Origin of the sequence: Streptomyces uncialis, assembly GCF_036250755.1 — a bacterium.
Classification (GTDB): domain Bacteria; phylum Actinomycetota; class Actinomycetes; order Streptomycetales; family Streptomycetaceae; genus Streptomyces; species Streptomyces uncialis.
Window position 1 is genome coordinate 633478 of the sequence record NZ_CP109583.1, and the last position, 57671, is coordinate 691148.

General features: G+C 71.1%; 50 protein-coding genes and 2 pseudogenes (2 of these 52 only partly in view). 32 read left to right on the plus strand and 20 right to left on the minus strand.

The window, feature by feature from the left end; all coding sequences use genetic code 11:
• The 19 genes from OG711_RS02280 to OG711_RS02370 all read left to right on the plus strand — a co-directional run.
• Window positions 1–845 carry the 3' portion of a 4-hydroxybenzoate 3-monooxygenase gene (locus tag OG711_RS02280; protein ID WP_329558203.1) on the plus strand. 340 nt of this gene lie to the left of the window's left edge, so the window shows 845 of its 1185 coding nt (coding positions 341–1185); its start codon lies beyond the left edge, outside the window; it ends in the stop codon at window positions 843–845.
• Between the two features lie 459 nt (window positions 846–1304).
• Window positions 1305–1538 (plus strand): hypothetical protein, encoded by a 234-nt coding sequence (locus OG711_RS02285; protein WP_329558204.1) that lies wholly within the window; start codon window positions 1305–1307, stop codon window positions 1536–1538.
• Between the two features lie 816 nt (window positions 1539–2354).
• Complete coding sequence (locus OG711_RS02290; RefSeq protein WP_329558205.1) at window positions 2355–3956, plus strand: nitroreductase family protein; 1602 nt, start codon at window positions 2355–2357, stop codon at window positions 3954–3956.
• Window positions 3957–3989: 33 nt separating this feature from the next.
• On the plus strand, window positions 3990–5186 hold the full coding sequence (locus OG711_RS02295) for an acyl-CoA dehydrogenase family protein (RefSeq protein WP_329558206.1): 1197 nt from the start codon (window positions 3990–3992) through the stop codon (window positions 5184–5186).
• Complete coding sequence (locus OG711_RS02300; RefSeq protein ID WP_178390973.1) at window positions 5179–6630, plus strand: class I adenylate-forming enzyme family protein; 1452 nt, start codon at window positions 5179–5181, stop codon at window positions 6628–6630. The genes OG711_RS02295 and OG711_RS02300 overlap by 8 nt, the downstream gene beginning before the upstream one ends.
• A gap of 37 nt (window positions 6631–6667) precedes the next feature.
• On the plus strand, window positions 6668–6928 hold the full coding sequence (locus OG711_RS02305) for a phosphopantetheine-binding protein (protein WP_073785939.1): 261 nt from the start codon (window positions 6668–6670) through the stop codon (window positions 6926–6928).
• Between the two features lie 12 nt (window positions 6929–6940).
• A complete protein-coding gene (locus tag OG711_RS02310) occupies window positions 6941–7924 on the plus strand; it encodes a hypothetical protein (protein ID WP_329558207.1) in 984 nt (327 codons plus the stop codon).
• Window positions 7921–8643, plus strand: a complete 723-nt coding sequence (locus OG711_RS02315; RefSeq protein WP_266504711.1) for a 4-hydroxy-tetrahydrodipicolinate reductase — start codon at window positions 7921–7923, stop codon at window positions 8641–8643. The genes OG711_RS02310 and OG711_RS02315 overlap by 4 nt, the downstream gene beginning before the upstream one ends.
• Window positions 8644–8944: 301 nt before the next feature.
• On the plus strand, window positions 8945–10858 hold the full coding sequence (locus tag OG711_RS02320; RefSeq protein WP_329558208.1) for a non-ribosomal peptide synthetase: 1914 nt from the start codon (window positions 8945–8947) through the stop codon (window positions 10856–10858).
• A complete protein-coding gene (locus OG711_RS02325; protein ID WP_329558209.1) occupies window positions 10858–16620 on the plus strand; it encodes a type I polyketide synthase in 5763 nt (1920 codons plus the stop codon). Before OG711_RS02320 ends, OG711_RS02325 begins: the two co-directional genes overlap by 1 nt.
• Entirely contained in the window at window positions 16617–17492 is an 876-nt protein-coding gene (locus tag OG711_RS02330; protein ID WP_329558210.1) for a 3-hydroxyacyl-CoA dehydrogenase family protein, read from the plus strand. The genes OG711_RS02325 and OG711_RS02330 overlap by 4 nt, the downstream gene beginning before the upstream one ends.
• A gap of 63 nt (window positions 17493–17555) precedes the next feature.
• Window positions 17556–17825 (plus strand): acyl carrier protein, encoded by a 270-nt coding sequence (locus tag OG711_RS02335; RefSeq protein ID WP_218623243.1) that lies wholly within the window; start codon window positions 17556–17558, stop codon window positions 17823–17825.
• Between the two features lie 26 nt (window positions 17826–17851).
• On the plus strand, window positions 17852–19066 hold the full coding sequence (locus OG711_RS02340; RefSeq protein WP_329558211.1) for an acyl-CoA dehydrogenase family protein: 1215 nt from the start codon (window positions 17852–17854) through the stop codon (window positions 19064–19066).
• On the plus strand, window positions 19063–20136 hold the full coding sequence (locus tag OG711_RS02345) for an HAD-IIIC family phosphatase (protein ID WP_073785949.1): 1074 nt from the start codon (window positions 19063–19065) through the stop codon (window positions 20134–20136). The genes OG711_RS02340 and OG711_RS02345 overlap by 4 nt, the downstream gene beginning before the upstream one ends.
• Window positions 20133–20906, plus strand: coding sequence for a thioesterase II family protein (locus OG711_RS02350; protein WP_329558212.1), 774 nt, complete (start codon window positions 20133–20135; stop codon window positions 20904–20906). The genes OG711_RS02345 and OG711_RS02350 overlap by 4 nt, the downstream gene beginning before the upstream one ends.
• A complete protein-coding gene (locus OG711_RS02355; RefSeq protein ID WP_329558213.1) occupies window positions 20903–21640 on the plus strand; it encodes a 4'-phosphopantetheinyl transferase family protein in 738 nt (245 codons plus the stop codon). Before OG711_RS02350 ends, OG711_RS02355 begins: the two co-directional genes overlap by 4 nt.
• A 6-nt stretch (window positions 21641–21646) precedes the next feature.
• Window positions 21647–22285 (plus strand): LysE family translocator, encoded by a 639-nt coding sequence (locus tag OG711_RS02360; RefSeq protein ID WP_266504736.1) that lies wholly within the window; start codon window positions 21647–21649, stop codon window positions 22283–22285.
• 5 nt (window positions 22286–22290) lie between these two features.
• The gene (hisC, locus tag OG711_RS02365) at window positions 22291–23382 is read left to right on the plus strand and encodes a histidinol-phosphate transaminase (protein WP_405672595.1); all 1092 of its coding nucleotides are present in this window, start codon (window positions 22291–22293) and stop codon (window positions 23380–23382) included.
• 167 nt (window positions 23383–23549) lie between these two features.
• Window positions 23550–24164, plus strand: coding sequence for a YbaK/EbsC family protein (locus OG711_RS02370; RefSeq protein ID WP_266504738.1), 615 nt, complete (start codon window positions 23550–23552; stop codon window positions 24162–24164).
• A 298-nt stretch (window positions 24165–24462) separates the two neighbouring features.
• Here the strand turns inward: OG711_RS02370 and OG711_RS02375 are convergent, their stop codons facing one another.
• The 4 genes from OG711_RS02375 to OG711_RS02390 all read right to left on the minus strand — a co-directional run bounded on the left by OG711_RS02375 (window position 24463) and on the right by OG711_RS02390 (window position 27883).
• A complete protein-coding gene (locus tag OG711_RS02375) occupies window positions 24463–25353 on the minus strand; it encodes a transporter substrate-binding domain-containing protein (protein ID WP_329558214.1) in 891 nt (296 codons plus the stop codon).
• 25 nt (window positions 25354–25378) lie between these two features.
• Complete coding sequence (locus tag OG711_RS02380; protein WP_329558215.1) at window positions 25379–26176, minus strand: hypothetical protein; 798 nt, start codon at window positions 26174–26176, stop codon at window positions 25379–25381.
• On the minus strand, window positions 26173–26634 hold the full coding sequence (locus OG711_RS02385; RefSeq protein ID WP_329558216.1) for a hypothetical protein: 462 nt from the start codon (window positions 26632–26634) through the stop codon (window positions 26173–26175). Before OG711_RS02385 ends, OG711_RS02380 begins: the two co-directional genes overlap by 4 nt.
• 307 nt (window positions 26635–26941) lie before the next feature.
• Window positions 26942–27883: an erythromycin esterase family protein gene (locus tag OG711_RS02390; RefSeq protein WP_329558217.1), complete on the minus strand. Its 942-nt coding sequence runs from the start codon at window positions 27881–27883 to the stop codon at window positions 26942–26944.
• A gap of 156 nt (window positions 27884–28039) precedes the next feature.
• Here OG711_RS02390 and OG711_RS02395 point away from each other — a divergent pair.
• From OG711_RS02395 to OG711_RS02415, 5 genes and pseudogenes are all read left to right on the plus strand, one after another.
• Window positions 28040–28291, plus strand: a pseudogene (locus OG711_RS02395) (cupin domain-containing protein); the annotation flags it as partial.
• Between the two features lie 117 nt (window positions 28292–28408).
• Complete coding sequence (locus OG711_RS02400; protein WP_329558218.1) at window positions 28409–29716, plus strand: serine/threonine-protein kinase; 1308 nt, start codon at window positions 28409–28411, stop codon at window positions 29714–29716.
• A 56-nt stretch (window positions 29717–29772) separates the two neighbouring features.
• Window positions 29773–30285 carry a hypothetical protein gene (locus OG711_RS02405; RefSeq protein WP_329558219.1) on the plus strand — a complete coding sequence of 171 codons (513 nt, stop codon included), beginning with the start codon at window positions 29773–29775 and terminating at the stop codon, window positions 30283–30285.
• A 232-nt stretch (window positions 30286–30517) separates the two neighbouring features.
• Entirely contained in the window at window positions 30518–30739 is a 222-nt protein-coding gene (locus OG711_RS02410; protein WP_329558220.1) for a DUF6480 family protein, read from the plus strand.
• 441 nt (window positions 30740–31180) lie between these two features.
• On the plus strand, window positions 31181–31528 hold the full coding sequence (locus OG711_RS02415) for a hypothetical protein (protein WP_266504751.1): 348 nt from the start codon (window positions 31181–31183) through the stop codon (window positions 31526–31528).
• Between the two features lie 605 nt (window positions 31529–32133).
• Here the strand turns inward: OG711_RS02415 and OG711_RS02420 are convergent.
• On the minus strand, window positions 32134–33126 hold the full coding sequence (locus OG711_RS02420; protein WP_329558221.1) for an endonuclease/exonuclease/phosphatase family protein: 993 nt from the start codon (window positions 33124–33126) through the stop codon (window positions 32134–32136).
• Between the two features lie 187 nt (window positions 33127–33313).
• Window positions 33314–33718, minus strand: a complete 405-nt coding sequence (locus OG711_RS02425) for a MerR family transcriptional regulator (RefSeq protein WP_266504754.1) — start codon at window positions 33716–33718, stop codon at window positions 33314–33316.
• A 93-nt stretch (window positions 33719–33811) separates the two neighbouring features.
• Here OG711_RS02425 and OG711_RS02430 point away from each other — a divergent pair, with 93 nt between their 5' ends.
• Window positions 33812–35320 carry an amidase gene (locus OG711_RS02430; protein WP_329558222.1) on the plus strand — a complete coding sequence of 503 codons (1509 nt, stop codon included), beginning with the start codon at window positions 33812–33814 and terminating at the stop codon, window positions 35318–35320.
• Complete coding sequence (locus OG711_RS02435; protein ID WP_329558223.1) at window positions 35317–35574, plus strand: hypothetical protein; 258 nt, start codon at window positions 35317–35319, stop codon at window positions 35572–35574. The genes OG711_RS02430 and OG711_RS02435 overlap by 4 nt, the downstream gene beginning before the upstream one ends.
• Before the next feature lie 226 nt (window positions 35575–35800).
• Here the strand turns inward: OG711_RS02435 and OG711_RS02440 are convergent, their stop codons facing one another.
• Complete coding sequence (locus tag OG711_RS02440) at window positions 35801–36406, minus strand: GOLPH3/VPS74 family protein (protein WP_073785983.1); 606 nt, start codon at window positions 36404–36406, stop codon at window positions 35801–35803.
• A gap of 338 nt (window positions 36407–36744) precedes the next feature.
• Between OG711_RS02440 and OG711_RS02445 the strand changes: the two genes are divergently transcribed.
• Both OG711_RS02445 and OG711_RS02450 read left to right on the plus strand, forming a co-directional pair.
• Window positions 36745–37056, plus strand: a complete 312-nt coding sequence (locus tag OG711_RS02445; protein WP_329558224.1) for a hypothetical protein — start codon at window positions 36745–36747, stop codon at window positions 37054–37056.
• Between the two features lie 208 nt (window positions 37057–37264).
• Window positions 37265–37801, plus strand: coding sequence for a hypothetical protein (locus OG711_RS02450; protein WP_329558225.1), 537 nt, complete (start codon window positions 37265–37267; stop codon window positions 37799–37801).
• A gap of 106 nt (window positions 37802–37907) precedes the next feature.
• Here the strand turns inward: OG711_RS02450 and OG711_RS02455 are convergent.
• From OG711_RS02455 to OG711_RS02465, 3 genes and pseudogenes are all read right to left on the minus strand, one after another.
• Window positions 37908–38214: pseudogene (locus tag OG711_RS02455) on the minus strand (transposase); the annotation flags it as partial.
• Window positions 38215–38262: 48 nt separating this feature from the next.
• Window positions 38263–38709, minus strand: a complete 447-nt coding sequence (locus OG711_RS02460) for a hypothetical protein (RefSeq protein ID WP_073785987.1) — start codon at window positions 38707–38709, stop codon at window positions 38263–38265.
• Between the two features lie 292 nt (window positions 38710–39001).
• Window positions 39002–39970 carry a helix-turn-helix transcriptional regulator gene (locus tag OG711_RS02465; protein WP_329558226.1) on the minus strand — a complete coding sequence of 323 codons (969 nt, stop codon included), beginning with the start codon at window positions 39968–39970 and terminating at the stop codon, window positions 39002–39004.
• A gap of 157 nt (window positions 39971–40127) precedes the next feature.
• On the opposite strand from OG711_RS02465, the gene OG711_RS02470 reads away from it, so the two are divergent.
• The 3 genes from OG711_RS02470 (at window position 40128) to OG711_RS02480 (ending at window position 42611) form a co-directional block, all read left to right on the plus strand.
• Window positions 40128–40259 (plus strand): hypothetical protein, encoded by a 132-nt coding sequence (locus OG711_RS02470; RefSeq protein WP_266504771.1) that lies wholly within the window; start codon window positions 40128–40130, stop codon window positions 40257–40259.
• An 89-nt stretch (window positions 40260–40348) separates the two neighbouring features.
• A complete protein-coding gene (locus OG711_RS02475) occupies window positions 40349–41614 on the plus strand; it encodes a YcaO-like family protein (RefSeq protein WP_329558227.1) in 1266 nt (421 codons plus the stop codon).
• Window positions 41607–42611, plus strand: a complete 1005-nt coding sequence (locus OG711_RS02480; protein ID WP_329558228.1) for a GNAT family N-acetyltransferase — start codon at window positions 41607–41609, stop codon at window positions 42609–42611. The genes OG711_RS02475 and OG711_RS02480 overlap by 8 nt, the downstream gene beginning before the upstream one ends.
• Before the next feature lie 270 nt (window positions 42612–42881).
• Here OG711_RS02480 and OG711_RS02485 read toward each other — a convergent pair whose 3' ends face one another.
• A complete protein-coding gene (locus OG711_RS02485; RefSeq protein WP_329558229.1) occupies window positions 42882–44138 on the minus strand; it encodes an MFS transporter in 1257 nt (418 codons plus the stop codon).
• Between the two features lie 231 nt (window positions 44139–44369).
• On the opposite strand from OG711_RS02485, the gene OG711_RS02490 reads away from it, so the two are divergent.
• Window positions 44370–44501, plus strand: a complete 132-nt coding sequence (locus tag OG711_RS02490; RefSeq protein WP_329558230.1) for a hypothetical protein — start codon at window positions 44370–44372, stop codon at window positions 44499–44501.
• On the opposite strand, the gene OG711_RS02495 is transcribed toward OG711_RS02490, so the two are convergent.
• From OG711_RS02495 to OG711_RS02535, 9 genes are all read right to left on the minus strand, one after another.
• A complete protein-coding gene (locus OG711_RS02495; protein WP_329558231.1) occupies window positions 44498–45259 on the minus strand; it encodes an SDR family NAD(P)-dependent oxidoreductase in 762 nt (253 codons plus the stop codon). The two genes, OG711_RS02490 and OG711_RS02495, sit on opposite strands and share 4 nt — an antisense overlap.
• 214 nt (window positions 45260–45473) lie before the next feature.
• Window positions 45474–45716 carry an acyl carrier protein gene (locus OG711_RS02500; RefSeq protein WP_107499190.1) on the minus strand — a complete coding sequence of 81 codons (243 nt, stop codon included), beginning with the start codon at window positions 45714–45716 and terminating at the stop codon, window positions 45474–45476.
• A gap of 45 nt (window positions 45717–45761) precedes the next feature.
• Window positions 45762–47009 (minus strand): aminotransferase class I/II-fold pyridoxal phosphate-dependent enzyme, encoded by a 1248-nt coding sequence (locus OG711_RS02505; protein WP_329558232.1) that lies wholly within the window; start codon window positions 47007–47009, stop codon window positions 45762–45764.
• Window positions 47006–48976: a condensation domain-containing protein gene (locus OG711_RS02510; RefSeq protein ID WP_329558233.1), complete on the minus strand. Its 1971-nt coding sequence runs from the start codon at window positions 48974–48976 to the stop codon at window positions 47006–47008. The genes OG711_RS02505 and OG711_RS02510 overlap by 4 nt, the downstream gene beginning before the upstream one ends.
• A 10-nt stretch (window positions 48977–48986) precedes the next feature.
• Window positions 48987–50264 (minus strand): beta-ketoacyl-ACP synthase II, encoded by a 1278-nt coding sequence (fabF, locus tag OG711_RS02515; RefSeq protein ID WP_329558234.1) that lies wholly within the window; start codon window positions 50262–50264, stop codon window positions 48987–48989.
• Window positions 50261–51958, minus strand: coding sequence for a thiamine pyrophosphate-binding protein (locus OG711_RS02520; RefSeq protein ID WP_329558235.1), 1698 nt, complete (start codon window positions 51956–51958; stop codon window positions 50261–50263). The genes fabF and OG711_RS02520 overlap by 4 nt, the downstream gene beginning before the upstream one ends.
• A complete protein-coding gene (locus tag OG711_RS02525; protein WP_329558236.1) occupies window positions 51955–54612 on the minus strand; it encodes an aldehyde dehydrogenase family protein in 2658 nt (885 codons plus the stop codon). The genes OG711_RS02520 and OG711_RS02525 overlap by 4 nt, the downstream gene beginning before the upstream one ends.
• A gap of 574 nt (window positions 54613–55186) precedes the next feature.
• Window positions 55187–56950, minus strand: coding sequence for an immunity 49 family protein (locus OG711_RS02530; protein WP_329558237.1), 1764 nt, complete (start codon window positions 56948–56950; stop codon window positions 55187–55189).
• A 241-nt stretch (window positions 56951–57191) separates the two neighbouring features.
• On the minus strand, window positions 57192–57671 hold the final stretch of the coding sequence (locus tag OG711_RS02535) for a S8 family serine peptidase (RefSeq protein ID WP_329558238.1). The gene runs 1626 nt beyond the window's last position; only the last 480 of its 2106 coding nucleotides appear in the window; the start codon falls outside the window, past its right edge; it ends in the stop codon at window positions 57192–57194.

Here is a 57671-nt window from a genome sequence, read left to right on the forward strand (position 1 = left end):
CGGAGGAGGGCGGGCCTCTCCTCTTCGAGGCGACGGTCCGTGAGGTGGAGGGTGCCGCGACGGACCGCCCGATCGTCCACTACACCCATCAGGGAAAGGACCAGAGGCTCACCTGCGACTACGTCATCGGCTGTGACGGCTTCCACGGAGTGGCACGCCGCGCGATCCCCGAGTCCGTCCGTGTGACGTTCGAACGGACCTATCCCTACTCCTGGCTGGGCATTCTCGCCGACACGCCACCGGTCTACGACGAGCTGATCTACGCCCACTCCGCGCGCGGTTTCGCCCTCGCCAGCATGCGCACCCCCACCGTGAGCCGCCTCTACCTCCAGGTTCCCAACGGCACCGACCCCGCCGACTGGCCCGACGAGCGGATCTGGGACGAACTCGACAGCCGCCTCGCCCTCACCGACGATCCCGGCTGGAGACTGGCACGCGGCAGGATATCCGCCAAGTCCGAACTCCCGATGCGCAGTTCGGTCACCGAGCCCATGCGCTACGGCCGGGTGTTCCTGGCAGGTGACGCCGCCCATATCGTCCCCCCGACGGGTGCCAAGGGCCTCAATCTGGCGGCGTCCGACGTGATCACCCTCGCCCGCGCCCTGGAGCACGCGCGGGACACCGGCTCGGCGGAGCTCCTCGACGCCTACTCCGACACCTGTCTGCGCAGGGTCTGGGGTGCGGAACACTTCTCGTCCACCATGACGACCGCCCTGCACCAGGACCCTGCCCACTCCCCCTTCGACGCCCGTCTCCAACTCTCCCGACTTCGCCGACTCGCGACATCGCCACATGCCGCCGCCGAACTCGCCGAGAACTACACGGGGCTGCCGATCAGCGCCTGAGCGGCCCGCCTGCGCCGCGTCCGCGCCCTCCTTCTGCGGGCAGGGCGGGGCGTCGTGCCGGCGCAGGTGCACCGGGCCGACCGGCGCACGCTGGTGCGGCGGTGGTTCGCAGCGGCGGTCACCCTCGCGGGTGACGATCAGCGTGATGACCCACTCGACCAGGTCGTGAGGCAGGTCGAGTGCGGCAGGTCGAGTGCGGCAGGACAGGGGACCAACGCGGCTCCTGCGTGCGTGGATTGAGACTTCGAACACCTTTCCCCGACAGCCCGGAAGCCTCGTGCGCTGCGCACCTCGTCGGCGTCACGGCAATCCGAGTCCGCGCTGAAAGAGCTCAGCCATCGGTCCGACGGCCGGAAGGGGAGCAGTTCCGGCCACGTGGAATCCGCCTTTCCGCAGCGTCATGCGAGAACCCGTCTCGCAGATCACAGGAAGATTACGAGTCGATCACCAAGGTGATCAGTGAGTGTGCCGGGCCGGCGAATCAAGGTGGAGGACGCGCCCTTCGGCCGGGTCGGCGAGCACCGCATCGTTCTGACCTGCGACACGACCGCCTATTCCAGTTTCAAACCGCGCGCCGTCCAGCGTCCGTCGGCGAAAGAATCTTCAGCCCCACAGTCAACCCGCAGCGAATTCACCGTTCACCGATTTCCGAACACAGGCGAGCGCTATCCGATTCGCAGCTTTGGCGAGTAAGTGCGCTGCCGTTCATGGCCTGGACGTTAGGGTGATGAACGACTTTACAAACGATCGACCCAGCACCTTCCGGCGCCCGACCGTGCCTGATCCGCCGAATCATCTCGAAATGTGAGATCTCTCTTGGCGACGGCCCGACGGTGCCGCAGGATGGATCATCGCATTCCTGGACCGCCTAGGGGGACGAGCAGTTCATGATTCGGGGCAGTTGTCGCGTGAGCCGATCACGGTAGGGATGTCCAGCCATCACCCTGTCGTCCTCACACGCCTTTCCTGGCACCGCTGCCTGCGGCCGGAGAGCACAGGGACCACCAAGGGAAACGACACCGTGGAGCCGTCGGGAAGATCCAATCGGGCCTAGTTCTCGTGCCGAAACGGTGCATACACGCATGCCGCCCTGCCCTGTGCGGCTTCCTTGACAGCCCTTCCTGCCGTCGAACTCCCATGCTTCATCGACTGTTGACCAACACTCACGCCGCTTATAGAAGTCACCAAAAGCGAGCAAAGGTAAGGCCTCGCCATGCCCAAAAAGCGGACAAGGTACTGAGATCCGCATGCGGCAGAACGACCAGATCGACATCCGAATATTTCTGCGCACAATGTTTGGGCGTGCTCGACAGAGTCCAGTTACTCAGTGATCAAGCGGAGTGGCCGCAGTCGATGTGTTACGCCCTGCGGACGTGAATTCCAGCGGATATTGCGGAGGGAACTGACGATGCCTTTCAAGGGAAACCGTCGGCTGCCGGGATCACCGGCGGGACACACAGCGGCCACACACGACGCGACAGCCCATCGCGGCGCCGGCCATAGGGGGGTATGAGTACTGTGGAAACGAGGAGCGGCACGGACGTCAATGAACGTCTCGACCCGCTTTTAGCACGGTTCTGGGACGAGACACGACTACGCGCGGAACCGCTGACCGCCGGGGACACGGCCGTCACCGGGACCGTCCAGGCAGCACTGCCGGAAATCCCCTCGTCGTGGATCGCGGTCTCCAAAGTGCTCGGGCTCGGATACGGCGAACGCGCCGGTGCTGTGATCACCAAGGGCCGGACTCTGATGCGGGCGCGCACCACACCCTCCGCCGGAGCGCTCTATCCCTTCGAGTTACTCGTCGCCTTTCGTGGCGCAACGACCTACGAGTTGTACGAATACGAGGTCGCCGGCTGCTGTCTGCGCCAGATCGGGGCGGTCGAGCAGGGCGTACTGGCCGGGCTGCTGGCCCTCCCAGAGGCTCCGGCCCCGCAACCGGACGCCGTGGTCGCCCTCGTCGGCAGGCCGTGGACCTCCATGCGCAAGTACGGGCGCAGGGGGTATCTCTACACCCATCTCGACGGTGCGCACGCGGCGACCAACATCACGATGGCCGCCGAGAGCGCCGGGTTCCGGGCGGTCACGTATCTGCGATTCGACCGGGACACGGCAGCCGAGGTGCTCGGACTCACCGGTCTGTGCCGTGAGCCGCAAGCCCTCATCACGCTGACCGCCACGCCGACGGCGGATCCCGTCGAGTCCAGCGCCGTCGCCAACCCCTTCGCCGTACCGATCTGGCGCCACGGCGACGGCACACGCCGCGAGGAACCGGGGACGGCCGAGCAGGAGGCATGGCATTCGGTGCGGTCCATCAGCACCTTCCACCGCCAGGACGACACGCCCCGCCGGTACGGCAGTTCGCGTACGGTGGCCGCCATCCCACAGGCGCCCGCCGCCGCGCCCGACGCGCACGGTGCGCCGGGGACACCGGGCGGATCCGGTACGGCGGCGATCAGGCTCGCCGGGGCGGACGGCTTGCGCTCGGACGGCCACCGTGCCGCCTTCGCGCACCTGGCGCTGACCCGCGCTTCCGCGAAGGGATTCCTGCCGACGTCCCTCGGCGAGGAGGCCTTCGGCCATGTCCTGGCCGAGCTCCGTCAGGAGACCGGGACGGACTCCGCAGACGGGCCGCGGGCCGGCCTGCGTGTCCTCGTCCGCTCCGTCGAGGGCATCGCGCCGGGCAGCTACGCGTACACACCCGACCGGCATATCCTGTACCCCCTGCACGGCGACGGGGGTACGGAGGAGGCTGTCGTCGCGTCCTGCATGAACCAGGACGTGGTGCGCTCCGCGGCGCTGCTTCTCGTACTGCACGCACCCATGGGCCCACTGCTCGGGACACGGGGCCGCCAGGCCCTCGCCGAGCTTCACCACCACGCCGCGAGCGCCGCGCAGCGCCTCTGTCTCGCCGCCGCGGGGCAGAGTGTCGGCATCACCTGCCTGGGCGGGTTCGACACCGATCTGGTCTCCCGGCTGGTGGGACTCGACGGACACGAAGAAGTCATCTACGTCCTGGCGTGCGGCCGACCCGACGAAACCGCGGTCAAGTGGGACCGTGCGCCGATCGCCTACAGCCACGGCCTCAGCCCGGCACTGCACAGCTGATCCCCGCCGTTCACCACGATCACAGAGAGCAGCGTGTCCATCTCCATGGTGAGCAACAGCATCCTGACCCCACGGCTGACCGAGGCGCACCGGGACCTGTCCCGGCGGGCGTCGGACTGCCTCACCCCGCAATGGCTGGAACAGTGGCGGACCGCCCCCGGCGGGCACATCCGCAAGGACGCCTGGCGCGAGCTGGCCCGTCGCGGCCTCATGGGGGTGTCCCTCCCCGTCGAGTACTCCGGCCAGGGGCTCGGCCTGCTCGGAGCGCTGGTGCTCGGCGAGGCCCTGGCGGGGGTCGGCGACGGCGGACTCGCCCTCGGCATGCACGTACAGAACGAGATCGCCTGCGACTGGCTGGTCTCCGCCCAGGACGACGAACTGCGCGACCGGTTCCTCCCGGGGCTGGTCTCGGGCGAGCTGGTGGCCTGCCAGTGCGACACCGACCCCTCGGCGCAGGAACCGGCCACGGCGGTCATCGTAGGTGACGAGGTGGTGGTGACCGGCCGCAAGAAGTTCGTGGTCAACGGCGCCAACGCCGACCTGTGCTTCGTCAGCGTCCAGTTGGAGGGCGAACCGGCCATCGTGCTGGTCGAGAAGGCCACTTCCGGCGTGCGGGTGACCGAGGTCTACGACAAGTTCGGCACCCGTTCCGTGGACTCCGCGCTGGTGGAGTTCGACTCGGCCAGGGTGCCGGTCCGCCAGGTGATCTCACGGCGCGGGATCAGCCAACTGATGCGCTGGAACCGGGTGATGTCACGGATGCGGTTCCTCATCGCCGCCGATGCCTTCTTCACCCACCGCATGCTGCTGGAGCACATCGTCCGCCACACCACCACACGTGAACTCGGAGGCCGGCCGCTGGCGCAATGGCCGGTCAACCAGCACGCCCTGGCCCGCGCCCGCGCCGACCAGGAGTTGATGGAAGCCGGTCTCGCCGAGTGCTTCCTGCGGCTGACGGACGGTGGCAGCACCGTACCGGAGATCGCCGAACTCAAGTGGTTCTGCGTGGAGAAGGCCACCGAACTCGCCTCCCTGTCCACGGACCTGGAGGGCGGCGCGGGATACATGTGGGGTAGCACGGCGCTGCACGCCCACGCCCAGCTGCGCGGCTTGCGGATGTCCGGCGGCAGCCAGACCACCATGCTCACCATCGCCAACCACTCCATGGCCTGCCGTGCCGAACTCGACGCGCCCGCCCTCGCCGCCGCTCCGGGGAGGCGCCGTGGCTGAGCAGCCGCCGCTGGGCGAGGTCTTCCTCGCCGCCTGCGCCGAGCACGCCGGGCGGCGGGCAGTCGTCGACGCCGACCAGGAACTGAGCTACGGTCAGCTCGCCGAGCGGGTGAAGGACCGGGCCCGCACCCTGGTGGATCTGCTCGGCCCCGACGAGCACCGGATCGCCCTGTACGCCGCCAACAGCGCCGACTATCTCGTCTCGTACTACGCCCTGCTCATCGCCGGACGCCTGCCGTTCCTCGTGGACTCCCAGTTCGGCGCCTCGGAACTCCAGGGCATCAGGGACAGCTGCGGCGTCGACACCTTCCTCACCGACAAGGCCGAGCACTTCCCGCTTCCCTCCGGCCTCGTGCCGGTGCCCGGCAGCCGCCACGTCCTGGCGCGGCCGACAGGTCCCGGCCCCGGCGTCGAGGCGCCCGAGCCCCGGCGGACCACCGCCACCTGCCGGTTCACCTCGGGCACCACCGGTGCCCCCAAGTGCCTGGAGTTCTCGCACACGGCCGTGCACAGCGCGGCACTCAACTGGACGACAGGCACCGGACTCGGCGCCGGCGACCGGGTGCTCTGCCTGGCGGCGTTCACCAACGGGCTGGCCTTCAACACCTCACTGCTGCCCGTCTTCCTCGTCGGCGCCGAACTCCACGTCTACCGCGGTCTCCCCACGTCCAGCGGCATCACGAAAGCCCTGCGCCGCTCGGCCGCCACCCGGCTGGTGGCCTTCCCGCTCGCCTACCGGCTGCTGGCCGAGGCACCTGCCCCCGACCTCGACGCGTTCTCGGACCTGCGTCTGGCCGTGTCCGCCGCCGCGGTGCTCGATCCCGCCGTCCGGGAAAGCTTCGAGTCCCGCTACCGCGTGCGGATCGCCGACTACTACGGCATCGCCGAGACCGGCCCCTGCACCTTCGAGCGGGACCCCGGATACACCGAGGGCCTCGGTACCGCACTGCCCGGTGTGTCCCTGCGGATCCTTCCGCGCGAGGACGGCGAGTCCGAGGTACGGGTGCGCACCGCGTCGATGGCCACCTGCTACCTCAACGTCCCCGACGGCCTGGAGGAACGGCTGGACACCGAGGGCTACTACCGCACCGGTGACCGTGGCCTGATCCACCAGGACCGGCTGTACGTCACCGGGCGGCTCGGCGGACCCGTCAACCTCGCCGGACGCAAGGTCGATCCCGCCGAGATCGAGCGGGTGGTGCTCGGCATCGATGGAGTGCGCGACACCGCGGTCTTCGCCGACCAGGACGCGCGGGGCGAGACCGTACTGCACGCCGTGGTCTGCGGCAGCCTCGCCCGCGCCGATGTCGTCAACGTCTGCCGGACGAAGCTCGCGCCGTACAAGGTGCCCGGCCGGATCACCTTTCTGCCGGCCATCCCCAGGTCGTCCGCCGGCAAGGTCCGGCTGACCGAACTGCGCGATCTCGTCACCCGAACGCCGTAGCACGCACGCCGCGTGCCCCGTACAGGAACGGACACACATGACCGACGAAGGCATCGACACCGGTCTGCGCGAACAGATCGAGAAACTTGTGGAAGTGGCCACCGGACGGGTGGTGACCGTCGCCGACCTGCGGGCAGCGGACGGATCGCTGGACATGGCCGGAGTCAACTCCATCGGCTACATCAACCTCATGGAGGCGCTGGCACAGCGCTTCGACGCGGTCATCGACCCCGAGGCCGACCCCCAGCACCTCATGTCCGTCGACTCCATCGCGCGGTTCGTCCGCGCCCACGCCTGAGCGAGGAGAGCTGTGAGCGTTGCACACGAGAGCGCACCCGCGGCCGGCCCGCCTCCGGACGCGGCCGACGCGCACCGGCAGGAACTCGACGACATCTGGGCAGCCGGACCGTTCGCCGAGGCCGCCGCGCGGACCGAGCATCTCCTGGCCGTCCTGCCGCTGCTCGACCTGTTCCCGCACGATCCCGACGGCCACGTCTCCCGCGTACGTTCCGGTGAACGACGGGCGGCATTGGGCCTGTTCACACCCAACAGCGAGTTCGCGCTGCCCGTCCCCGCTGTCCACGCCGAGCGGTCCGGCGACGGCCGGCTGACGCTCACGGGACGCTTCCGGTACGCCTCCAGGGACGCGGAACTCTCCCTCCTGTGGCTCCGGGTCGTGGACGAGGACGCCACACGGCTCGCGCTGCTGCCGCACACCCACGAAGGGCTGCGGCGGTACGGCGCCGGGCGCGCCGAGGGCTGGGGATGGATCGAACTGGACGGCGTGACCGTGGAGGAAGGCGCCTTGTCCCACCCGGTGTCCTGGGCGCCCGAGGGCCCCCTGTCCGCGGTGTTCGACGGCTACGCCTGGGAGTTCTCCCGCCGCTCGCTCACCTGGAGCGCCGGGGTCGTGGCCGATCTGCGGCGTGAACTCGCGCTCACCGGCAGCGGCACCGAAGCACTCAGCACCTCGCAGTACCTCGCGCACGAGCTGAGCAAGCTGGAGATCGAGGTGTCGCTGGCGGTGGCCCTCGCCAGCTTCGGGGCGGAGTTCAAGGCGGAGGAACCCGGCGGTACGTCCGTCGGCGCCGCCTTGCTCGCCTCGACCGACCTGCTGAGCCGCACCGTACAGGTCGCCGAGGACATGAGCACCGAGCTCGGGCTGGCGGACAGCGCGGTCGGCGCCACGGGCTGGCCGACCCGCACCGTCCAGGCGTGGTTCGGCGGCCGGCGCATGGCCGGTGGCGAACTGGCGCGCCGGATGGGCCTGGTGCCGAAGGACGTGCGGTCGTGACGATTCCCACCGTGGTCTGCGGACGCGACGGCCGTATGGCGAACCTGATCGCCGACGCGGTCGAGCGCGCTCCCGGAATGCGCCTCACGGCCCGGCACACCGTCCGGGGCGCCGCCACCGGCCCGGTGCCGGTGGTCGCCGACCTCGCCGACCTGCCCGGGACGCGGCCGGTCGTGGTGGACTTCACGGCACGCGAGGCCACCGCCACGCTGCTGCGGCAGGCGCTCACCACCCCCTGTCCCCTGGTCATCGGCACCAGTGGTCTCGGCGAGGCCGAGTACGCGCTGGCCGCCGAGGCGGCTCGCGGCCGTGCCGTGGTCATCGCCGCCAACTTCAGCCTCGCGCTGCTGGCCCTGGCCCGGTTCGTACGGAATCTCTCCGAACAGGTCGACGAGAGCTGGGACGCGGGCGTCGTGGACGTCCACTTCGCGGGCAAGCGCGACCGTCCCAGCAACACCGCCCGTTTTCTCGCCGACCAGTGGCGCCCGGGACAGCCGGGCCGCCGGGAGCCCGAGATCGGCGCGTTCCGGATGGGCGACGCCGTCAGCGAACACCGGGTGCTGGCCGCGGGCGCCGGAGAACACATCGAGGTACTGCACCGCGTCGCCGACCGGGCGGCGTTCCTGCCGGGCATCCTGCGCGCGGTGCGGTTCGCCGCCGACGCGCCGACCGGGGTGTACTCCCTGGAGGATGTCGCGTGCTCGGCCGCGCCCGGGTGAACCCGGCCGCCCGCGAAGCACCGGTCCCACGGGAGCGGGTCGCGGGCGGGGAACCAGCCGCCCCCGGGCAAGCGCCGCACGGGGCGGGCGCACACCGGGCGGGCCGCCTCCCGGCCGGCCCCGGCGGCGAATCCATGGACGGACAGGACAGTGCCGCCTGTGTCCTCCACCGGTTCGGCACCTCCGACCGGCCACGGCCCGTGTCGGTGCGGGTCGGCTCCCGCGGGTTCCGGCCGCCGGCCGCCCGGTCCGACGCCGAACTCCTTGCGCGGGGCACCGCACACGAAGGAAGTGAGCACTCATGACCGGTACACCGCATCAGCCCTTCACCCATCTCGGGCAGCTGCTCGACCGCCAGGCGGAGCTGCGCCCCGATGCCGCCGCCCTCCACGCGCCGGGGCGGGAGCCGACCGGCTACCGACGGCTGCGGGACCGCGTCGCATCGACCGGCGCGGCCCTGGCCGCTCTCGGCGTGGGCCGCGGCAGCCGGGTCGCCCTCGTCCTGCCCAACGGCCCCGACCTGGCGCTCGCGTTCCTCGCGGTGGCCGCCCACGCCACCGCCGCCCCGCTCAACCCGGCCTACCGGGAGCAGGAGTTCGCGTTCTACCTCGACGACATGGGCGCGGACGCGCTGCTCGTCGAGGAGGGCAGCGACTCGGCGGCGATCGCCGTGGCCAAGGACCGCGGCATCCGGATCGTCGAGCTCGCACCCGACGCTTCCGGCCCGGCCGGTACCTTCGGCCTGCGCTCCTCGGCCGAAGCGGTGCCCGCCCCCCGCACCGGATGGGCGGCACCGGACGAGACCGCGCTCCTGCTGCACACGTCGGGCACCACGGCACAGCCCAAACTCGTCCCCCTCACCCATGCCAACCTGGGCGCGGCGGCCGGCAACACCCGGGCGGCCTTCGCCCTCGGCGCCAACGACCTGTGCCTGAGCGTCATGCCGCTGTTCCACGCGCACGGCCTGACCAGCACCCTGATCGCCGCGCTGGCCGGCGGCGGCGGCATCGTGTGCACCCCCGGTTTCTCCGACACCCTCTTCTTCGACTGGCTCAGCGAGTTCCGGCCCACCTGGTACACCGCCGTGCCCACCATGCACCAGGCGCTGTTGGCGGTGGCGGGTGAGCACGCCGCCGAACTCGCCTCCAGCGCCCTGCGGTTCATCCGCTCCGCGTCGGCCCCGCTGCCGGGCCCCGTCCTGAACGCGCTGGAGGACGTCTTCCGGGCGCCGGTCATCGAGGCGTACGGGATGACCGAGGCCGGCTCGCTGGTCACCAGCAACCCCCTGCCCCCGGGCAACCGCAAACTCCGTTCCGTGGGAATCCCGGTCGGCGAACCCGTCACCGTACTGGACAAGGCCGGACGTCCGCTCGGCCCCGGGCAGTCGGGCGAGATCGCCATCCGGGGTGCGAATGTGACAGCCGGCTACGAGCACAACCCGGAGGCCAACCGGGTGGCCTTCTCCGACGGCTGGTTCCGCACCGGCGACGAGGGCCGGCTCGACGAGGACGGCTACCTCTACATCGTCGGGCGCAGCAAGGAGATCATCAACCGGGGCGGCTCCAAGGTGTCCCCGGCCGAGGTCGACGACGTACTCACGGGCCACCCCGCCGTCAAGATCGCGGTGGCGTTCGGGTTGCCGCACCCCACGCTCGGCGAGGACCTCGCCGTGGCGATCGTGCCCCACACCGGGACAACCGTCACCGAGCGTGAGATCCGCGAGTTCGCCGCGGAGCGCGTCGCCGACCACAAGGTCCCCAGCCGGGTGTTCCTCATGGCCGAGGTCCCCAAGAGCCCGGCCGGCAAGGTGCAGCGGCTCAAGCTCGCCGAGATCGTCGCCACGGCCACCGCCGGGCCGACGCGGGAGCCGCGAGGTCCCCTGGAGCGGCGGATCGCCGCACTGTGGGCCGAGGTGCTGGAGCGCGACCGGGTCGCCCCGGACGAGAACTTCTTCGACCTCGGTGGCAACTCCCTGCTGCTCGCCAGGCTCTCGGCCAGGCTGCACGACACCTTGGGCCGCGAACTGCCTGTGGTGGTCCTGACGATGTACCCCACCGTCAGCTCGCTCGCCGCTCATCTGGCCGGCGACGGCAACGCCGAGGTGACGCCCGAGATCACCGGGTCCCGCAAGGAAGGAGCGGCGGACCGCGGCAAGGACCGGCTGCTGCGCAAGCGCGGCCTCAGGAAGCGGACCGTGACCGAGGAGAGCAACTGATGGAGCACACCGTGGCCGCGCACGACCCTGAGGCTTCGGCCGCCCCGCCCGCGACGCCTCCGCGGGGCGCGCGCGCACACGACACGAGCGGACCGGACGGCTCCGAAGCACGCGGGCCCGTCGAGGACGGGGGCACCCTGACCGGTCTGGAGATCGCCGTCATCGGTCTGTCGTGCCGCTTCCCCGGGGCACCCGACGCCGCGGCCTTCTGGCGCAACCTCAGTTCGGGCACCGAGTCCATCACCGTGTTCACCCCTGAGGAGTTGGCGGCAGCCGGCGTCCCCCAGGAGCAGATCGACGACCCCGACTACGTACCCGCGCAAGGGGTACTGGAGGATGCCGAGCTGTTCGACGCGGAGTTCTTCGGGTTCAACCCGAAGGAGGCCGGACTTCTGGACCCCCAGCACCGGGTGCTGCTCGAATGCGCCTGGGCGGCCCTGGAGGACGCCGGGTACGACCCCAAGTCGGTGCCGGGTCCGGTCGGCGTCTACGCGGGCTCCTACTACGGCAGTTATCTCGCCCGGCTCGCCGCGGACGCCGACCCCACCGACGCGGCCGAGGAGTTCGCCCGCAACCTGGCCAACGAGAAGGACTACCTCGCGACGCGGATCGCCTACAAGTTCGGTCTCACCGGCCCCGCCCTCACGGTCCAGACCGCCTGCTCGACCTCGCTCGTCGCCGTTCACCTCGCCTGCCAGTCGCTGCTCAGCGGCGACTGCGACACGGCACTGGCGGGCGGCGCGACCGTCCGTGCCCGGCAGGCCGGCTATGTCTTCCAGCCCGGCGGCATCTTCTCCTCCGACGGGCACTGCCGCCCGTTCGACGCCGCGGCGGAGGGCACCGTCGCCTCCAACGGCGCCGGTGTGGTCGTCCTCAAGCGTCTGGAGGACGCTCTCGCCGACGGCGATCCGATCCGCGCCGTCATCAAGGGCTCGGCCGTGGGCAACGACGGTGCCGAGCGGGTCGGGTTCACCGCGCCCGGCGCGGCAGGCCAGGCCCGCATCATCGCCGCCGCGCTGGAGACCGCCGGGACCGACCCGGCCACCGTCGGTTACGTCGAGACCCACGGCAGTGGCACGCCTGTCGGCGACCCGATCGAGATCGAGGCCCTCGTCCGGGTCTTCCGCCGGGGCGGCGCGGCCCGTGGCGGCTGCGCGATCGGCGCGGTCAAGGGCAACATCGGGCACACCCATGTGGCCTCCGGCATCGCGGGACTCATCAAGACGGTCCTCGCGCTGGAGCACCGGCAGATCCCGCCCAGCCTGCATTTCGACAAGCCCAACCCGGACATCGACTTCGACGCGACCCCGTTCTACGTCAACACCCGTCTCGCCCCGTGGCGCGACGACCACGGGCCGCGCAGGGCGGGCGTCAGCTCCTTCGGTATGGGTGGCACCGGCGCCCACGTGGTCCTGGAGGAGGCGTCCTCGTACACGGCGGGCGGCGTCTCCCCGGCGGGGACCGGAGCTCAGGCGGCCGACGGGGGCCGACCGCAGCTCCTCGTGCTGTCCGCCCGCACCCCGGTCGCCCTGGACGAGGCCACCGACCGGCTCGCGGACCGTCTGGAGACCGCCACCGACCTCCCGCTCCCCGCCGTCGCGCACACGTTGCAGAGCGGACGCCGGGCCTTCCCCCACCGCCGCTTCCTCGTCGCCGGAAGTCTGCCGGAGGCCGCTGCCGCGCTGCGCGCCCACGATCCCCGTAGCCTGCGCGGCGGCCACCACGAGGGCCCGGCACCCTCGGTCGCCTTCCTGCTGCCCGGCCTCGGTGAGCAACGCCCCGGCATGGGGCGCGAACTCTACGACCAGGAGCCGGTCTTCCGGGCCGCCGTCGACCGCTGCGCCGAGATCCTGCGCCCCCACCTGGGGCTCGACCTGCGCACCCTGATCCATCCGGCGCCCGAGCCCGCGACCGCCGCCGACGGCCGCCCCGACCTGCGCCGACTGCTGGGCCGGGGCGCCACGGGCGGCGCCACCCCGCGCACCGAACTCGACCGCACGCTCTACGCGCAGCCGGCCGTCTTCGTCCTGGAGTACGCCCTCGGCCTCCTGTGGCAGTCCTGGGGAGTACGGCCCGACGCGCTGATCGGGTACAGCATCGGCGAGTACGCGGCCGCCTGTCTGGCCGGGGTGCTCTCCCTCGACGACGCCCTGTTGCTCGTCGCGTCCCGGGCCCGTCTCATCGAGGAGCTGCCCGGCGGCGCCATGCTCGCGGTGCCCCTGTCCGAGCGGCGGGTGCGCTCCCTGCTCGGCGAGGGCCTGTCGCTCGCGGCCGTCAACGGTGCCGAGCTGTGTGTCGTCGCCGGGGAGACCGAGCGGATCGACGCGCTGGCGGAACGGCTCACCGGTGAGGACATCGCCGTCCGCGCACTGCGCACCTCCCACGCGTTCCACTCGCACATGATGCAACCGGCCGTCGAACGGTTCACCGAACTCGTCGCCGGTATCCGGCTCGCCCCGCCCCGCATCCCCTACGTCTCGAACGTCACCGGCGACTGGATCACCCCGGACCAGGCCACCGACCCCGTCTTCTGGGGCCGCCATCTGCGCCACCCGGTGCGCTTCGCGGACGGCGTCGCCCGGCTGTGGGGCGATACGGGGCGGCTCCTGCTGGAGATCGGTCCCGGGCAGTCCCTGAGCAGCCTCGCCCTCCAGGCCCGGCCCGCGGGCCAGGACGAAGCCCGTCGGCCCGCGGCCTTCGCCTCGCTGCCCGGCGAGTACGACCGGCAGAGCGAGGAGGGCTTCCTGCTCTCCACCGCCGGCAAGCTCTGGTCGGCGGGCGTCGACCTGGACTGGCCGGCTCTGCGCGGCGGCGGCGCTCCGAAGGTGTCGCTGCCGGCCTACCCGTTCGAACGCCGCAGGCACTGGGTCGATCCCGGACCGGCGCGGTGGACCGGGACACCCGCGCCGTCCCTGGTGAAGAAGCCGGACATCACCGACTGGTTCCAGGTGCCCGTCTGGGAACCGCTGCCCCCGCACCCCACAGGGGCCCGCTCCGGCGAACAGACGGAGACAGGAGCCGACTGGCTGCTCTTCCTCGACGACCACGGCACGGGCGACTCGCTCGCCGAGGGACTCACCGCGGCGGGCCACCGGGTCACGACCGTGCGGGCGGGCGCCAGATGGCGGCAGGTGTCGGACGGCGCGTACGAGATCGCCCCGGGCGACGGCGAGGACTACCGGCGCCTGGCAGCCGACCTGGACGCACGCGGCAGATTCCCCGGGCACCTGGTCCACCTGTGGACGGTCGGGCCACGCCTGCCGCTCGGCATCACGCTGGAACGCGGGTTCTCCAGCCTGCTGCGGCTCAACCACGCGACGGCGGGCCGCGACGGCGCGGCGACCCTGGACATCGCCGTGGTCACCAGCAACGCTCACGCGGCGCCCGGCACCGGGGATCTCGCACCGGAGAAGGCCACCGTCCTCGGTCCGTGCCTGGTGTTGCCGCTGGAGCAGCCGCAGACCGCGTGCCGTGCCATCGACATCACGCTGCCCGAGGGGCAGGCCGGCGCCGAACGCCTCCTCGCCGAGCTGCTGCGTCCGTCCGGACGCACGCTGACCGTGCTGCGCGGCCGCGAGCGCTGGGCCCCCGGCCACCGACCGGTCCGGCTGACCGCCGACGACTCCGCGGCGGGCCGTCCCCGTCCCGGCGGCGTCCACCTGATCACCGGTGGCTTCGGCGGGGTGGGCCTGACCCTTGCCCGCCACCTGGCACGGACCCCGGGCACCCGGCTCGTGCTCGTCGGCCGCAGCCCCCTGCCGCCTCGCGAGACCTGGGACGACTGGCTCGCCGAACGCCCCGCCGACGACCCTGCCGCACAGCGTGTCCTCGCCGTACGCGAACTGGAGGCGCTGGGAGCGGAGGTGCTCCCCGTCGCGGCCGACGTCACCGACGAGGCCCGGATGCGGGCGGTCGCCGACGAGGTGGTCCGCAGGTTCGGCGCGGTCCACGGCCTGGTGCATGCCGCAGGCGTACCCGCCATGGGTCTCGCCCAGCTCAAGGACGTGGACACGGCGCTGCGCGTGCTCGCCCCCAAGGTGGCGGGCGGACTCGTCATCGACGCCCTCTCCCGGGAACTGAAACCGGAATACACCGTGCTGTGCTCCTCCACGCTGGCGCTGACCGGCGGTGTCGGTCAGGTCGACTACGTCGCGGCCAACGCCTTCCTCGACGTCCTCGCCCACAGCGGCGACCGGGCCGGAAGCCCACGGATCGTGTCCGTCAACTGGGACGGCTGGCAGGACGTGGGTATGGCGGCCCGCCTGATCGGCGAGCCCCGCACGGGTGGCGGTCGCACCGGTCCGGTCGACCATCCGCTGATCGACGAGTGCCTGGCCGACGACGACAACCGGGCGGTCTACGCCGTCTCCCTGTCCACCGCCACTTCCTGGCTGATCGACGAGCACCGCATGGCGGGCAGCGCCGTCGTGCCGGGCACCGGTCACCTGGAACTGGTCAGGGCCGCCCACGAGCACCAGCGCGGCGGCACCGGTGTGGAGCTGCGCGAGGTCACCTTCCTCTCGCCGGTCGTCGTCGGCGAGGACCGGCACCACGAGTTGCGGGTGGTCCTGGACAAGGCCGAGCGGCCGATGCGGTTCTCCGTGGTGAGCCGCGTCGTTCCGGACGCCCCGGGAGCCGACGGCGACGGGTGGCACGTCCATGTGACCGGCGAGGTCGGACCGCTCGACGACCCGGGGCCCGCGCGGCGGCACGATGTGGCCGCGCTGATCGCGGACGCGGGCATGCGGGACCTCGGCGCCGTCGAGCACACCGGACCGATGGGGTTCGGGCCCCGCTCGCACTGCCTGCGCCGGGTGTACCTGGGAGAGCGGGAGGCACTCGCCGAACTCGAACTGCCCGAGGAGTTCGCCGACGACCTCCAGCACATCAGGCTGCACCCCTCGCTGCTGGACCTGGCCGCCGGTTTCCACGGTATGAACCTGGCCCGCGAGTTCCGTATCCCGCTCTCCTACGGGCGGCTGCGCCTCCTCTCCCCGCTGCCTCGCCGGATCTTCAGCCACCATCGCTTCCACGGGCCCGACGAAGCGGGCAAGGAGGTCTTCACCGCGGACTTCAGGCTGCTCGACGCGGACGGCCGGGAGGTCGCCGTCATCGAGGACTTCGTCCTCAAACGCGTCGCCGACCTGACCACCCGGATCGGCGCGCTGCGCGACGGCACCTCGGCCGAGGTCGCCCCGTACCGCTTCCCGCCGGCGGCCCGCTCCTCCCTGGCCAACAGCGCGGCGGGCGGTCTGCGGGACCACCTCGACCAGGGCATCCGGCCCGAGGAGGGGGTCGAGGCGCTGCTGCGCGTGCTCGGCTCCGACGTGGGGCCCCAGGTCGTCGTGGTCACCAAGGACCTGGACGCCGTCCGCGCGGACATCCTGGGTACCAGCGCCGGCACAGCGGCCCCGGCGGCCGGAGCGGACATCGGGGCGGCGCACCCGCGGCCCCATGTAGGCACCGCCTACGCGGCGCCCGCCGACTCCGTGCAGGCACGACTCGCCGCGCTCTGGGCGGAGTTGCTCGGACTTCGCGAGATCGGGATACACGACGACTTCTTCGAACTGGGGGGTCATTCCCTGCTCGGCCTCCAGCTGGTCGCCCGGGTCCGGCGCGCGTTCGGCGTGGACATCCCGCTGAGCACCCTCTTCGAGGCGCTGACCGTCGCGGAGTTCGCCGACGTGCTCCGCCCCCAGCTCGGGGAGAGCCCTCACCAACCGATCCAAATGAGCCCAGCCGAAAAGGAGTTGTCCCAATGACGGAAACCCTGCGTACGGTCGGTGTCGTCGGTGCCGGAGTCATGGGTACCGGTCTCGCGCAGTCCCTGGCGCAGAGCGGCCACGAGGTGATCCTCGTCGACCGTACCGACGAAATTCTCGACCGGGCCCGCCAGGAGATCGCCCAGGGGCTGCGGTTCAGCAGGGTCCTCGGCGCGAAGGGACCCACCGAGGACCGGCAGGTCGTCGCCAAGCGCATCGCGTACACCACCCGGTACGAGGGCTTCGACACCGTCGACTTCGTGATCGAGAACATCACCGAGGACTGGGATCTCAAGCGCGGGGTGTACGAACGCATCGACCCGCTCTGCCCCCCGCACGCCGTCTTCGCCGCCAACACCTCGGTCATCCCGATCACCAGGATCGGCGCGTCCGTCACCCGCTCCGACCGGGTCCTCGGCATGCATTTCATGAACCCCGTGCCCCTGAAGCCGACCGTCGAGATGATCCGGGGCCACCACACCACCGACGCCACCCTGGACACCGCCCACCGGCTGCTCGCCCAGATTGGCAAGGAGGGTGTGGTGGTCCAGGACTCCCCGGGGTTCGTCTCCAACCGGGTTCTGATGCTCACCGTGAACGAGGCCGTCTACCTCGTGCACGAGGGGGTCGCCACCGCGGAGGAGGTCGACCGGATCTTCCGGAGCTGCTTCGGCCACCCGATGGGCCCGCTGGCGACCGCCGACCTCATCGGCCTGGACACCATCCTCCAGTCCGTGCAGGGTCTGCACACCGCGTTCGCCGACAGCAAGTACCGGCCGTGCCCGCTGCTGGTCCGAATGGTCGACGCCGGCCTCCTCGGCCGCAAGAGCGGACGCGGCTTCTTCGACTACGCCACGGCCCGGGCCACATAGACCGGCGCGTCCCGTACCCCCGATTCCCGTCTTCGTGCCCCACCCGAGAGAAACGGTCAGGCCATGCCCCACGACACGACCATCGAAGAGGCCAAGCCGAAGATCCGCGAGTTCCTCGCCCGGTTCTTCGGCGATCACCGGATCGCCGACGACGAGGACATCTTCGCGACCGGCTTCGTGAACTCCCTCTTCATCATGCAGCTGGTCCTCTTCGTCGAGAGCGAGTTCGCGCTCACCGTCGAGGACGAGGACCTGGAGATCGAGAACTTCAGCACGGTCGACGCGGTCGCGGCCCTGGTGACCCGTAAGTGCTCCGCGCCCGTCAGCAGCTGACCGCCCGCCCCGGTACGGAGATCATCATGGCCACACGCGTACAACTGACCCCCGAACAGGCCGCGGTGCGCGAGGAGTACGAATCCTTCGCCCGCGACCACATCGCCCCGCACGCGGATGCCTGGGACCGGAGCGCGGCAGTTCCCGAGGAGTTCATCACCACGATCGCCGCCACCGGGTATCTCGGCGCTTGCGTCCCGGCCGCGTACGGCGGCAGCGCTCTCGACGCGATCGGCTTCGGCCTGCTCAACGAGGAGACGGGACGGGCCTGTTCCTCCGTGCGCAGCCTGCTGACCGTGCACGGCATGGCCTCGCAGGCCATCGGGCGCTGGGGCACCGCGGCCCAGCGCGAGAGCTGGCTGCCCCGGCTGGCCACCGGAGCCGCCATCGGCGCCTTCGCCCTCACCGAACCCGGCGCGGGCAGTGATGTGAAGGGGCTCGTCACCACCGCCCGCCGCACCGAGGACGGGTTCGTCCTCGACGGCGCCAAGCGGTGGATCACCTTCGGCCAGCGGGCCGACGTCTATCTCCTGTTCGCCCGCCTCGACGGCCGCGAGACCGCCTTCCTGGTGGAGCGCGGCGCACCCGGCCTCCATGTCACCCCCGTCCGGGGCATCCTGGGCACGCGCGCGTCCATGCTCGCCGAACTGGAGCTGCGGGACTGCCGCGTGCCGGCCGAGGCCCTGCTGGGCAAGCCGGGCTTCGGACTGACCGCGGTCGCCGCGACCGCCCTGGAACTCGGCCGCTACAGCGTCGCCTGGGGCTGTGTGGGCCTGATCCAGGCATGCCTGGACGCCTCTTTGTCCTACGCCGACCGGCGCGAGCAGTTCGGCAAGCGGCTGCGCGACCACCAGCTCGTCCAGCGCATGCTCGCCGACATGGCCACCGGCGCCGCGGCGGCCCGGCTGCTGTGCCAGCAGGCCGGCTGGCTGCGCGAGGCGGGTGACGCGCAGAGCGTGCACGCCACCTGGCTCGCCAAGTACTTCGCGTCCACCACCGCCTTCCGCAGCGCCGCGGACGCCGTCCAGGTCCACGGCGCGCACGGCTGCGGCGAGGAGTACCCCGTACAGCGCTACATGCGGGACGCGAAGGTGATGGAGCTCATCGAGGGCACCACCGAGTTGCAGCAGACGACCATCGCCCAGTCCGCGTACGTCGGACACGCGCCGGCCCGCCCCGCGACCGCCCCGGCGGCGACATCGAATGCGGCTTCGGCCGACGACGAGAAGGTGACGGCATGAGCAGCGAGAGCACGGGCGCGCGCCCCGCGAGGACCGTGAAGTGCGTGGTGTGGGATCTGGACAACACCGTCTGGGACGGCATCCTCCTGGAGGACGGTGACGTACCGCTGCGCCCCGGCATCAGGGAGGTCATCACGGAACTCGACCGGCGCGGCATCCTCCAGTCCGTGGCCAGTCGCAACGACCACGAGGCCGCGTCCGCGGCGCTGGAACGCCACGGCCTGCTCGACTACTTCCTGTATCCGCAGATCACCTGGTCCGCGAAGTCGGAGTCCGTACGCGCCATCGCCGCCTCCCTCAACCTGGGCCTCGACGCGTTCGCCTTCGTCGACGACGACCCCTTCGAACGGGCCGAAGTGGCCTACGCGGTGCCCGAACTGCTCTGCGTGGACGCCACCGACGCCGCCGCACTGACCGGCCGGCCGGAGTTCACCCCCCGCTTCATCACGGACGACTCCGCCAAACGCCGGACCATGTACCGCGCGGACCAGGTACGGGCCGAGGTGGAGCGCGAGTACAGCGGGCCGACGGAGGACTTCCTCGCCACCCTGGACATGCGCTTCACCATCGCCCGGGCCACCGAGGAGGACCTTCAGCGCGCCGCGGAACTCACCGTCCGCACCAACCAGCTCAACACCACCGGCTACACCTACTCCTACGAGGAACTCGACGCGTTCCGCACGTCGCCCGACCACGAGCTGCTCGTCGCGCGGCTGGTGGACCGGCACGGCCCGTACGGCACCATCGGTCTCGTCCTGATCGAACGCGGCTCCGGTGCCTGGCGGATCAAGCTGCTGCTGATGTCGTGCCGGGTGATGGCCCGGGGGGTGGGCGGCGTCCTCATCACCTATCTGCGGGAGCGCGCCAAGGACGCCGGGGTGCGGCTGCTGTCGGAGTTCCTGCCCAACGGCCGCAACCGCATGATGTTCGTGACGTACAAGTTCTCCCGCTTCCGCGAGGTCGCCCGGGACGGCGAACTCGTCACCCTGGAGGCCGATCTCACCGACATCCCGGCCTACCCCGACTACATGAAGATCACCGTGCCGGACACCCTGGACGGTGCGCTGTGAGCGCGGCGCCGGCGCCGCGGAGCTGGCTCGTCACCCCCCGGCCCCGCCCCGAGGCCCGGCTGCGAGTGCTCTGCTTCGCCTACGCGGGCGGTGGCAGTGCCGCCTTCACCGGCTGGGCCGACGCGCTTCCCTCGGACGTCGAGTTGAGCGCGGTACGCCTGCCGGGCCGCGAGTCCCGCATCCTGCAGCGGCCCTACACCGATATCGACGAGCTCCTGCCCGACCTGGTGCAGGCCGTGTCGTCCTACTGCCGGGAGCCATTCGTGCTGTTCGGCCACAGCATGGGCGCGCTCATCGCCTACGCGTACGCCCGCCGGCTGCGCGACGCCGGGCTGCGCGGGCCCGAGCACCTGGTCGTCTCCGGGCGGCGCGCGCCCCAGCTCACCCACAACCGACCCCTCGTCCACGACCTGCCGGACCACGAACTGCTCGATCGGCTGCGGGAGTTCGGCGGCACCACCGCCGAGGTCCTCTCCGATCCGCGGACGATGCGCCTGGTCATGCCCGGCCTACGGGCCGACTTCCAGCTCAACGACACCTACCGCTACACGCCGGAGCCCCGGCTCGACTGCCCGGTCACGGCCTTCGGCGGACGGCAGGACAGCCACGTCGACGAGGACGGAATCGCCGCCTGGGCCGACCGGACCACGGGCCCTTTCACCATGCGGATGCTCGATGGCGGGCACTTCTTCCTCCATTCCTCCCAGGCTGAACTGCTGCGCGCGATCAAGGTCGTGCTGCACCGCACGACGGGCAGCACCGTTGCATGAGCGGCCTCAGGAACACCTGGCCGCCCAGCCCCGACCGGGTGGACGTGGACACCTCGTGCGTGCACGTGTGGCGCATCGGGCTGGACGTGTCGCAGGACCGGCTCACCGAGCTGCGCTCCCGGCTCTCCCCGGCGGAGGAGGCCCGCGCCCGCCGGTGCCGGCTGCCGGTCGAACGGGACCGGTTCGTGGTCGGCCGGGCCGCGCTCCGCGACATACTGTCCCGCTGCACGGGGGTGAGCCCGGGGCGGCTGCTTCTGGTGCGCAGCGCGCGCGGCCGTCCCCGGCTGGCGGGCCCGACCACCCAGGGCCTCGACTTCAACCTCTCGCACTCCGCGGCCACCGCGCTGCTCGCGGTGGCCCGCGACGGCCAGGTGGGGATCGACGTCGAGGTCGTCGACCCGGCGCTTGACCACCGGGCCATGGCGACCCGCTTTCTCGGCGCCGACGAGGCGGCGGCCGTCCGTGCGCTGCCGGACGCCGAGGGGCGTCGGGCGTTCTTCACCGGCTGGACCCGGCGTGAGGCGTACGCGAAGGCGAACGACTGCCGTGTCCCGGTGGAGTTGGAGGAATCCGGGGCGTGGAATGTGTGGGATCTTACGGTGGGATACGGCGTGCGCGCCGCACTGGTGGCGCCCGCCCCCGTGAGCACTGTCCGCTGCTGGACCTGGCAGGGCACCGGGGTGCCGGGGCGCGCCGTGATCCCGAACGGCCGAACCCGTCAGAACCAGGAGTAGATCCACATGCCCGCACCATCGACTCTCTGGTGGTTCTTCACCGCCTCAGTGGTCCTGTTACTCATTCCCGGCCCGTCCGTGCTGTACGTGAGCGGACGCACCCTTGACCAGGGCTCGCGCGCCGGACTGCTGTCCACCCTCGGCCTGGCCTGCGGGGACTTCATCCAGGTACTCGCGGCCGTCGTCGGGCTCTCCGCACTGGTGGCCTCGTCCGAGACCGCCTTCCAGGTGGTCAAGTACGCCGGCGCCCTCTATCTCGTCTATCTGGGCATCCGCCGGCTGCGTACCCCCGTCGAGGTCGCCGCTCCGGCCGGGGAGAAGCGGACGGAGGTCCCGAGCGGCCGGATCGTCCTCGAAGGACTGGTGGTCAACGCGCTCAACCCGAAGAGCACCATGTTCTTCCTCGCCTTCCTGCCGGCCTTCGTCGACAGGGACGCCGGCGCCGTGTGGCTCCAGACCTTCGTACTCGGCCTGATCTTCGTACTCGTCGGCATGGTCACCAACAGCGGCTGGGGGCTGCTGACCAATCTTGTCCGCGGCCGTGCCCAGCAGAGCAAGGGTTTCCTGAACGTCCAGCGCTACGTCGGCGGAGGCGTCTTCCTGGCCCTCGCCGGGGTCGTCCTCAGTACCGGGTCCAGCGAGTAGTCGACATGGGTGCGCAGCCGCGCGCCACGGAAGGAGCACCCCGGATGACCGGTCAGCGATCGGCACCACGCGTCCCCGCCGCCCCCGGCGAGGACGCACCGGCTTGGAAGCTGTCCGCGAACGAGAACCCCTTCCCACCGCTGCCAGGCGTCCTGGACAGCGCCGTGGCCGCGGCCGGCAGCCTCAACCGCTATCCGGACCCCGCCTGCCGGCGCCTGACCGCGGAACTCGCCGGCCACCTGGGCGTCCCGCCGGAGCACATCGCGGTCGGCATCGGCTCCGTCGGTGTCACCCAGCAACTCCTCCAGGCGACCGCGGGCCCCGGTGACGAGGTGCTCTTCGCGTGGCGCTCCTTCGAGGCGTATCCGGAGCTGACCGCGGTCGTCGGGGCGACCCCGGTCCAGGTGCCGCTCACCCCGGGCGCGGTGCACGACCTCGACGCCATGCTGGACGCGGTCACCCCGCGCACCCGCGTGGTCTTCGTCTGCAACCCCAACAATCCCACCGGCACGGTGGTGCACCGGGCAGCACTGGAGCGCTTCCTCGACCGGATACCGCCCACCGCGCTGGTGGTGCTCGACGAGGCGTACCTCGAATTCGTCCGCGACGACGATGTCCCGGACGGCATCGACCTCTACCGGGAGCGTCCGCGCGTCTGCGTCCTGCGTACCTTCTCCAAGGCGTACGGGCTGGCCGGCCTGCGCGTGGGGTACGCCGTCGCGCACGAGCCGGTCGCGACGGCCCTGCGCGCGACCGCGCTGCCGTACGGTGTCACCCTGCTCGCGCAGGACGCGGCAGTGGCCTCGCTGCGTGAAGGACCGGCGATGCGCGAACGCGTCGAGGCACTCGTCGTCGAACGTGAACGGCTGCACGCCGCACTCACGGCCCAGGGCTGGGACGTGCCCTCGTCGCAGGCGAACTTCGTATGGCTGCCCACCGCGGAACGCACCACGGAGTTCACCGCGGCCTGCGCGCGCGACGGCGTACTCGTCCGGGGCTTCCCGAACGAGGGGGTCCGCGTCAGTGTCGGTACCAGCGTGGCCAACGACCAGTTCCTCCAGCTCGCCGCGTACCACCGCAAGACGTGGAGTCGGTGAAACGCCCGAATCGGATGATTCACCCACGTAGACATCAGGGGACGGGCGTTCGCCCCGCGTGCGAGCACGCACGGGCAGGGGCGAGGCCCGCCGAAGTCCCGCGGGACGGCCACGAAGTTCCCGTCCCGCGGCGGCCCGCGCCGCTCGGCGGGCTAGAGTGCGGGCGCATGAGCGACTTTCCGACCCTCACGACCCCGCCCTTCGGGCGCTTCGACTCCGCGTCTCCCGCGCTGGACCGACCCGACCTGACGCCGCCCGCGGTCACCGAGGCGCTGCGCGGCTGGGAGCACCGCACGGCGGCCGAGTCCGTGCTCTATGTGGACACCGACCCGGAGAAGGCGGACACCGCCGTGTTCTCCGAGGTGTACGACGTGCCCCTGGAGGTGGGCGCGAACTGTGTGGTGGTCGCGGCCAAGCGCGGGCAGGAGCAGATCCTGGTCGGATGCGTGGTGCTGGCCACCACCCGCCTGGACGTCAACAGGACGGTGCGCAAGCGCCTCGGTGCCCGCAAGGCGTCCTTCGCGTCGATGGACACCGCGGTCGCCGAGACGGGTATGGAATACGGCGGCATCACTCCGATCGGGCTCCCCGCCGCCTGGCCGCTGCTGATCGACGAGGCCGTCGCGGCCACCCCCTACGTCCTGATCGGCAGCGGACGGCGACGCGGGAAGCTGATCCTGCCCGGGGCCGCCCTCGCTCAGCTCCCGAGCGCGGAGGTGGTCTCCGGGCTGGCGGTCCCGGTCGCCTCGGAGCCCTCCGCGGAGAGCCCGCCCGTCCGGTAGCGGACCAGTACCCGAAGCTCGCCTGACCGTGTCCTGGGGTGGGGTGGTGAAGTGTCACGGGCAGGGAGTCGCGTCAAGGAGTTCTTGTGGAAGGCCCGTGAGTACAGGGGCCTTCGCAGGACGTCCGGGTGGCGGTGGACGGCTCCGGGCTCCACCAGGGCGGGGGGGAATCGTCGGCGAGGGTGCGGCGGGTGTTGCCCGGGGTCCGGTCCCAGCGCTGTTCGATGCGTTCCCGCGCCAAGGCGGGGCCTGTGACGAAGAGGTCGCCAGGGTTGATGACCTGCTGTGATCCGGCTGTCTACGCGTTGCCCGGCTTGTCGCGGCAGGAGTAACGGTCGATATCGGCTTCCTGAGGTCTGGCGTTCTCGCGGACTTGTTGAGGGACACCGGAAAGGTTGATCTCGAAGTCACGGTCCCAGTCATTGCCGCGCGCGTACTCGACGAGGGCCTGCTTGAGCTTCTCGCAGTCGCCGCGGTGGCCCTTGAGCATGGCGATGCCGTAGTCGTTGAACGGGCCGAACGTCACGTCTTCCTGGACGGTGAAGCTGGGGTCGTCCGCCGCGAATCCGTAGAGAATCAGCTGGTCGGTGGAGACGGCGTCGCTCTGCCCCTTGCGCAGTCTTTTGATGCAGTCGCGCGCGTCTGTCACCGAAATGGTGCGGATCTTCTCGTGCGCGGGTCTGGCGAGCTCCCTCTCGGAGGTAGTGCCTTTCCAGACGCAGACTTCCTTCCCGTGGAGATCGTCGAGGCTCTGGTAGCGCCCGGCGTCCCCGGTGCGCACGAGGATGCCCTGGTGGGTGGATGCGTAGGGGCCCACGAAGTCGAGCCCATCGCCCTTCTCCGACTTCGGCGCCATCCGCTGCGTCGTGATCGAATAGGTGGCCGCGACGAGCTGGACGTCACCCTTGTGCAGGTCGCGGGCCCGGTTCTCGGACAGCACGCCTTCGAAATCCACCGACTCGACCCCCACCGCGCGGAGCACCTCCGTGGCGACCGTGATGTCGAAACCCGCGAACTGGCCGTCGTGGGGGGAGTGGCTCGTGCCCGGCTGATCGCTCTTGGCGCCGACCTCGATCCTCCCCTCGGCGAACAGCGACGGGGGTTCCGAGGAGCACCCGGAGAGGGCGGCTCCCGTAAGTGCCGCCGCGGCGGCACCGGCGCGGATGGCGCGGGAACGGCGTCTGTCCATGAACGGCCCTCACATTCATCTCGGTTCAGTGGTTGTGCAGCGTTCCACCGGCCTGAGCGAGGCGCATGGAACAGCCTTTCTCCGGCCGTACCTCGACCACCCATCGGACTGCGCCCTGGCCCCCTCCGAGGTGGAAGTCGACGGTCGATTCCGCGGCCAACTCCTCCGTGTGCGGTGTGACACCCGAGGTGACGGCGGTGATCGTGGCCGTCGTCCTGCCGACGCAGGTGGGCGTGCGGGGGTCGTCGTCGACGACGACCAGCGTCAGACGCAGCTTGTCCCGTACGTCGCCGGCCGTCGGCCGCGCCATCTCCACCGTGAGAATGCCGCCCTTCTCGTCCACGGGCTGTGTGCCCCGGACGGTCATCTCCGCGCCGACCTCGCCGGTGCGATCGACGTCCACCCAGGCGAGCGCGCCTCCACCGCAGCAGAACATGGCGGCACCGACGAGGACGGCGCGGGCCGTTCTCCGCCGCCGCGTGCCGACGCCCGGCCGCACGACGTCACCGGCCTGCCCGCCCCGGTCCGAAGAGAGCGCGGCCGCACCGGCGAACAGCAGGGCGAGGGCCGTGAAGGCGTAGAACCACACGTACTGGCCCCGCGGGCCACCAGGCCATTCGATGACAGCGAAGAAGGCGAAGCCGACGGTCACGGCGATGACGAGAAAGATGGACACGGGGAGCCAGGCGACGTGCGTCAACGGCCGCTTGAGCTCCCACCTGAACGTGGCGTGGTCACCGACGGAACCGAACGACGACGAGCCGACGCCCCTGGAGCTGACATGGGCGGACCCGGGGCCCCCGCCCGGGTCGGCCGAACTCACGCTCCGTCCCCGAGACGACCGCCGCCGAAGTGGAAGGTGGCACCGTCCCCTACGGAGCCGACAGCGGCGGAGTTCGGGCCGTGAGCCGTGACGTGGTACGTACGGGTGGGCGCCTTCGCGTCCACCAGGAGTTCCGCCAGGCGCGCCTCTTCCAGACGGTGGTCCCGCTGTTCGCCGACCCATGCCGTCAGGGCCTCGGCCAGCCGCTCCCTGTCCTCGGGGGAGAGCGAACCGAGCAACTGGTCGGCACGCTGTTCGCTGTGCCCGGCGGGCAGCGCGACCACGGCCTCCTCGCCGCTGCCGCCGCGAAAGAGCCTGCGGAAGCAGCCCTGGCCCGCCTCGATCGAGCCGTCCGTGATGCGCTGCGCGGCACTCGCCACCATGGCGGCGCCCAAGGTCCCTGCCGCCAGTGAGAAGTAGGTGGCAAGCTCGGCGGAGATCTCAGGAAGACTGGTCATGGACGCCTCATCACTGGCCCGTAGCACGCAACACTGTCAACTCGCTTATGATAAAGGGCTGGTGGTGCTTCACGAAGGCGTTCCAGGCGTGTTCGAGCTGGACCTGGGAGACGAACCGCGAACGCGGAGCCCGCGACCTCCCGCACGGCGTACCGACTGCTTCACCGCGGAGTACACGACGCGGCCGGGGAAGATCTGATCGTTGGAGACGGTGCGAACACGATCACCCCACCCTCGGACATCAGGGTCGCCAGTCGCTGAACGGTGAAGAAGGCTCCCTTGGCGTTCACGTCGAAGACGCGGTCCCCTAGGAGAGGGCGCGGACCGGGGTGACCTCTTGCGTGTGGAGGATGGCGTCGAACCAGTCTGCGAGCGATCCACCGGAAAGATGGTAGGCGGCATTGTCGTCGGGGTCGTAGTCCGGACCGATCAGGCGCGTCCTGGTCGGCGTGTCGAGCCAGGTCCGCACTGGGGGTGGGCCATCGGCGCGCAGGTCCAGAAGATAGGCATCCAGCCCAGTTCCTCCGAGGACCGCGTCAGCGAACTCCGCCGGAGGGGGCAGGACCTGGTAGGGAGCCGTGCCGTGATGGAAGGTCAGGCCGATGGAGACATAGCCGGCCCCGAAGTACTCGCGGAGGTAGCTGCCCGCGTTCCGGTGTGTCATCGGCGGGGAAGAGGGAGAGACGGTCCGCGGATCGCCGTTGACGGTGTGCGCGATTCCGCCCAAGTAGACGATCCTGTCCGAGGTGTCTTCATGCCACTGGATGGTGCCCTCGGCCAGATTCCGCTCGATGCCGGCCAGGCCGTCGAGCGGGGAGGCCTGGCCCTGGGGAGAGCGGGCGGCGCCGGCGAACCGAACCGGGTCATCGGGGTGCAGACGGTTGAAGGAGCGCATCCAGTGGATGACGTCGAGGATCTCCTCGGTCTGCCAGAAGGACCGGGCCTCGGACAGCATCATCCGCGGGTCCCCCGTTCCGGTCCTGATGTACTCGTCGAGTCCGAGCCGTGACGCGTCGTCGCCTTCCAGCGCGAGTGAGCGGAATCCCAGTTCCTCGACCAGCAACCGGACGAGCCTGTGCGAGAGGGCGGACAGTTCGTGGGCCCCGCGGGCCGCGGCGCCGACGGCTACGACCTGGGCATCTCGCACGAGGTCGGCCACCGGTAGGAGATCGGTCAGCGGGGCTCGGGAATCGAACGTGGTGAGGCGATGGGCGTGCTGCCCGATCCACTCGATCACTGTCTCGGACATGGCCGGACCTCCGGTTCAGAGCAATCGGTTCCGGGATGCGTCCCCGGTCGCGGCGGGCGCCGCACGAACAGCCTCAAACGTGAACCAAGGCTTAGGTCAAGTCGACGCGGACAGCGATATGGGCCCAAACGGCCAACCGCCACACCCGCGACCGGGCCGACCCCGCAGACCCACGAGGGCTTCGCATGGCTCTACGTGCTCAACGGACGCCTGCGGCTCGTGATCGGCGAGCGCGACCTGACGCTGCCGCCCGGTGAGGCAGCCGAGTTCGACACGTCCCTGCCCCAATGGCTGGGCAGCGCCGACGGCGGCGTGGTTGAGTTTCTCGTCCTGTTCGGCCTGCAAGGGGTGCGTGCGCACGTACGCACCGAGTCTCTTCGATCGCCGCAGACCGGGAGCCGCCGGTGAACTCGGCGCGAGATTCTATACGCGCGTCGCGGAATCCCGAACGCCGTTGGCGGGCAGCCGCGTTGACAACGGACGCAGTCTGCCGGGATCGTGCCGTCAGACACGAGGAGGGCGGCCGTGACCGGGGAACGCATCGGTGACTACACGGTCGAGCGACGGCTCGGCAGCGGCGGCATGGGCGCCGTGTATCTGGGGCGCTCGCCGTCCGGACGGGCCGTCGCCATCAAGGTCGTCCGGCCGGAGTACGCCGCCGACCCGGAGTTCCGCGCCCGCTTCAGAACCGAGGTGGAGGCGGCCCGCAGAGTCGGCGGCTTCCACACCGCCGCCGTGGTGGACGCCGACCCCGACGCGGAACGGCCCTGGATGGCGAGCGCCTACATCAAGGGCCCGACGCTCAGCGAGGCCGTCGCCCGGCACGGGCCGATGGACGATCGGGCCCTGCGGGCGCTCGGGGCCGGACTCGCCGAGGCGCTCAAGGCGATCCACGCCTGCGGACTGGTCCACCGGGACCTCAAGCCCGGGAACATCGTGCTGACCGATGACGGGCCGCGCGTCCTGGACTTCGGGATCGCCTACGCCCTGGAGGGGTCCCAGCTGACCGCGCCCGGGGTCGTCGTCGGCACCCCGGGGTTCACCGCGCCCGAGCAGTTGGTGACGGGCGAGCGGGTCCACGGGGCCTGCGATGTCTTCGCTCTGGGGGCGGTGCTGGTGGCCGCCTCGGGCGGCAGCGCCTTCGGCGTCGGGCAGGCGCTCGCGCTGGCGTACCGGGTGGTGGCGGAGGAGCCGGATGTGTCGGCCGTCCCCGGGGCACTGCGCCCGGCCGTGCGCGCCTGTCTCCACCGGGACCCGGACCGCCGTCCCTCCCCGGCCCGGCTGCTGGAGGTATTCACCGCCACCGGTGCCGACGCCCCCCGTACCGCCCCACCCCACCGGTCGGAATTCCCCGCACCCGACTTCCCGGATTCGCCCCCCGGACCCGCGCCCGACTCCCTGGATTCGACCCCCGGACCCGCGCCCGACTTCCCGGGTTCGATCCCCGGACCCGCGCCCGACTCCCTGGGTTCGACCCCCGTGCCCGCCCCCGAGGGCGGGTACGCCGCGCTTCCGCTCCCGGGCGCGGCCCCGCTCCCTTCGGGCCCGGGTGATGCGGCCCCGGTGGCCCCGCTCCAGGGTGCGGCGCCCGTACCTCCGCCGTCGGGCCCCCTGTCCCCCGGCGGCCTACGCTCGCCCACCCGGGTGGACGGACCGCCTCCGCCGAGGCCGCGCGGCCCGGACCGGGAGCTGGTCGCCGACGCCCCCACCGCCGCCGCCCCCACCACCGACACCCCGGTGGGAGCCCCCGAGCCGCTCCCGTGCCGCCGCCGCCCGCAGTTCCGCCCCGGCCCACCCCGCCGCCCGGACGCGGGCGCGCGCACCGGCCCGTGACCCCGCCGACGCCTCGGACCGCGCCCCGACGCGCGGCACCGGCGACCGGCCACGGCGTGCCGCCGTCCCCGGGCCGCTTCCGGGGCCGTCCGGGCCGCCGGATCTTCCTGCCGGTGGCCGCCGTGCCCGTGGTGACGGGCGTCGCGCTCAGCGGCTCACCCACGGCATTTTTCGACATCATCTTCGTCACGCCGTTCGTCGCCCTGGTGCCGCTCGTCCTGGCGCTCATTCAGTACTTCAGAAGCCATGGCCTCGACATCGCCGCCAACGGAGTCACCCTGATCGTCGCCGACTCCGTGAGCCGCTGGCACTGGGACGACATCGACTCCCTGGAACTCGTCTCGCGGAACGCGGGTGACTGGCTCGTGGTCCGGCCGGCCGAGGGGCGGCACACGCCCCGCTTCCCCGTCTGGCTGGGGTGGATACGGCGGGCCGGCGACCGGTCGATGTGGATACGGCTGGACGGCCTCCGCCCGCGCGACGGGACCCGGACCCTCGCGGAGACCCTGGCCGCCCACGCCGACCGGCAGAACGTCCGGCTGACCCTGACCCGCACCCCCGCCCACTGACGCCCCGGCCGCACCTCCCGCTCCCGCCGACTGCGCCCAGACGCGAACCGGACTGACGGTCAGAGGCCGGTGACGCGTACGGCGGTGGCTTTGCGGACGGTGAGGCTCACTTCGTAGCGGATGACCGCGATGCCGCCGATCGGGCCGGGCCGCCCCAGCGATCGGCCGTCACGTTTGCCCCATTTTCGGCGAACATCCGCTCGGACGGTTCCTCGCGGGGTATGTGAGGGTCATGAGCTTCGACAACACTGATCCCGGGCCTGATCCGGGAGAGCCCGGCGGCGGGGCCCCGCCCGGAGAGACTCCGCCGGCCGAATCGAGTACGTCGTCCGGGACGGGACCCCGTCAGGACACGAGCCGCGGTTGGGCCAAGGTGCCACTGGCGATCATTCTGCTCATCGGGGTCGTCTTCGCCGCGTTCTTCCTTGTCTACGCCATCACCCTCATGCGCTGAGCCGATACCGCCGGAGGGGCCTGGAGCCGCTCCCCGGGGCGCACGGAGCGATGAACGCCTCCTGCCGCTTCCTGGCGTGCCGTGCCCCCAGGTACCGCGGGGCCATTGCGGGGAATCCGCCGCCCAGCAGCGTGGAAGACGCCGTGATCAGTGCGACAGCAACCGTCTCCTTCACCGCGTACCGGCCAAGAGACCCACCCACTCCGCCATGCGCCCATCCTCAATCAGGAACCAGCGACCGACATCAAGGCGTCAGCGAGTTCACTCATCCGGGTTCGGAGGCCACTGCGGAAAAATACCCCCTGACGGCCTGGACGTGCATAGGTGCCAGGAAGGCGGCGTGCAACCGCTGCTCGAAGGCGCTGAAGAACGGAAGGCTCGCGATGCGGCGCTGGACCCCGGCCCATGGCCGTCCCACACAGAAACCGAAGGTGACCCACGATGACGCAGTCGACCACCCAACCACGGCGGGCACTCGGCACCGGATGGTCGCTGGCTCTGGCCGCGGACATGACCGTCACCGTGCTGGTGGCGGCTGTCCTGGGCGTGATCGGGCTGCTGCTGCCCGGGATCACCGAGGACCATGAGATGTCGGACGCCGAGCACTTCGCCGAGGCCGCGGTCTTCTACGGGTCCTCGGCGTTCCTTCTCATGTCGCTCGGCGCGACACGGCTCCTGCTGCGCCGGGAGCGCCGGCGCCGTCTCGCTCAATGGGTTTCCGCCGTACGGCTCGTTCTGCTGTCGGCCGCGGCGGCCTCCGTCGTGCTCTACGGAGCTGCCACCCACTGACCCCGACCGGGACCACCGGTCACCCGAGGGCCGTGCCCGTCGCCTCACCGCGACGGGCACGGCCCTCGGCTGTGCGCGGTGTTGGCAGCGTGGTGGACCCTGGTCAGGGTGACCGTCCAGGGCCGGGGCGAAGAGGCGGTGGTGCCGCGGTCGCTCCGGATGCGCCAGGCCGCCGGGCCTCCCCCGCAGCGCCGGAACTTCCACGGGATGAGGCTGGGCCGCAGAGCGTCGATCACCCCCGGATGTTCGACGTCGGCCTTGAGCCGCCCGTGCCGTACCCGGTAACCACTCGGGGGTGGAGATCCCCGCTGTGCCGTTCCCGTACCGGGTGTCGGTCCGGGAACCGGAGAGCGTGCTCGTCACCGGCCGCACGGTGACGTGCGAGGCGAGTGGCTCGCGGTGGCCGTCGGCCGACGAGCGAACACCCGCCCCGATCCAGGGTCAGTCTCTCGTGTACCTCCGCACAGGGCGATCGGATCCGAACCACACCTTCGGCCAACCGCCTTTCGTGTTCGCGTCATCGGCACGGCGGCGGTGATCATTACGAGGGCGATCGGGCAGTTCCTCCGGGCTCATGAGGCCGTGCGGACCGAGGAGCCGGGACGTCAGGGAGTGGAGACGATGACGGTGGCATCGACGATGCGATGGTCCGAGCAGGGGTTGTTGTTGCAGGCGGTCTGGCTGATCGGATGGGCGTCCTCCTGGTAGGAGACCAGCTTGCTCTCCGCGGCGAAGATGTGGTCCACCTTGGCCGGTTGTCCGCACCTGCCCGCCAACAGGCCCTCGGTGGTCTGCTCGCCCCAGCCGGAGCAGATCGGGTCCAGGTCGTCCAGTTCGCGGAACATCCCGGTGTTGCAGTGGTTGCCCTGGGCGTCGCAGCCGTTGTCCGGGGTGTTCACCGAAGGCGCGTACCAGGTGTTCATCAGGGGGTCATGGGGCTGGACGTTGAAGTCACCGGCGGCGATCACCGTGTCGCCCGCAGCCGTCCACTGCTCCATCCGCGTGCGCACGGTGTCGAGCTGGGCCTGCTTGGTCGCGGCCTGGTAGGTGACGTGCGTGGTGCAGAAGCGCGGATGGCCGGGCTTCGACGCGATGGGCACGCAGAGCAGCTTGCGGGCCCTCTGCCCGTCGGGGGGCAGGGTGATCCGGTCGGTGCCGCTCGGTGCGAACCGGCTGAACACGGCGACGCCGTACGGGTCCTGGTCCGGGCTTCCCGGGGTCTTGGCACACAGGTCGGCGGTGGCGTGCGGCATGGGCTCGAAGCGGGCGAAGTTGGCCGGGTTCTGCGGCCAGCCCGCGTTCTGGAGTCCCTTGAGGATGGCCTGGTACTGGGCCGGACAGACCTCGTTGACCGAGATGAAGTCCGGGTTGCGGAAGCTCAGCGACCCCAGGACCGTACTGACGATGTGGTCCGGCTTTCCGAGGTGTTTGTCGTGACCGGAGATGTTCCAGTGCCAGACCTTGTAGGTGGCGGTACCGGCCTGTGCCGCGGTGGCCCTCGGTACCGCGCCTGCCGAGAGGGCACCGGCCGGTACCGCCCCGGCCAGCAGGCCGAGCAGCGCCGCGGCCAACGGGGCGAAGGTGCGAAGTACGCGCATGGATCTCCCTCTGTTCGACGATCCTGATCTCCAACTCGCGATTCTCAGGAGCCAAGATCATGCCGTCAACAGGGCGTGTACGGCCGCTCATGGCCGTACTCTGCGGCCCGTACCACCTGGCAGCGGGAGGGCCGGTACCGCGCGGTGGCGATCCGGTTCTCGCCGGGCTTCTCGTTGTCCCGCACCATCACGACGGTGAAGGGGGGACGGGGGTGTGGGAGCGGAAGCCGGGGCAGCGGTCCAATGCCTCATCGTGCGGGCAGGTGAGCAGATGACTCAGATAGGTCTGGGCAGCGCCGAGCCGGGTTCGCTGGGCCTCGATGGCGGCGATCCGGTCGACGACGGTCCGCCGCCACAGGCCGTCGGCGGCCGGCCCCGCCAGGAGCGAGGCGATCTCGTCCAGCGACATCGTTCCGGTGCCGCGCCATAATCGGATCAGTGCGATGCGGTACAGCTGGTCGGTGTCGTAGCAGCGCATTCCCGCTCGGCGGTGAGGTGTGACGAGCCCCCGGCGCTCCCAGTAGTGCAGGGTGGAGAGCGGAAGTCCGAAGTGGTCGGCGACCTTCCGGATGGGCACGGAATCGTCCGTCATCCCTCCATTGAACTCAACCCGGATCGAGCGGGCAAGGTGGGCACCGGACCATCCCTGAGAAGGGCACGGACCACTATCCGCGAGGGGATTCCCATGCCTCATCACGCCATGTCCGGAACCTCGTCACCGTCACCGTCACCGTCCCGGTCCTCCGCGGCGTCCCGTGAAGCCGTTCGCACGCTGAGCGGTACGGCGCGCGCGCTGCGGGCGGGAGAGATCAGCAGTGTCGCGCTCACGGAGGACGCCATCCGCTCGGCCGACCTGTACGACCCGTTGCTCGGGTCCTGTCTGGCGCGGTTCGACGAGACCGCGCTCCTCGCCGCGGAGCAGGCCGACCGGGAACTCGCCGCCGGGCTGGACCGGGGCCCGCTGCACGGCATCCCCTTCGGGATCAAGGACCTGATCGCGGCTGCGGAGGGGCCCACGACCGCCCAGAGCCTGGTCCCGAATCCGTTCCGGGACACCCGTCACGACGCCACTGTCACCGCCCGGTTGAGAGCCGCGGGAGCCGTCGTCATGGGTAAGACGACCACGATGGAGTTCGGCTGCGGCATACCGGACCCGGCCAAGCCGTTCCCGGTCCCCCGCAATCCCTACGATCCGTCCGCCTGGGCGGGAGGGTCGAGTTCGGGTACCGCCAGCGGTGTCGCCGCCGGTCTGTTCCTGGCCGGCCTCGGTTCGGACACGGGCGGCAGTATCCGGATGCCGGCCGCCTTCTGCGGGGTGACCGGGCTGATGCCCACGTACGGCCTGGTGCCCCGGGACGGTTGCGTACCGCTGGCGCCGAGCCTGGACCGGATCGGGCCGCTGGCGCGGAGCGCACGGGACTGTGCCGCGGTCCTGGACGTGCTGGCGGGCCCTCCCCATGACGGACGGGCCCGCTGGGACGGTGGTTCCGGGTGGGACGACGCCGCCGACCGGCCGCCCGATCTCAGCGGACTGCGGATGGGGGTCGTGCACGAGGGGCATTTCCCGCCGGGTGGGGACCCCGCGGTCCCCACCGCCTTCGAGGCGGCGGTCGGCCGGCTCACCGGTCTGGGTGCCAGGGCCTGCGCTGTCGTCCTGCCGTACCGGGCCCAGACGGTCCAGGCCACCCTCGCCACGGCGATCAGTGAGGGCCTGGCCCACCACCGAGGCGATCTGATCGAGCGCTGGAACGACTACTTCGCCGCCACCCGGGGCCTGCTGGCGCGGGCGGCCTTCGTCTCCGGGGCGGACTACGTCCAGGCCCAGCGCGTACGGCGAGCGGCTCAGCGGGCGCTCGACGCGCTCTTCGAGGAGGTCGACATCGTCGTCTGTCCCACCGCGTCGATCGGCGCACCGGACCTTGCCGTCCTCTCCGACGCACACGGCCATCAGAACGACGAACAGGTCTTCTCCATGATCCACACCCCCTACTGGAACGCCGTGGGCAATCCGGTGCTGGCCGTCCCCATCGGCCGGACCGGCCGTGGGCTGCCGCTCTCGCTCCAGATCGCCGGTCCCGTCGGCGGGGACCACCGTGTCCTGTGTGTCGGGGACGCCTTGCAGCGGCTTACCGGCTGGCATCTGCGGGTCCCGGACCTGACCGGCAGCGGCCCGGGAGCGGGGAGGTCCGGATGACCGAGCCGCGCGCGGAGGGATCAGCAGAAGGACCGCAGGAACCCGCCCAGGCGGCCTCCGACCCGGCCTCGGTCGCACGAGCTCTGCTGGCCGCCGCCCGACTGCCCGCCCACGAGGCGGAGGTGGCCGCCCTCGTTCTGGCCTACCCGGCCCAGCGTGCCGCGCTGGACACGCTGTACGGGATCGGGCCCGCGCCACAAACCGACCCGGCGGTTCGGGCCGAGCCGAGCCACGTCGGGAGGGAGGACCGGTAGAAGCCGGTCGCGGCGCTGGGGTCGTCACTCGCCCCGCGCGCCGAGGCACGCCACGCTTACCGGCGAGGGAACGCCGAGAACCATGCGGGCCTGTCCCTCGGCGTCGCTCCCCCCTGATCACACAGGGACAACGGCCCGGCGCCAGCGGCTTCCGATGAAGCCGCGGGCACCGGGCTCCACGGCGCGTCCATGACCGGGGTCTACGGCGCCTGCATCACCGGCCGGCTCACACGCCGCGCCACAGATTGGCGAAGGCCGAGCTCTCGATGGACCGCCTCTGACGCACGGCCTCCAGCTCCATCACCGCGTCGTGGACAGCGGCCACCACTGCCGTCACCGCCTCGTCGGCGAGGCCGGGCTCGTCGCCGGACCGTTCCTCGCCGATGCCGACGGCCGAGGCGAGAGCGCCCAGGACGGGTTCGTTCTCCTCCCAGCGCGCGACTGCCCGGCGGCGCGCGGGCGAATCGACCGGTCCCACGTGCCGCGGGCCGAAGGGCGAGGCCCCGCTCCGCCTGCTGGTCAGCTCGCCGTCCTCCTCCAGGGCAGCCTGGTACGCGGCCGTCAGGTCCCGGCCCCGACGCCACAGCCAGTCCTCGATCCGCTCGTAGGGCGCCTGCCGGGTGAGCCCTGCCGCAGCCTCGGCCACAAGCCGGTCGTCCGGCACCGGCGGCCCATCCGGCACCACACGATCACCGTCCACGGCAACCGTCCCGGCACCGATGAGATCGATCAGCTCGGCTCCCGCGAGTGCGAGCGACAGGTCGCCCTGGCCGACGGACCGCTCCGCCCCCCGGTCCAGACTGATGATGAACAGGTCTTTCGCCGTGGTCATGAACGGCTCCCCTCACAAGCATCGGCACCGGTCCGTCCTCGCTGCCCGGTCCGTGTCCGGGCCCGACCGGCAGCGAACACCGGCCCTCATATCCAGTATCACCCTCCTCCCCCGCGGCAGGATCCCCGTCACGGTGCTGCGGGCGATTCCGCAGCCACCGCAACGGGGGGGGCTGTGCCGGATTCCGGCCGCCCGGGAAGCCGAAGCCCCCGACACCGTCCTCGACAGCCACCACCGCACCACTGCCGCGGCGCCCTCCCTAAGCGCCGTACGGCCTCCCCCGACGCCTCACTCGGCGGACGGGATTCTCCGGGGGAAGGGCTTGCAGGAAGCAGTGCGTGGTCGGGCGACAGCGGACCTGCGCGGGGGCGGCCCTGTTCCTGATCCCCGTCCGCTCGGCCCCGCTCCTGTGGTTCCTCTCGGCCGCGATCGGATTCCTGTTCCGCTTCAGCTTCCCCGCACGGCTGTGCGTCCCCTCCGGCGTCTCCCGTGTCGACGCCGAGCACATCGGCACCGCGGTGGGCCTCATGCTGACCCTCGCAGCGGTCGGCGGCTTCGTGGTCCCCCTGGTCTTCGGGAAGATCGTCCCGCCGCGGGCTACGGCGCCGGCTGGATCACACTGGGCGCCCTCTCCGACCTCTCCGCGCTGATCGGCCTCCTCGGCCGCCCCGGGCCGACATCGCTCTCACTGCGGAGCCTGGGCAGGCATTCTGCCTGTACGGGATGCGTGCGAGTGAAAGCGGCGGCGGCCTCGGCAGTGCGCGGGCTTCGTCACGGCGCCGGGAGGGGAGGGTGGGCGCTGGACCGCCGGGAATGAACTGAGGAGTACCCCCTGTGACGCGCGCGACCATTCAGTGGATGATCGACAACGACGAGGCCCGGGCCGCGGCGGTTGCGGGTCTCGGCCTCAAGAAGGCGGTTCCCGACGCGCTCGTGACGGATCGCTGGTTCCTTCCGGACTACATGAAGGCATTGGTGATCGAGGCGGTCCGGCGTGACGCTCCGGACGGTGTGGCCGAGGAGCTGATGCGGGTCCAGCGGCGTATGAGGAGGAACGCCGAGGAGATCGATGACTACGGGGCCGAGGTGCTGGCCCGGCTTGAGGGGCTGCGCGACGCGGACGAGGTCGTTCCGGTGCTTGAGCGGGCACGGGACGAGGCTCCCGACCAGCTGAGGCGAGACCGGATCGAACGGGTTCTCGAACGGGTGCGGCAGCCCCGAAATGACCTCGAAGACCTGCTGGCCCTGAGCGACGAGCAGTTGGGCGCAATCCTGGCCGACCCGTGCGACCACTGCTGCGTCTACGGCTGCGGGCTGTGCCCCCTGCACTGCGTCATCTGCTGTGCAGGAACGTGTTACTGCTGCGCCGGCTGCCAGGCCGTGTCTGACCAATGAGCACCTGGCTGGTTCGCGGAGCCAGAGGATCAGGGAGGCCAGGACGATTCCGGCGCGGTGACGATCGGCGAGTTGTCGCATCTGGTCGGGATCGCGCGGAACGGTCGGCAGCGTGCTGGTGGGCACGGTTGACCGTGGAGCCGACCCGGACGGTGCACTCCACCCGGCCCCTGTTCCGGCAGCCCTGCCCACGTGCCGTCCGCCTCCCGGCGGGCGAAACGGCCGTAGACGGTCTGCCACGGCCCCTACCGCCCGAGCAGGTCGCGTCACGGGCCCCGGTCCGCAGCAGCCACAACACACCATCGGTCACCCGCAGGTGATCACGCCACGGACGGCCACACCCGTCCACCTGCGGCAACAGGAGATCAATGTCGCTCCCCCGCCGCGTCCGTCAACCCACCTCGACCCGCCACAAGATCAATCATCGGACAAGCCTTGGGGATCCGGCCAACGGCTTCGGGTCAGGTCCGCTTGCGACTCGCGATCCCGTCGGAGAGCTGCCGCACGTGAGCGGGGTCCGCGTCCCGGGCCAGGGCGACGTAGTGGTCCATGACGGCCGGCCGGTAGCGCACGGGCAACGTCTGTCCTGGGGCGAGTCGGGTGAGCTCGGTGATCGTGAGGTCTTCGTCCGCGATACCGCGGAACGAGATGCCGCCGGCGGTCTCCACGTCGAACATCAGGACCACGCGTGGACTGCTGTTGACCTCCCGCCAGTCGACGAGAACGCCGAGCGCAAGCGCCCCCGTACGCAGTTCCGCATTGCGCTTCCGCGCATCACCGCTCAGCAGCGGGTTCGGGGCGACGCCCGGGAAGTCGGGCCCGACGCCGAGCGATTCCCGACTCAAATCGGGCCTGAGCTGCGCCATCAGATCGTCGAGCTTCTTCTTCGAATTCTTCGAACGGAACATCCTGACCCCTCCCTCACGCCGGGGCCGGAATCCCGGCCTGGCGCTTCGCCCTCAGCGCGAGTGTATGTCGCGGCCCTTCCCGGGCTCCGTCGTATCGCCCCGTCCCGATGGGGTCGCCGTCTGCGGTCGCGGACGGGCTCGGTCGGTGCACCTACCTGTGTATCCGCGTTAGACGGCCACGCCGTACACCTCGCTGACCGCCGTCTTCTGTGGACCGACGCTCTCTTGCGCTTCCCGTCCGGGGAAGCCCGCCTGGTCGACCCGGGCTTCCGTAGCGCGAGAAGTGGTCGGCTCAGGTCGCCCGTACGGCCTCCCGGTAGCGGCGGGGGGCCATGCCCGTGCTGCGCTTGAAGGCGTTGCTGAAGGCGCTCTCCGAGCTGTAGCCCAAGGAGGAGGCGATCGCCGACACGGGCGTGTCCTCCAGCCACAGGGTGTGCTGCGCCAGGCGCATCCGCCAGGCCCGCAGGTAGGTCAGGGGCGGAACGCCCACGACCTCCTTGAAGCGCAGGGTGAAGCTGGTGCGGGACATGGCCGCGGCGCGGGCGAGCTGGGCAAGGCTCCAGGGAAGGGCCGGGCTTCCGTGCATGAGGCGCAGGGCGGGGGCGATGCGGTCGTCGGCGAGGGCGCGCAGCCAGCCTGTCTGGTGGGTTTCGGCATTCACACGGGTCAGGAAGATGCGCAGGACCTGTACGAGGAGCAGCTGAGCGAGGTGCTGTGTCGCGAAGGCGGCCCCCGGGGCGTCCGACCGGGATTCGCGCAGTGTCTGGTTCATGAGCCAGCAGGCCGTGGCGGCCTCTGTCGTGGTGGCGCTGGCGTGTATCAGCGGCGGGAGCACGGTCAGCAGCAGGTCCTTGCCGGCGGTGTTGAGGTCGATGTGGCCGCCGATGACGACGGTCTCCCGGCCTTCGCCTCCGATGTGCAGGAAGGTCTCGGTGGTCGCCTGGAGCAGGGGCAGCGCGTCGATCGGCGGCACCGCGGGGTCGCTCGCCAGGGTGTACCGACGGTCTCCGCTGAGGACGGTGACATCGCCCGCCTCCAGTCGGACGGGGTGGTCGATGCCCTGCATCACCAGCCAGATGACGCCTTGGAGCACGACTTGGACACCGAGTCGGCCCGGCGCCGGAAAGGCCAGGGCCCAGTCCCCCGCGGCGGTGAGGCCACGGGACAGGGCGCAGTGCGCGCCGGTGAGTTCGAGGGTCCTGGTGAGGGGATCGCGCAGGGCTGGGGAACCGAGTGGGGGCGCGGACAGCGGTGCGGCCATGTGCGGACTCTCGCGCAAGTCGCACGAACGGACAAGCATTCACATGGCGTTGCCCGGACCCCACGATGAGTGGCAGGACGCCTCCCGGCCAGGGCCGCGTCCCGGATCGCGGCCGCTGGCCAGGCGGCCGGTTCCTCAGTCTCAGGAGGTTGTACGCATGGGCGGATTCCAGGACCGTGTCAAGTTCCACCCGGACGAGGTAGTGCTGGCCCCGGCCGAGGAGCAGACCCTCGCTGAACTCGCGGACCAGTGCCAGGGCCAGGTGAACGAGTCGGCGGACGAGAGCTGACGCGGTCCACAGCCAGCAGATTCGCGGGCTGCGGGCCGCGGCGGGGGTACCTGCCGCGGCCCGCAGTCACCCAGCAGACGGGATGAACCGTGACCACCTCCGCGTACACCGCGGCTCCCCGGTCGGGAGAGCGCAGCCTGCCCTTGAGCGAGGCGTTCGACCGCGCGCGGTCCGCTGCCGCCGCTCTCTCTGTGGAGGCCGATCTGGAACCCATTCTCGACGGCAGCCCCGGCACCTGGCGGTGCATCCTGCGCCGCGACGGCGAGGATCTCCGCACGGGGCTGGGTCTGGGCAAGGGGAGCCGGGACGAGGCCCGGACGGGAGCCCTGTTCGAGGCGCTGGAGCACTACCTCTGCGGTGTGGACGGACTGGACCCGGCGGAGATCCGGTTGGCGCGCGGCCACACCCTCGCGAAGGGCCCGTTGTCCCGCGATATCGCCGTCGGGCTGCTGGGCCGGGTGCCCGACCAGTCGCTGGGTTGTCTGCCGTACCGGTCGCTCGCCGGTGCGCCGGACGCGCTCGTCCCCCTCTTCCTGTCCATGCCCGAGTACCTGGGGGCGGCCGGAGCGCGGGCCCGCCGGGTCGCGGGTGACAGCTACGACTACCGCGCGGTCGGCCGCTACTCGGTCAACAACGGCTGGGCCGCCGGCGCGGACCCGGTGGAAGCCGCCGTGCACGCGATCAACGAGCTGATCGAGCGGGACGCGCTCTCCCTTTTGCTGATCGGCCAGTTCCTCCGCGAGCGACCCGAGCGGCTGGCCGTCGTGGATCCGGCGACGCTGCCGGACGAGGTGGCCGCGCTGCTCGCCTTCGCCGAGGCGCACACGGGGCGTCGGGTCCACCTGATCGACATGACCAGCGACCTCGGTGTCCCGGCGTACACGGCCTACCTGCCGGCCCCGCATGGGCAGCCGGCCCGGATCTGCGGGTGGGGAGCATCGCTGTCGCGCCGGTACGCCGTCACCCGAGCAGTGAGTGAACTCATCCAGCTCCACAGCACGATGCACCTGCGCGAGCAGTACGCCCACCTGCTGCCCGAGCAGCGTGACGACACCGGGCCGTACCCCGAGCTGCACGCGTGCTACCTGTCGGACTTCACCACCGCCCTGGCTTCGGCCGAACTCAGGGCGTACGAGGACACGGTGGCGCCGGACACGCCCCAGGGTCACCTCGACCGGCTCCTCACCGTCCTACGAGGGCACGGCTTCGCCGTCTACCAACGCGACCACCATGTCACCGCGGACCTCGCCGTCGTCAATGTGCTCGTGCCGGGATTGGAAAGGTTCATGCTCGTCACCGACGGGCAGGTCGTCGTACCCGGTGCCCGCGGGATGGCGGCCCGCGGACGTGGCTGAAGCACGATGGCGCCCGCTCGCCGTCACCGACGCCGCCTCGGTGGCGGCGCTGCTCACCGTCTGCGAAGCGGCCGACGGGGTCGGGGTCGCGGTCCGGGGCGCGGACGGCGTCCACGAGAACCTGAACGCCTCGGGCATCGACCTGGACGGTGGTACCGCATCCGTCTGGTGCGGCGGTGAGCCGGTCGCCTACGCGACCACGTGCATCCGGGAAGGCGCCGGTCCTGTCCGCCAACTGACCCTCGACATCGCGGTGCACCCCGCGCACCGCGCTCCAGCGATGGTCCAGCGACTCCTGGAGTGGTGCCGTGACACCGGTGTCCGGCGCCACCGCGAGCTGTCCGACGGCACCCTGTTGGAGCTTCACGTCCGTACCCACCACGGCCAAGCGTGGCTCGCCGAGGCGTTGGACACCGCGGGGTACCGGCGCGAGCGCATCCACTGGGGCATGCGGCTGGACCTGGGCACCCCACAGCCCATCGCCGCACCGGCGATGCCGCTCGGCACCGCGATCGTGCCCTTCGACGACGCGTTCGACGCGCAGCTCCTGGCGGCCCGCAACGTGATCTTCGCCGATCACTGGGGCAGCCTTCCGATGACGACACGGACGTGGCGCCACACCATCACCGGGAGCCCGCACTTCAGGCCCGGGTCCTCGTTCCTCCTCCTCTCGGAGCACGAGCAGGAGATCCTCTGCTACCTGATGTGCACCGAGTTGACGGACACCCGCACCGACCGCGAGCTCTATCTCGCCAACGCCGGTACACAACCCGCGCTCCATGGCAAAGGCCTGTACCGCGCCGTGTTCACCCACACCCTCGCCCGGGCGAGGGCCCAGGGCTACCGGTGGGCCGTCCTGGACGTCGACTCGAAGAACCCCATGGCCGCCGGAGGCTTCTACGAGCGCATGGGCCTGCGAAGGTTCCGGACCTGGACCACGCATGTGCACTCACCGTCCGGTACGGCACCGCCGACGGTGCCCTCCGCCAGCCCGTAGGGTCCCTCCCCCGCTGTCGAGGGACCCATGGCCGCCGTACTCGGGCCCGGCCCCATCACGGTGACCGACTCCGCCCGCCCTCCCGGGCCGACCCCGGAATGCCACCGAGGCACGAGGAGCGGCCGCCGCGCGCGGACCGGCCTCCCGGGTCGGGCCACGCATGGCTGTCCGGCTCACGCAGAGCCCCTTCGCGGAGTCCCTTCGCAGAGCCCTTTCGCGGAGCCCCTTCGCCGGGCCCGGTGGTCGGCAGGTGACCGGCGGTCGACAGAGTCAACGCAGGGAGCGGATCGCCGGGCTCGCGGCGACCAGGGCGGCGCCTGCCAGGACTGCGCTCCCGCAGACCAGGAACAGCGTCGTCGTGCCGTACGGGAGCAGGACACCGGCGATCAGGTAGGAGAACGGGTCGAACGCCACCGTGGCCAGCACCACGAGGCTGAGTACTCGGCCCAGCAGGTGCTTGGGCACTCGCTCCTGCAGGGTGGCCACGACGACCACTCCGAGGAACCCGGACCCGAGGCCGACCAGTGAGACGACCGCCGTCGCGGCAACGACGTGGGTGACGGCGGCGAGTCCGGCCACCCCCGCCCCGATCGCCGCGACCCCGCCGGCCACGGCCCAGCCACGCCGGGCAGGCGGCCGCCCCCCGGCCGACAGTGAGCCGGCCAGTGAGCCGGCGCCGAATCCGGAGAGCACGACGCCCAGGGATCCCGCGCCGCCCAGGCGTTGATCGGCAAGCACCGCGCCGCCCACGATCACGGGGCCCACGACAGCGATGTTGATCAGGGCGACGGCTGCCAGCATCCCTCGCACCAGCGGTTCACGCCAGGCGTATCCCAAGCCCGCGCCGAGAGCACGTGCACTGCTGGGCTGCTCACCGTCGATGCCGTCCGGACCAGCGGCGTGCCCGGCGTCTTCATCGCGCCGTACCGCGCGGACGAACGTATCGAGGGCGACGGCGGCCAGCGCGGCCATGGCCGCGATCCCACCGAGCGTCGCGTCGAAGCCGACCGCGGCGATGACTCCGGCGGCCACCGCCGGGCCGACCAGGTCTCCCCCCGACTCCGCCCCCTGCACCAGCGCGTTGACCCGGGGGAGCTTCTCGGTCGGTACGACGGCGGGCAACAAGGCCAGGGCAGCGGGGAAGTAGGCGGCGTCGGCGACGCCGAGCAGCGCGGCGAGCAGCGCGACCGCCGTCACCGATGGCGAGGTGAAGGTCACCAGGGCGCAGAGAGCGAGCAGGACGGCGAACCGGAGCCAGGAGGCTCCGGTCACGACATGGGCAGGACCGAGGCGGTCGACCAGTACTCCCGCAGGAAGCAGGAGTGCCGCCCGCGGCAGTGCCGCCGCCACGAGCACGAGCCCTGTGGCGATCCCGGGTTCCGACAGTTCGAGCACGAAGAGCGTGAGCCAGATCAGGAACAGGGCGTCGACCAAGCCCGCCAGCCCCTGGCCCACGACCAGGCGGAGCAGGCGCGGATCACCGAGCGGCTCGCGCGGAAGGGCACCTGCGGTCGGCTCCGTCGTCATCGCTGGCTCCCTGGGGTGCTCGGTGGACCGGTCCCGCAGGAAGGGCGTGCCGGAATCGATCCGCCCGCGCGCCCCGGACCACGGACCGGGTGACCGCGTCGGGACAGCCGCGGCGCTTGCGAGCCCGCGCCCGCGCCCGGCAAGGAGAGGCACGTCCGCGGTACCGGTGGAGCGAAGGTGCTCGCGCCGTTGAGGCGCAGTGGGGTCCGGCGGTTCGTCGTCGATGCTGGCATGACCTGTGACGTGCCCCTCCTGCCGATGGCCGGGAACAGCCGCGGCACCGTGCTGGACACCGGCCGGACGGCGGCGTTCCGCCTGGTGCGGCGCGCATCCACGGCGATGCCGCGCGGTGGGGTCGCCTAGGCGATGTGCGTGCCCCCGTCGACCGTCAGGGTGGTGCCCGTGATGTAGGACGCCGCGTCGGAGACGAGGAAGACCAAAGCCGCGGCGAGTTCCTCGGGCTGTCCGATGCGGCCTGAGAGCACCCTCGGCATCATCGCCTCGACATAGCCCTCGGCGTAGCCGTCGGTCATCTCGGAGGTGAAGAGACCCGGTGCGAGGGCGTTCACACGGATGCCCTTGCTGGGGGTCCACTGCTGGGCGAGATCGCGGGTGAGCCCGAGGATTCCGGCTTTCGACGCCGAGTAGGCGGCCTGCGGCAGACCACCTGTGACCAGCGCGAGGATGCTGGAGACGTTGACGATGGCACTGCCGGGGAGCATCACCGCGCCCGCGGCCTGCGCCATCCAGTAGGAGCCGTTGAGATTGATGTCGATGACCTCGCGGAACTGCTCAGGTGTCTCCTCCTCCGCAGGTCGTTCACCGCTGATCCCGGCGTTGTTGACAAGAATGTCCACCCGCCCGAACGCGTGCACCGCCGCGTCGATCAGCGCGCGGCAGTCCTCCGGCTTGGCGACGTCGGTGCGCACGGTGACGGCACGGCGGCCGAGCGCCTCGACGGCCGTGCGCACCGGCTCCAGTCTCTCGGCGCGCCGGGCCCCGAGCGCGACATCGGCGCCGGCCTCGGCCAAGGCGGTGGCGAAGGCGGTACCCAGCCCGGAGGAGGCGCCGGTGATCACGGCGACGCGGCCGTCGAGCCGGAAGCGATCGAGCAGGCTCATGGCCGCCTGGCCTTCTGGGAGACCGTTGTGTGCGCGGCACCTCTCCCGAAGCGGGTCCTGTTCGGCGCCGGGGAACGACCCTGTGCGCGTCCGAACCCTTGCCGGTCAACGACGCTCCGCGCGCGTCGGGTTCCGCGGAGGGGAGGGGCGGGTGACCGGGCGACGACGAACGGCACGAGCCGAACGGGGCCACGGCCAGGCCATCCGGCAGCGGTCACCGGTGGCCGTCGATGTAGTTCACGACACCGCCGACGGTCCTCAGCTCCGCTACCTGGTCGTCGGGAATCCTCACCTCGAACCTGTCCTCGACCGCCACGGTGATCTCCACCATCGACAGGGAGTCGACGCCGAGATCGTCGGTGAACGACTTCTCGGCGGTCACCTCGGCGGGGTCCACCCCGGCGACCTCGTGGACGATGTCGGCGACGGCGTGGAGGATGTCGGTGTTGCTCACCACGGATTTCTCCTTCTTCGGTCGGTGTGGCGAACCTCGGCGGGGACGTCAGAGCCCGAGGCGCCGTCGGTAGGCGCGGAGGGTGCGCAGGAAGCCGTCCATCTGCTCCTCGGTGTGGCCCGCGTGCGGGAACAAGCGCAGCAGCGCCTGATTGCGTGCGACGGCCGGGTAGGAGAAGACGGGTACGAGGTAGCCGTCCTCGACGAACCACTCCCGCATCTGCAAGGCGGCGGCGTCGCTCCCGATCGGGACCGAGAGCATGTAGGACTCGGTCGGCGTCGTCGGGGTGTCGGCCTCGTGCATCTGTCGGCGAAGGCGGGCGGCGTGCGCCAAGTAGTCGTCGACGATCCCCGGATCGCCGGCGAGGACGTCGATCGTGCGCTTGGCGGTGTAAGCGGTGGGCGGCTGGATGGCGGCCGTGAACATGGAGGTGCCGGAGAGCAGTTCGAAGGCGTCGATGGCCGCCGCCGGTCCGGCGATCGCGCCGCCCTCCAGACCGATGGCCTTGGAGAGCGACACCATGACGAAGTCCGCCCGTTCCCGGATCGCGGCCGCTTCCCGGGCGTACGGACGATTCTCGGGCCCGTAGACCATGAAGCCGTTCGCGTCGTCGATCATGCTGACGGCGCCGTGGTGGTCGCACTCGTCGAGAATCTCCACGATCGGCCCCATGGTGCCGTCCGCCGAGTAGATGCTCTCGGCGATCACCACGGTCTTGCGGGCCCGGACCCGGTTCAGGACGCGTGCCAGGTCGGAGACGTCGTTGTGCCGGAACGCGTGGACGTTGCGTCCGTAGTCGAGGCCCTCCAGGCCCTTCCAGACACTCCAGTGGACGTCACGGTCGACGATGAAGACGGTGTCGCGGTTGCGCACCTCGATCCCGGCGTCGAAGTGCGCGGAACTGCTCATGGCGTGGATGAACCCGATGTTGGCCAGCAGCCCCGTGGCGAAGCTGATGGCCCGCTCCTTGCCGGTGTGGCGGGCGATCGTCTCCTCCAGCGTCTGGTGCGGGCGGCAGATTCCCTGGGTCATCCTGGATCCGCTGGTGCTCAGGCCGTGGGCGAGCGCCCCTTCCGCGAAGTGATGTCGCACCGGGATGTGGCGCGGCAGATCGAGGAAGCTGATGCTGGCGAAGTTCACCAGCTCCCGGCCGGCGCGGACGATGGTCGGTCCGACGGGACCGTCCACCACCGGCGGGCGGTACGCCGTGTCGTGCGTGTTCGCCTCGACGAAGGCCGCGAAGGCCCATGGGGCCAGGCGGTCCACGGAGGGAGCGGGGGCGGGGGACGCGGTCATGGTGTGGTTTCTCCTCCACAAGGGGCGCGGGGCGGCAAGGGCTCCAGGGCCGCGGCGAGGTGGCCGAGTGAGGCCGTTCCGGCCAGTTCGTCCGACGCGATCCCGGTGAAGCCGAACCGGTGAAGGAGCGTCAGCAGACGAGGGACGGCGACCAGGGTGACTCCGTGGTCGGCGAGGCAACGGTTCATGTCCACGGCATCAGGGCTGCCGAACGAGCCGACCGGCGGTCCGCCGGGGCCGACAGCGGCCACGGCTGCGGCCAGCGCCCGTTCGGCGCCTGTCACGGGCGGACGCGTGGGGACCCGCGGGGTTCCCGTGCCGACGGTGGCGGTGCGGGACCGGCCGGACGGGCCGCCGGATCCGGGTGCCGCCGGGGACAGGACATAGCGGCCCGGCGCCACGAGACCGGGCACTTCACCGAGGTGGTCCAGGACGTGGCGGTGCAAGTCGCCGGGAGTGACCTCAGGAGCGGTGCGGGCGCGCGCGACGAGGTGCGGCTCCTTGCCCTCCCCCGCGGCGTTCCCACCGGGCGTCACCGTCGCGTCGAGCACTCCGGGGTGGCCGCGCAGGACGTCCTCGACCTTGGTCAGGCACACCCAGCCCTCCGGGGCGCGCCACCATCCGGAGGCGGCCGGTGCGAGCGGGTGCGCCGGAACCGGGCACGTGGCACCGTCGGCGAGCGCCCGCAGGAGACGGCACAGGCGGACGGGCAGCGCCTGGGCCTGCGCGGCGTCGAGCAGATGGTCTCCGACGGTGACATCGAGGGTGACGCCCCCGATGTCGCGGCCGAGGTCCACGTAGAGCGTCTCGCAGGGCTCGTCAGGGGCGCTGCTGATCCAGGTGGCCGGCCCGTTCGACGGGGTGTCCGGCGCGGGGACCAGATGGTCCCGTGGCCACGAGTAGCAGTTGTACTCGATCGTGGGGACGGTCACGACACCGCGGCGGCGGTCCATGCGCGCCTGGGCGGCGACCAGCTCCGCGGGGCGGTACTGACCGTGCCGGTAGGCCGCGGCGGACGCGGCGGCGACCGAGGCGACGACCTCGCCGAACGCCGCGCCCGGGCGGAGATCGATCTGCACCGGGACCGTCAGCGCCCGGACGCCGATGCTGTGCCGCAGAGCGGCCCGGGTCCGGTTGGAGACCACCACCGACGCGAGGAACCGGTGTTCGCCGGTGCGGGTGACGACCTCGTGGGCCAGTGCCGCCAGCACCACGGCCTCCGGGCTGACCCGATATCGCCGGGCGACGCGGTCGAGGTCGTCGTGGGCGTCCACCGAGCGGTACTGGAGACGGTGGCGCCCGGTGCCGTCGCCGCTCCCGCCGAACGGGGCCAGCACTCCGGTCGGGTTGTCCGCGAGACGCGTGAGCCACTCACGCTCCGCCGCGCGGGCGCGTTCCAGGGGCTGGGCGGCGACCATGTCCAGCGGATGCGTGGACGCCTGCGCCGATGCGTCGGCGCCGCTCAGCTCATCGTGCAGTTGGTCGATCAGTACCGCGAGCCCCCAGCCGTCGATCATGACGTGGTGGGCGGCCAGCAGGACCGCGCGCGGCCGTCCCGCCTCCAGCAGCACCCGCGCGAGCCAGGGCGGATCCCGCTCGGGATCGATCGGGCGGGCGGCCAGCTCCGCTGTGGCGGCCGCCACGGTGTCGGCGTCGACGGCGGGAACATCGACGAGGTCGGCCGGCAGCGGGGCCCAGCCCTCGTGGTGGACGTGCTGTACGGGGCGGATCGGGTCGACGGTGGTGCGCAGCGCCTCGTGGCGGGCGGTGAGGGACGCGAGCGCCCGGTGGACATCGGCGACGGTCGCCTGGGGCGGAACGTGGCAGTGGTCGGCGAGCGGCGTCGGGTTGACCCGCCGTGGTGAGGGAATGGTGCGTTCGAACCAGTGCCACTGCTGGACCCAGGTCAGCGGCCCGCTGCGGGTGACGGTGGCGGTGCGCGGGATCGGTTCCGGAAGGTGGTTCACGGCCGGGACCTCATACCGCTCGGACCACGAGAGCGGCGTTGTGGCCGCCGAAGCCGAACGAGTTGCTGAGCGCGGTCCGCAGACCGTCGTGGTGCTGCGCCCGGTGCGGAACGAAGTTGATGTCCGGGTCGATCGGCTCGTCGCAGTTGAGGGTCGGGGGGACGTCACCCGTGCGGAGGACCTGGATCGAGGCCACGAGTTCGACCGCTCCGGCGGCACCGATCATGTGCCCGGTCATCGACTTGGTGGAGCTGACCGGGATCCGGGTGACACGATCGCCCAGCACTTTGCGCAGGACGGCCGTCTCGGTGGCGTCGTTCAGCAGCGTTCCGGTGCCGTGCGCGTTGACGTAGTCCACGTCCGCGCCCGATATCCCCGCGTCACGCAGCGCCGCCTCGACGGCGAGGCACGCGCCGCGTCCCTCGGGATGCGGGGCCGTCCAGTGATGGGCGTCGGAACTGGCCCCGTAGCCGGTGAGTTCGGCCAAGGGCGTCGCCCCTCGGCTGCCGGCCACCTCGGCGGCCTCCAGCACCAGCACGGCGGCTCCCTCGCTCATCACGAACCCGTCGCGATGCGTGTCGAACGGCCGGCATGCCGCGGTCGGGTCGTCGTTGCGTCTGGACAGCGCGCGGGCGTTGCCGCTGCCCGCGAGGTCGACGGTGGTGACACAGGCGTCGGCGCCGCCGACGATGACGATGTCGGCCTCCCCATGGCTGATCATGCGCATCCCCGCGCCTACCGCGTCCGCGCCACTGGCGCACGCCGTGCTCTGGGCACGGCTGGGCCCCTGAATGCCGAGACGCATGCTGATCTCGCCCGCGGCGCTGTCCATGGCAGTCGTGACCTGGGTGAAGGGGCTGATGGCCCGTGGCCCTCTGTCCCGCAGGGTGTTCGCGGCACGGTAGATCGAGCCCACCGGGCCGTAGCCGCTGCCGATGATCACGGCGACCCGCGGCGCCAGGCCGTCGTCGACGACGAGCCGGGCGTGCTCGCAGGCCTCCAGTGCCGCGGCGAGGGCGTACCGCGCGTACGGGTCGGCGCGACGACTGACCGTCGGGGGCATGTAGCGGCCGGGGGTGAATCCTTTGACCTGGCCGCCGATCCGGACATCGAGACCGGTCAGGTCCATCCCGTCCACGGTGTCGATGCCGCTGCGCCCGGCCAGCATCGCCGTCCACGTCTCGTCGGCGCTGTGGCCCAGCGGCGTCACCGCCCCGTACCCGGTGACCAGCACCCGGCGTCGGGCCCGGCCCCGTCCGGCGTCGTCCCGCTCTGCCGCGTAGGTCACTGGGGAACCACCCCGGCGTCGTGGAGGGCCGGGAGGATGTCGTCGGGGGCGACCGGCACCCTGAGCACGGCGGTGCCTCCCCGGGAGCAGAACCGTCGCGCGGCAAGGACCTCATCGGTCAGCGCGGCCTTGTCGCACAGCACTCGGCAGTGGATGTCCGACCCGTCCAGCACGGGCGGCGGGGCGCCCGGGCGGGTGAATGGGTAGAGCTCGGCGTCGAGGCCGAGTCGGGCGCGTTGGGCGTCCAGCCAGCCGTAGCCGCCGTTGCACAGCACCACGTAGAGGACGCCGCCATGGGCCGGAGCGGTGACGGCGATGTCCGCGCGGGCCGCGAGGAACGCTCCGTCTCCGATGAACGCGGTGACCTCATGGCCCGGGGCGGCCCGCTTGACCCCGATGGCCGCGGCCGCCCCGAAGCCCAAGGGGGTCTGCTCCGACGGCACGATGGACCCGCCGCCGACGCGGAAGGGGAAGCCGTAGGACCACATGTCCTGCAACCCGTTCTCCTGGACCAGCACACGGGGCCCGCCGGCGGTGGCGTCGAGCGCGGCGAGCAGCTCAGCGACGCGGATCCCCGGAAGCGTCGCCGCGCGGGCCAGTTCCGCTTCCACCTCCAGCGCCATGGCCTTGCGGGCGACGGCGACCTCGCCTGCCCACGCCTCGGTCGCGTCCGCGTGCTCGGCGTCGCGGTCCTCGTCCAGCGCCCGCGACCAGCTGAGCACGGCGTGCCGGGCGTCCGCGAGCACACGCGGGCCGGAGAACTCGGCGGACAGCCCGCCCGGATCGAGGTTGACCTGCACCACCGGGACCGGGGGCCACGGCGTTCCGCCTTCGACGACCGTCTCCTCAAGTCGCCCGGCGAGCGACACCACCAGGTCGCAGGACGACCACAGCTCACGGGCGGGGGCCGCCGCGTAGAGCCCCGCGACACCGCAGAACAGCGGGTGGCGCTCGTCGACGGCACCGCGGCCGGACGCGGTGGTGAAGACTGCCGCGCCGAGGCGTCCGGCGAAGCGCTCGACGACACCGTCGGCGTTGCGGTGCCGCATCCCGCCGCCTACCAGCACCACCGGACGCCGGCTCGCGCGGATCGCCGCCAGTGCCGGTCCCGGTACTACCGGGCCGGACTCGACGACCAGTGGTTCGGGCAGCGTCGGACACGGTCCGGTGACGACGATCTCCGCCGTGCGGACATCATCGGGTACCTCCAGGAACACGGGTCCGGCCGGCGGCCCCATGGCCCGGGTCAGCGCCGTCACCGTGGCGGGGACGACCCGGTCGGGATGACCCACCCGGTGCGCCCACCGCACGAGGGGCGTTGTCACGGCGACCTGGTCGAGTTCCTGGAAGCCGCCACTCCCCCGGCGCCGTTCGGGCACGCCGGCGGCGAGCACGAGGACGGCCGCACCGGACTCCCGCGCCTCCAGCAGCCCCGTGGCCGCGTGGGTGACGGCCGGGCCCTTGCCGAGCGCGCATACGGCGAGCCTCCCCGACTGGAGGGCGTAGCCGGTCGCCATGTACATCGCGTTGCGCTGGTCACGGCACGGCACGAGGTCCAGGCCCGCGGCGTCGAGGGCGCGGAGCAACTCCAGATCATCGCCGGGCAACCCGAAGCAGGTGTCCACCCCGTTCGCCACCAGCAGGTCGACGATCGCGGACCACGCGTCGGTGTACCGTCGGCCGGCCCGGGTCACTTCCCACCCACTGTGGTGGGGGCGGCCGTCGGGATGTTCCGCGCCACGGCCTGCGAGGTGAGCAGTGGTTCGGCGTGCCGCTCGCCGCCGTAGGAGAGGTAGTTCGCCCTCATCCCGAATCCGCCGAACGGGCGGTTGCCGTCCTCCGCGTCGAGCAGCGTGTGGTTGACACAGGTGTGGTGACGCTTGGACAGGACCTTCACGGTCTCCGGATCGCTCCCGTAGAGCATCGCCCCCAGCGCGCGTTCGCTGAAGTAGGGGCTCGACAACCGATCACGCAGCAGCCTCGCGCTGGGATAGGCCACGACGTTGAAGACCGGCGCGAACATCTCCTCCAGCGGGATCTTGTCGTCGAAGCCCCACAGCAGCACGGTCGGCTCGATCCTGCGGGACCGCAGATCGATGCGCCCGCCGTACCGGATGCGACGCGCGTGACGCACCAGATAGTCCGAGCAGTTCACGAGCGCCGAGTCGTAGCAGATCGGACCGTAGTCGACGTCAGGGTCGTCGTTCCGCCCGAAACGCAGCGAAGCCAGCCCCTCGGACAACAGGTCGACGAAGTCGTCGGTGCGGCCCTCGGGCACGAACAGGACGTCGGGACCGAAACAGTCCTGGCCTGAGTTGTGGAGCCGGATTCTCGTGACATCTTCCACGGCACGCGCGAGATCGGCGTCGGGTGCGATCACGAAGGGATTGATGCCGTTGCCGAAGAAGAGGAAGAGCTGGTCCTCCGCCAGCCCTTCGCGGATGGTCTCGGCATTGGAGTAGCGGCCGGTGAAGACGATGAGGTCCGCTTCGCGTACCGGACCGGTCACGAACTTGCGCTGGCTGAGTTCGAAGAGCTTGATGGGTAAGCGGTGGACCGGTGCCAGCAGGGTGTGCAAGCGCTGCATCTGGCTCTTGTTCTCCGAGGACGGCCGAAAGGTGATGACGTCGCTGTACAGGGATGCCACGAGCACGTGAAGCGCGTAGGAATAGAGCGGGATGTTGGAGGGGACGAACACCGCGGCGCGAGGCACACAGCCGGGCCGGACACGGCGGATCTCCTCCTCCGCCCCGTCGAGGGTGGCGAGGAACGAACGAATCTCCGCGCGCGCGGTCCGGTGGGGCGAGAACTCGGTGAGAACTCTCATCACCGTGTCCTCGTTGTCGGCCACGTACCGGCGCACCGCGCCCAGCGCGTCGACACGGTCGGCGAAGGGGATGCGGTATTCGGCCGCACCGATGGCCGAGCCGGACACGGTGACGTCCGTGGTCGTGGGGTGCGAAGCGGACAGCGAGTTCATGGCGATCTTCTCCAGAGCGGCCTTGTTGGGCTTTCCCGTGTTCGTGAGGGGCAGCGCGGGAAGCACGATGACGTGGTCGGGCTGCTCGTAGCGGGCGAGCACGGAGCGCAGCAGCCGTTTCCAGTGCGCGGGCTCGCGGGCGTCCGGGTCCGTGATCACGAACACCAGACGGCAGCCCAGACGCGCGTCGGGCACGGCGACGACCTCCGTCCGCGCACCGGCCGACCCGGCCCGCGCGGCGAGGTGGTCGGGATAGAGCGTGTGGCCGTCACGGTGCACGGCGTGCTTGCGCCCGACCGGGAAGACACGGCCGGCGCCGTCGAGCAGGCCGATGTCGCCGGTGCGGTGCACCGGACCCGAGAGCGGAACGATCTCACCGTCATCGCCCAGGTGGCCGGTCATCAGGCCGTCACTGCGTACGACGAGCTCGCCGATTCGGCCGTCGGGAAGCGGCTTCCCTTGCTCGTCGTGGACCTCGACGACCACGCCGGGCAACGGTGTGCCGCACCCGATCGGATCGGTGGGAGGCGCCAGCGCGATGTTTCCCACCTCGGTCGCGCCGTAGCCGTCGAGGAGGCGTCGGCCCGTGCGGGCGTGGAACCGGGCCGCCAGGTCGGGTCCCAGCGGCGCGCCGCCCACGCACCAGGCCCGTACCGCCGTCAGCGCGTTCGCGAGAGCGGGACGACGGTCGAGCAGGTTGAGCAGGCTGTAGTAGGTCGACGGGGCCCCGTCCACGACGGAGAGGCCGTGCTCCACGCCGACCGCGAACGCCCGGTCCAGCCGGGTGGCCGACCCGTAGACCACGAGCGTGCCTCCGCCCAGCCACCAGGTCAGGACCAGCGACAGACCGTATTGGTGGGAGTACGGCAGGACGGGCAGGAAGACGTCGTCAGGCCGGTACCCCATACGTTCCGCGCTGAGCGCGAGGTTGTCCAGGATCGAACGACCGGAGCGCACAATGCCTTTGGGGTCGCCTGTCGTACCCGACGACCATGAGATCGCGGCATCCTGGCGCAGGGCCCAGGCCGCCGCGTCGGGCACGGCCGCCGTGTCCGGAGCGGGCCGTGGCGCCGCGGCGTGGCCCGTGGTGTCGCTGATTTCGGCCACCACGCGCGCTTGAGTGCGAATCCGCGATCGCTGTGACGGCGTGGCTCGATGGTCGGCCAGCACCACCGAGGCATCGAGGTGGATGAGCGCCAGCAGATCGACGACCCATTCCGGGGAATTGGCCCCGCTCATCATCACCCGCGAACCGGGCCCGAGGCCGCGGCGTGCAAAACGTTCGGTGGCATCGAATATGCGGGCCGCGACTTCGCCTGTCTCCCAGACGTGCCCCTTGGGCGATATCAGGCGCCTAGAAATGGGCAACTCGTGCTCCTTAGCGCCAGGCGTGGGCTCAACTTCCTGGATGTGCAGGTGTGTAGAACCACAATCCCGCGATACGCCTGATCCTGTTCAACAGGAAATATCTGAAGCGACTATCGCATACCCGCAGAACGGTGTCGAGTGCTGAAACGGCGCTCCGTTGCATGTGGGGGTCGTTGAGTATGCAGTGACGAAACAGATGTGACGAGCAGCCAGTTATGATCGTGAATGCGTGGCGCGGCTGTTGTCCGAGTGCATGTAAACGTCGCCCTCGGATCGAATACGGACCCCCCGCGCCACCAAGTACCGGAATTCATATTCAGTCGTCTGTTCGAGCTTTTCGTGTTCCAATCATCGACGCCAACATATCCGGGGTGTGCACGGACCTGTGCGGCGTGGGCGCCGGGGGTCCTGTGCACCCCCGGCGCCGCGGACCATGTCGGCGAGCGCGGGAGCATCGGGCGTTGTCGCTCTCGGCCTCCCGGAGGAGGCACACCAGAACTCGACTGCTTCCGGCGGAGAGTGCTCACCTGCCGGCGGCTACGGAACCGGGTGTCCCCCGGTTCCGTAGCTCCCCTCAGGCGGGGCCGGTGTCGCCCGGCAGGGGCGCGGTGTGGTGCAGGAGTCGGGGCGGCAGGTATGGGCCGGCGACCAGGGTGTTCCAGCCGCGTCGGCGGGCGTGGCAGGTGAGAGCCAGGATGTCGAGGTTGAGTGCCCGGTCGGGATCGTCGGCGCGGTCGCCGACCCGGTAGTAGTCGCGGTGTTCCTCCAGTGCGTCGAGGAGCGCGAGGTTGAAGCTCTGCTCGTCCCCGTCGACCAACTGGGACAGCAGCACGGCCGGGGGCATGAGGAAACCCCAGTTCCTGGCCCGGTGGTGGGCTTCCAGGGCCGCGTCCATGGCGGGTCGGGGATCGTCAAGGTGCAGGTAGGCGAGGAGCGCCAGCCGGTAGGCCGCGAACGCCGACGGGTCGTTCCGGAGGAAGCGGGTGCCGCTGAGGACGAGTGGTGCGAGGTCGTCGCGTGCCCCGCTGATCAGGGCGAGGCCGACCGCCTTCTGCCAGGGCGCGGGCCCGGCGTCCACGCCCGTGTAGGCGGCGACGGGGATCTTCTCGCCCTCGACGGTCACGTCGACGGTGGTTCCGGGTTCGGCGAGCGCGGCCCGGAAGAAGGCGGCCCCGGCCCTCGACGCGCGGCGCACGTCGCGGATCTGCCGGTCCGAGGCGTCGTCGCTGGTCAGGGCCCGGGCCCTGACCAGAATGACCAGGTCGGACATGGCCATGCCCAGGCGCCATGCCTTCCCGGCGTCCGCCAGCTCTTCCCGGATGTCGCACCCGAGGGCGTCCTCGTGGTCGGGGTCCAGGGGTTCGACCGTGCCGGGGCGTTCCACCGTGACGGGTCCGGCGCCGAGTTCGGCGACGGCGTCGGGGCGCCGGGTCGCGCCGTACGGTCCCACCCGTGGTCCCGCGGTCTCGAAGCCGGTGACGAGGGTGCGCGGGAGGTAGTCGGTGCTGAAGGGGAGCCACCAGCCTTCACGGCGGTAGGCGAGTGCGGCCAGGGCGAGCGGCAGCAGGGGCAGCAGCGATCCGGGGACGGTGCTGGGCCGCGTGGGCGCGCTGTGCCGGCGCAGGAGAGTGGCCATCCCGTCCGTGAAGGTGTCCCGGTCGCCGCAGGCCAGGGCGCGCAGGGCGTCGAGCGCCGTGCTGTGGAGGTGGTCCGGCCTGCCCTGGTGGGTCTCGTGGTGGGTGCGGATCCGTGCGATCGCGGTGTCCAGCGCGGCGATCGTGTGTTCCTTCGTGGGCGGGTAGGGGGCGTCGTCGTCCTCAAGTGTGCCCAGGGTGTAGGCCAGCAGGCCGTGGATCAGTTCGGTCGACGGCTGCCCTTGCGTGCCGTGCTGGGGGTCCTGGCGGGCGAAGTGGAAGGCTTCCCCGTGCCGTTCGGCGCCACCGGTGAGGACCGCGAGGCAGAACGCGTCGATCCAGGTCTGCGTGCTGATGCTCTGCGGGATGCCTTCCCCGGCGTCGTAGCCGATCCCGAAGTTGACGTAGTCGAGGTGGATGTGGAAGGCGATGTGGGGGCAGTACGCGGCGTACTGGACGGCGCCCACGGTCGCCGCGGCCGCGTCGTTCAGCACGGCCCGGGCTTCCGGTGTGTCCAGGCCGGGGTCCGCGACCGACAGCGCCCCGAGGTGGTCCAGGTACGCGTCCCCGATGTACAACCACTCCGAAGCGGCCATGGGGCCGCCCTTCGACGTGGAGATGACCAGACGTGAGATCCGGTTGGTGAAATCGTCCAGGGCTTCGGCGATCGACGCTTCGGCCACGGGGTGTCGCTCTATTCGCATGCCCGTCAGTCTCTCCCCGCTGGTCCGCCGACGGCCAGTCGGCGCGCTCCCGCCCGCACCGGCGTAAGGCGGTTCGCCGCTGCTATGCGGAACGGCGCCTGAGGCGAGGCCCGTTCATTGCGGACGGGCCCGCGGGGCCGGAAGCAGGCACCGAGAGCTCGGGGCGGCCTCCCGCACCGTGAGGGCGCCGGCGGGGAGCAAGTACCGGACAGCGCCCTCGTGTCGGCTCAACGGTTGGGCGTCACCAGCCATTGCCGATCTCGATGGCTCCGGTGAGGTAGCCGGTCCCGCCGGTTCCGGTGTAGATGTACAGATTCCCGTTGCCGTCATTACGGGTGATCACATCGGGATGCCCGTCACCGGTGTAGTCCGCGACACCAACGAAAGTGAAGTTCTGCCAACCGATACCGATCGGAGCACCCCCCGTCAGATAACCGGTCCCGCCGACCCCGCTGTAGACATACAGATTCCCATTACCGTCATTACGGGCAACCACATCAGGATGCCCGTCACCGGTGTAGTCCGCGACACCAACGAAAGTGAAGTTCTGCCAACCGATACCGATCGGAGCACCCCCCGTCAGATAACCGGTCCCGCCGACCCCGCTGTAGACATACAGATTCCCATTACCGTCATTACGGGCAACCACATCAGGATGCCCGTCACCGGTGTAGTCCGCGACACCAACAAAGGTGAAGTTCTGCCAACCGATACCGATCGG

Bases quoted from the DNA above. Each gene is read 5' to 3' on its own strand.
- OG711_RS02410 (WP_329558220.1), top strand. From the start codon at position 30,518: ATGAGCTTCGACAACACTGATCCCGGGCCTGATCCGGGAGAGCCCGGC.
- OG711_RS02505 (WP_329558232.1), bottom strand. From the start codon at position 47,009: ATGACCGCGTCCCCCGCCCCCGCTCCCTCCGTGGACCGCCTGGCCCCA.
- OG711_RS02320 (WP_329558208.1), top strand. From the start codon at position 8,945: ATGACCGGTACACCGCATCAGCCCTTCACCCATCTCGGGCAGCTGCTC.
- OG711_RS02305 (WP_073785939.1), top strand. From the start codon at position 6,668: ATGACCGACGAAGGCATCGACACCGGTCTGCGCGAACAGATCGAGAAA.
- OG711_RS02345 (WP_073785949.1), top strand. From the start codon at position 19,063: ATGAGCAGCGAGAGCACGGGCGCGCGCCCCGCGAGGACCGTGAAGTGC.
- OG711_RS02430 (WP_329558222.1), top strand. From the start codon at position 33,812: ATGCCTCATCACGCCATGTCCGGAACCTCGTCACCGTCACCGTCACCG.
- OG711_RS02355 (WP_329558213.1), top strand. From the start codon at position 20,903: ATGAGCGGCCTCAGGAACACCTGGCCGCCCAGCCCCGACCGGGTGGAC.
- OG711_RS02360 (WP_266504736.1), top strand. From the start codon at position 21,647: ATGCCCGCACCATCGACTCTCTGGTGGTTCTTCACCGCCTCAGTGGTC.
- OG711_RS02290 (WP_329558205.1), top strand. From the start codon at position 2,355: ATGAGTACTGTGGAAACGAGGAGCGGCACGGACGTCAATGAACGTCTC.
- OG711_RS02370 (WP_266504738.1), top strand. From the start codon at position 23,550: ATGAGCGACTTTCCGACCCTCACGACCCCGCCCTTCGGGCGCTTCGAC.
- OG711_RS02435 (WP_329558223.1), top strand. From the start codon at position 35,317: ATGACCGAGCCGCGCGCGGAGGGATCAGCAGAAGGACCGCAGGAACCC.
- OG711_RS02325 (WP_329558209.1), top strand. From the start codon at position 10,858: ATGGAGCACACCGTGGCCGCGCACGACCCTGAGGCTTCGGCCGCCCCG.
- OG711_RS02450 (WP_329558225.1), top strand. From the start codon at position 37,265: ATGATCGACAACGACGAGGCCCGGGCCGCGGCGGTTGCGGGTCTCGGC.
- OG711_RS02340 (WP_329558211.1), top strand. From the start codon at position 17,852: ATGGCCACACGCGTACAACTGACCCCCGAACAGGCCGCGGTGCGCGAG.
- OG711_RS02385 (WP_329558216.1), bottom strand. From the start codon at position 26,634: ATGACCAGTCTTCCTGAGATCTCCGCCGAGCTTGCCACCTACTTCTCA.
- hisC (WP_405672595.1), top strand. From the start codon at position 22,291: ATGGGTGCGCAGCCGCGCGCCACGGAAGGAGCACCCCGGATGACCGGT.
- OG711_RS02465 (WP_329558226.1), bottom strand. From the start codon at position 39,970: ATGGCCGCACCGCTGTCCGCGCCCCCACTCGGTTCCCCAGCCCTGCGC.
- OG711_RS02420 (WP_329558221.1), bottom strand. From the start codon at position 33,126: ATGCGCGTACTTCGCACCTTCGCCCCGTTGGCCGCGGCGCTGCTCGGC.
- OG711_RS02425 (WP_266504754.1), bottom strand. From the start codon at position 33,718: ATGACGGACGATTCCGTGCCCATCCGGAAGGTCGCCGACCACTTCGGA.
- OG711_RS02330 (WP_329558210.1), top strand. From the start codon at position 16,617: ATGACGGAAACCCTGCGTACGGTCGGTGTCGTCGGTGCCGGAGTCATG.
- OG711_RS02390 (WP_329558217.1), bottom strand. From the start codon at position 27,883: ATGTCCGAGACAGTGATCGAGTGGATCGGGCAGCACGCCCATCGCCTC.
- OG711_RS02490 (WP_329558230.1), top strand. From the start codon at position 44,370: ATGACCTGTGACGTGCCCCTCCTGCCGATGGCCGGGAACAGCCGCGGC.
- OG711_RS02415 (WP_266504751.1), top strand. From the start codon at position 31,181: ATGACGCAGTCGACCACCCAACCACGGCGGGCACTCGGCACCGGATGG.
- OG711_RS02460 (WP_073785987.1), bottom strand. From the start codon at position 38,709: ATGTTCCGTTCGAAGAATTCGAAGAAGAAGCTCGACGATCTGATGGCG.
- OG711_RS02495 (WP_329558231.1), bottom strand. From the start codon at position 45,259: ATGAGCCTGCTCGATCGCTTCCGGCTCGACGGCCGCGTCGCCGTGATC.
- OG711_RS02530 (WP_329558237.1), bottom strand. From the start codon at position 56,950: ATGCGAATAGAGCGACACCCCGTGGCCGAAGCGTCGATCGCCGAAGCC.
- OG711_RS02335 (WP_218623243.1), top strand. From the start codon at position 17,556: ATGCCCCACGACACGACCATCGAAGAGGCCAAGCCGAAGATCCGCGAG.
- OG711_RS02440 (WP_073785983.1), bottom strand. From the start codon at position 36,406: ATGACCACGGCGAAAGACCTGTTCATCATCAGTCTGGACCGGGGGGCG.
- OG711_RS02485 (WP_329558229.1), bottom strand. From the start codon at position 44,138: ATGACGACGGAGCCGACCGCAGGTGCCCTTCCGCGCGAGCCGCTCGGT.
- OG711_RS02470 (WP_266504771.1), top strand. From the start codon at position 40,128: ATGGGCGGATTCCAGGACCGTGTCAAGTTCCACCCGGACGAGGTAGTG.
- OG711_RS02375 (WP_329558214.1), bottom strand. From the start codon at position 25,353: ATGGACAGACGCCGTTCCCGCGCCATCCGCGCCGGTGCCGCCGCGGCG.